54 protein-coding genes and 1 pseudogene (2 of these 55 cut by a window edge) are annotated in these 57,671 nt (G+C 61.5%); 23 read left to right on the top strand and 32 right to left on the bottom strand.

What is annotated here, in order from left to right:
- Positions 1–1,239 carry the 5' end (the start) of a heavy metal translocating P-type ATPase gene (locus tag QWI75_RS04575; RefSeq protein WP_289267511.1) on the bottom strand. The gene continues 1,431 nt to the left of window position 1, outside the view, so only the first 1,239 of its 2,670 coding nucleotides appear in the window; its start codon is at positions 1,237–1,239; its stop codon lies off the left edge, out of view.
- Positions 1,240–1,348: 109 nt separating this feature from the next.
- Complete coding sequence (locus QWI75_RS04570) at positions 1,349–2,008, bottom strand: DsbA family protein (protein WP_289267510.1); 660 nt, start codon at positions 2,006–2,008, stop codon at positions 1,349–1,351.
- An 89-nt stretch (positions 2,009–2,097) separates the two neighbouring features.
- Here QWI75_RS04570 and QWI75_RS04565 point away from each other — a divergent pair, with 89 nt between their 5' ends.
- Positions 2,098–2,634, top strand: coding sequence for a Slp family lipoprotein (locus tag QWI75_RS04565; protein WP_289267509.1), 537 nt, complete (start codon positions 2,098–2,100; stop codon positions 2,632–2,634).
- Positions 2,635–2,835: 201 nt separating this feature from the next.
- Here the strand turns inward: QWI75_RS04565 and QWI75_RS04560 are convergent, their stop codons facing one another.
- From QWI75_RS04560 to QWI75_RS04440, 25 genes are all read right to left on the bottom strand, one after another.
- Positions 2,836–3,945 (bottom strand): tetratricopeptide repeat protein, encoded by a 1,110-nt coding sequence (locus QWI75_RS04560; protein ID WP_289267508.1) that lies wholly within the window; start codon positions 3,943–3,945, stop codon positions 2,836–2,838.
- 147 nt (positions 3,946–4,092) lie between these two features.
- On the bottom strand, positions 4,093–4,575 hold the full coding sequence (locus QWI75_RS04555; protein WP_289267507.1) for a hypothetical protein: 483 nt from the start codon (positions 4,573–4,575) through the stop codon (positions 4,093–4,095).
- Between the two features lie 23 nt (positions 4,576–4,598).
- The gene (locus QWI75_RS04550) at positions 4,599–4,943 is read right to left on the bottom strand and encodes a hypothetical protein (RefSeq protein WP_289267506.1); all 345 of its coding nucleotides are present in this window, start codon (positions 4,941–4,943) and stop codon (positions 4,599–4,601) included.
- A gap of 160 nt (positions 4,944–5,103) precedes the next feature.
- Positions 5,104–7,293 (bottom strand): TonB-dependent receptor family protein, encoded by a 2,190-nt coding sequence (locus QWI75_RS04545; protein WP_289267505.1) that lies wholly within the window; start codon positions 7,291–7,293, stop codon positions 5,104–5,106.
- Between the two features lie 160 nt (positions 7,294–7,453).
- Positions 7,454–8,833, bottom strand: a complete 1,380-nt coding sequence (locus QWI75_RS04540) for an amidohydrolase family protein (RefSeq protein WP_289267504.1) — start codon at positions 8,831–8,833, stop codon at positions 7,454–7,456.
- Between the two features lie 279 nt (positions 8,834–9,112).
- Positions 9,113–9,418, bottom strand: a complete 306-nt coding sequence (locus QWI75_RS04535; RefSeq protein ID WP_289267503.1) for a cation transporter — start codon at positions 9,416–9,418, stop codon at positions 9,113–9,115.
- Entirely contained in the window at positions 9,415–9,822 is a 408-nt protein-coding gene (locus QWI75_RS04530) for a hypothetical protein (RefSeq protein ID WP_289267502.1), read from the bottom strand. Before QWI75_RS04530 ends, QWI75_RS04535 begins: the two co-directional genes overlap by 4 nt.
- A 276-nt stretch (positions 9,823–10,098) precedes the next feature.
- On the bottom strand, positions 10,099–10,650 hold the full coding sequence (locus QWI75_RS04525) for a cytochrome P460 family protein (protein ID WP_289267501.1): 552 nt from the start codon (positions 10,648–10,650) through the stop codon (positions 10,099–10,101).
- Positions 10,651–10,709: 59 nt separating this feature from the next.
- Entirely contained in the window at positions 10,710–11,015 is a 306-nt protein-coding gene (locus QWI75_RS04520; protein ID WP_289267500.1) for a hypothetical protein, read from the bottom strand.
- A gap of 127 nt (positions 11,016–11,142) precedes the next feature.
- Complete coding sequence (locus QWI75_RS04515; protein WP_289267499.1) at positions 11,143–11,715, bottom strand: cytochrome P460 family protein; 573 nt, start codon at positions 11,713–11,715, stop codon at positions 11,143–11,145.
- 252 nt (positions 11,716–11,967) lie between these two features.
- Positions 11,968–12,276: a hypothetical protein gene (locus tag QWI75_RS04510; RefSeq protein WP_289267498.1), complete on the bottom strand. Its 309-nt coding sequence runs from the start codon at positions 12,274–12,276 to the stop codon at positions 11,968–11,970.
- 173 nt (positions 12,277–12,449) lie between these two features.
- Positions 12,450–12,683 (bottom strand): helix-turn-helix domain-containing protein, encoded by a 234-nt coding sequence (locus QWI75_RS04505; protein ID WP_289267497.1) that lies wholly within the window; start codon positions 12,681–12,683, stop codon positions 12,450–12,452.
- Positions 12,684–12,723: 40 nt separating this feature from the next.
- Positions 12,724–15,027, bottom strand: coding sequence for a TonB-dependent receptor family protein (locus QWI75_RS04500; RefSeq protein WP_289267496.1), 2,304 nt, complete (start codon positions 15,025–15,027; stop codon positions 12,724–12,726).
- A gap of 141 nt (positions 15,028–15,168) precedes the next feature.
- Positions 15,169–15,513, bottom strand: coding sequence for a hypothetical protein (locus tag QWI75_RS04495; protein WP_289267495.1), 345 nt, complete (start codon positions 15,511–15,513; stop codon positions 15,169–15,171).
- Positions 15,510–16,085 carry a TlpA family protein disulfide reductase gene (locus QWI75_RS04490; protein WP_289267494.1) on the bottom strand — a complete coding sequence of 192 codons (576 nt, stop codon included), beginning with the start codon at positions 16,083–16,085 and terminating at the stop codon, positions 15,510–15,512. Before QWI75_RS04490 ends, QWI75_RS04495 begins: the two co-directional genes overlap by 4 nt.
- A 19-nt stretch (positions 16,086–16,104) precedes the next feature.
- Positions 16,105–17,379, bottom strand: coding sequence for an energy transducer TonB (locus QWI75_RS04485; RefSeq protein WP_289267493.1), 1,275 nt, complete (start codon positions 17,377–17,379; stop codon positions 16,105–16,107).
- A 17-nt stretch (positions 17,380–17,396) separates the two neighbouring features.
- The gene (locus QWI75_RS04480; RefSeq protein WP_289267492.1) at positions 17,397–18,671 is read right to left on the bottom strand and encodes a sialidase family protein; all 1,275 of its coding nucleotides are present in this window, start codon (positions 18,669–18,671) and stop codon (positions 17,397–17,399) included.
- Between the two features lie 122 nt (positions 18,672–18,793).
- The gene (locus tag QWI75_RS04475) at positions 18,794–19,138 is read right to left on the bottom strand and encodes a hypothetical protein (protein ID WP_289267491.1); all 345 of its coding nucleotides are present in this window, start codon (positions 19,136–19,138) and stop codon (positions 18,794–18,796) included.
- 436 nt (positions 19,139–19,574) lie between these two features.
- On the bottom strand, positions 19,575–20,600 hold the full coding sequence (locus QWI75_RS04470; protein ID WP_289267490.1) for a transporter family protein: 1,026 nt from the start codon (positions 20,598–20,600) through the stop codon (positions 19,575–19,577).
- A 222-nt stretch (positions 20,601–20,822) separates the two neighbouring features.
- Positions 20,823–22,445, bottom strand: a complete 1,623-nt coding sequence (locus QWI75_RS04465; protein ID WP_289267489.1) for a YncE family protein — start codon at positions 22,443–22,445, stop codon at positions 20,823–20,825.
- Positions 22,446–22,491: 46 nt separating this feature from the next.
- A complete protein-coding gene (locus QWI75_RS04460; protein WP_289267488.1) occupies positions 22,492–22,848 on the bottom strand; it encodes a hypothetical protein in 357 nt (118 codons plus the stop codon).
- A 16-nt stretch (positions 22,849–22,864) separates the two neighbouring features.
- On the bottom strand, positions 22,865–23,929 hold the full coding sequence (locus QWI75_RS04455; protein WP_289267487.1) for a transporter: 1,065 nt from the start codon (positions 23,927–23,929) through the stop codon (positions 22,865–22,867).
- Between the two features lie 151 nt (positions 23,930–24,080).
- On the bottom strand, positions 24,081–24,401 hold the full coding sequence (locus QWI75_RS04450) for a hypothetical protein (protein ID WP_289267486.1): 321 nt from the start codon (positions 24,399–24,401) through the stop codon (positions 24,081–24,083).
- A 2-nt stretch (positions 24,402–24,403) separates the two neighbouring features.
- Positions 24,404–24,967, bottom strand: coding sequence for a redoxin domain-containing protein (locus QWI75_RS04445; protein ID WP_289267485.1), 564 nt, complete (start codon positions 24,965–24,967; stop codon positions 24,404–24,406).
- Between the two features lie 125 nt (positions 24,968–25,092).
- A complete protein-coding gene (locus QWI75_RS04440) occupies positions 25,093–25,440 on the bottom strand; it encodes a hypothetical protein (protein WP_289267484.1) in 348 nt (115 codons plus the stop codon).
- A 167-nt stretch (positions 25,441–25,607) separates the two neighbouring features.
- On the opposite strand from QWI75_RS04440, the gene secA reads away from it, so the two are divergent.
- Complete coding sequence (secA, locus tag QWI75_RS04435) at positions 25,608–28,310, top strand: preprotein translocase subunit SecA (protein WP_289267483.1); 2,703 nt, start codon at positions 25,608–25,610, stop codon at positions 28,308–28,310.
- A 373-nt stretch (positions 28,311–28,683) separates the two neighbouring features.
- On the opposite strand, the gene QWI75_RS04430 is transcribed toward secA, so the two are convergent.
- Both QWI75_RS04430 and QWI75_RS04425 read right to left on the bottom strand, forming a co-directional pair.
- On the bottom strand, positions 28,684–28,959 hold the full coding sequence (locus QWI75_RS04430) for a hypothetical protein (RefSeq protein ID WP_289267482.1): 276 nt from the start codon (positions 28,957–28,959) through the stop codon (positions 28,684–28,686).
- 161 nt (positions 28,960–29,120) lie between these two features.
- Entirely contained in the window at positions 29,121–29,537 is a 417-nt protein-coding gene (locus tag QWI75_RS04425) for a hypothetical protein (RefSeq protein ID WP_289267481.1), read from the bottom strand.
- Positions 29,538–29,568: 31 nt separating this feature from the next.
- Here QWI75_RS04425 and QWI75_RS04420 point away from each other — a divergent pair, with 31 nt between their 5' ends.
- The gene (locus tag QWI75_RS04420) at positions 29,569–30,669 is read left to right on the top strand and encodes an IS5 family transposase (RefSeq protein ID WP_289267480.1); all 1,101 of its coding nucleotides are present in this window, start codon (positions 29,569–29,571) and stop codon (positions 30,667–30,669) included.
- Between the two features lie 300 nt (positions 30,670–30,969).
- A complete protein-coding gene (locus QWI75_RS04415; RefSeq protein ID WP_370693547.1) occupies positions 30,970–32,022 on the top strand; it encodes an IS630 family transposase in 1,053 nt (350 codons plus the stop codon).
- A gap of 21 nt (positions 32,023–32,043) precedes the next feature.
- On the opposite strand, the gene QWI75_RS04410 is transcribed toward QWI75_RS04415, so the two are convergent.
- Positions 32,044–32,679, bottom strand: coding sequence for a glycosyltransferase family 39 protein (locus QWI75_RS04410; RefSeq protein ID WP_289267479.1), 636 nt, complete (start codon positions 32,677–32,679; stop codon positions 32,044–32,046).
- A gap of 969 nt (positions 32,680–33,648) precedes the next feature.
- Here QWI75_RS04410 and QWI75_RS04405 point away from each other — a divergent pair.
- Complete coding sequence (locus QWI75_RS04405) at positions 33,649–34,740, top strand: glycosyltransferase (protein ID WP_289267478.1); 1,092 nt, start codon at positions 33,649–33,651, stop codon at positions 34,738–34,740.
- A gap of 45 nt (positions 34,741–34,785) precedes the next feature.
- On the opposite strand, the gene QWI75_RS04400 is transcribed toward QWI75_RS04405, so the two are convergent.
- A complete protein-coding gene (locus QWI75_RS04400; RefSeq protein ID WP_289267477.1) occupies positions 34,786–36,588 on the bottom strand; it encodes a glycosyltransferase family 39 protein in 1,803 nt (600 codons plus the stop codon).
- A 558-nt stretch (positions 36,589–37,146) separates the two neighbouring features.
- Here QWI75_RS04400 and QWI75_RS04395 point away from each other — a divergent pair.
- The 16 genes and pseudogenes from QWI75_RS04395 (at position 37,147) to QWI75_RS04325 (ending at position 55,142) form a co-directional block, all read left to right on the top strand.
- On the top strand, positions 37,147–38,322 hold the full coding sequence (locus QWI75_RS04395) for a class I SAM-dependent methyltransferase (RefSeq protein ID WP_289267476.1): 1,176 nt from the start codon (positions 37,147–37,149) through the stop codon (positions 38,320–38,322).
- Between the two features lie 6 nt (positions 38,323–38,328).
- The gene (locus tag QWI75_RS04390; RefSeq protein WP_289267475.1) at positions 38,329–38,700 is read left to right on the top strand and encodes an NADH-quinone oxidoreductase subunit A; all 372 of its coding nucleotides are present in this window, start codon (positions 38,329–38,331) and stop codon (positions 38,698–38,700) included.
- 107 nt (positions 38,701–38,807) lie between these two features.
- Complete coding sequence (locus QWI75_RS04385; RefSeq protein WP_289267474.1) at positions 38,808–39,287, top strand: NADH-quinone oxidoreductase subunit B; 480 nt, start codon at positions 38,808–38,810, stop codon at positions 39,285–39,287.
- 88 nt (positions 39,288–39,375) lie between these two features.
- Positions 39,376–39,822 (top strand): annotated as a pseudogene (locus QWI75_RS22660) (NADH-quinone oxidoreductase subunit C); the annotation flags it as partial.
- A gap of 150 nt (positions 39,823–39,972) precedes the next feature.
- Complete coding sequence (gene nuoD, locus QWI75_RS04380; protein ID WP_370693615.1) at positions 39,973–41,127, top strand: NADH dehydrogenase (quinone) subunit D; 1,155 nt, start codon at positions 39,973–39,975, stop codon at positions 41,125–41,127.
- Positions 41,128–41,233: 106 nt separating this feature from the next.
- The gene (gene nuoE, locus QWI75_RS04375) at positions 41,234–41,770 is read left to right on the top strand and encodes an NADH-quinone oxidoreductase subunit NuoE (protein ID WP_289267473.1); all 537 of its coding nucleotides are present in this window, start codon (positions 41,234–41,236) and stop codon (positions 41,768–41,770) included.
- 69 nt (positions 41,771–41,839) lie between these two features.
- Entirely contained in the window at positions 41,840–43,150 is a 1,311-nt protein-coding gene (nuoF, locus tag QWI75_RS04370) for an NADH-quinone oxidoreductase subunit NuoF (protein WP_289267472.1), read from the top strand.
- Between the two features lie 104 nt (positions 43,151–43,254).
- Positions 43,255–45,921, top strand: coding sequence for an NADH-quinone oxidoreductase subunit NuoG (nuoG, locus tag QWI75_RS04365; protein ID WP_289267471.1), 2,667 nt, complete (start codon positions 43,255–43,257; stop codon positions 45,919–45,921).
- 4 nt (positions 45,922–45,925) lie between these two features.
- Positions 45,926–46,993 carry an NADH-quinone oxidoreductase subunit NuoH gene (nuoH, locus tag QWI75_RS04360; protein WP_289267470.1) on the top strand — a complete coding sequence of 356 codons (1,068 nt, stop codon included), beginning with the start codon at positions 45,926–45,928 and terminating at the stop codon, positions 46,991–46,993.
- 8 nt (positions 46,994–47,001) lie between these two features.
- Positions 47,002–47,577: an NADH-quinone oxidoreductase subunit NuoI gene (gene nuoI / locus QWI75_RS04355; protein WP_289267469.1), complete on the top strand. Its 576-nt coding sequence runs from the start codon at positions 47,002–47,004 to the stop codon at positions 47,575–47,577.
- 157 nt (positions 47,578–47,734) lie between these two features.
- Positions 47,735–48,271 carry an NADH-quinone oxidoreductase subunit J family protein gene (locus QWI75_RS04350; RefSeq protein WP_289267468.1) on the top strand — a complete coding sequence of 179 codons (537 nt, stop codon included), beginning with the start codon at positions 47,735–47,737 and terminating at the stop codon, positions 48,269–48,271.
- Complete coding sequence (gene nuoK, locus QWI75_RS04345; protein WP_289267467.1) at positions 48,268–48,570, top strand: NADH-quinone oxidoreductase subunit NuoK; 303 nt, start codon at positions 48,268–48,270, stop codon at positions 48,568–48,570. The genes QWI75_RS04350 and nuoK overlap by 4 nt, the downstream gene beginning before the upstream one ends.
- 4 nt (positions 48,571–48,574) lie before the next feature.
- Positions 48,575–50,473, top strand: a complete 1,899-nt coding sequence (nuoL, locus tag QWI75_RS04340; protein WP_289267466.1) for an NADH-quinone oxidoreductase subunit L — start codon at positions 48,575–48,577, stop codon at positions 50,471–50,473.
- Positions 50,474–50,501: 28 nt separating this feature from the next.
- Positions 50,502–52,085, top strand: a complete 1,584-nt coding sequence (locus QWI75_RS04335; protein WP_289267465.1) for an NADH-quinone oxidoreductase subunit M — start codon at positions 50,502–50,504, stop codon at positions 52,083–52,085.
- Complete coding sequence (locus QWI75_RS04330) at positions 52,082–53,557, top strand: NADH-quinone oxidoreductase subunit N (protein WP_289267464.1); 1,476 nt, start codon at positions 52,082–52,084, stop codon at positions 53,555–53,557. The genes QWI75_RS04335 and QWI75_RS04330 overlap by 4 nt, the downstream gene beginning before the upstream one ends.
- Positions 53,558–53,696: 139 nt before the next feature.
- On the top strand, positions 53,697–55,142 hold the full coding sequence (locus tag QWI75_RS04325; RefSeq protein ID WP_289267463.1) for a hypothetical protein: 1,446 nt from the start codon (positions 53,697–53,699) through the stop codon (positions 55,140–55,142).
- A gap of 160 nt (positions 55,143–55,302) precedes the next feature.
- Here QWI75_RS04325 and QWI75_RS04320 read toward each other — a convergent pair whose 3' ends face one another.
- Positions 55,303–56,505: a site-2 protease family protein gene (locus QWI75_RS04320; protein WP_289267462.1), complete on the bottom strand. Its 1,203-nt coding sequence runs from the start codon at positions 56,503–56,505 to the stop codon at positions 55,303–55,305.
- A gap of 149 nt (positions 56,506–56,654) precedes the next feature.
- On the opposite strand from QWI75_RS04320, the gene QWI75_RS04315 reads away from it, so the two are divergent.
- Together QWI75_RS04315 and QWI75_RS04310 are read left to right on the top strand one after the other, a co-directional pair.
- A complete protein-coding gene (locus QWI75_RS04315) occupies positions 56,655–57,380 on the top strand; it encodes a polysaccharide deacetylase family protein (RefSeq protein WP_289267461.1) in 726 nt (241 codons plus the stop codon).
- Positions 57,359–57,671: the 5' portion of a GNAT family N-acetyltransferase gene (locus tag QWI75_RS04310; RefSeq protein ID WP_289267460.1), read on the top strand. 182 nt of this gene lie beyond the right edge of the window; the window shows 313 of its 495 coding nt (coding positions 1–313); the start codon lies at positions 57,359–57,361; its stop codon lies beyond the right edge, outside the window. The genes QWI75_RS04315 and QWI75_RS04310 overlap by 22 nt, the downstream gene beginning before the upstream one ends.

The following is a 57,671-nucleotide window of genomic DNA, read 5'->3' as shown; positions in this document are numbered from 1 at the left end:
GATGACAACGCCGTCCACGGGAACGTGCTCGCCGGGCCTCACACGCAGCCGGTCGCCCGGATGGACCAGGTCCAGCGAGACGTCCTCTTCCTCCTGCCCGCTGCCGCGGAGACGGTGGGCGATGGAGGGAGCCAGTTGCAACAGCGAACGGATGGCGCTGCTGGTTTGACTGCGGGCGCGCAGTTCGAGGACCTGTCCCAGGAGGACCAGGACGGTGATCACGGCCGCCGCCTCAAAATAGACCGCGACCGCGCCATCGGCATGCTTGAACGAGGCCGGCAACCAGTCGGGGACCAGCGTCGCGACGACGCTATAGAAGTAGGCCGCGCCCGTCCCCATCGCGATCAGGGTGAACATGTTGAAATGGCGCGACGTGAGCGAATGCCAGCCCCGTTCGAAAAACGGCCAGCCTCCCCACAGGACCACCGGCGTGGCGAGGATGAACTCCAGCCAGTTGAGCTGCGTCCGGGAGGCGATCCGCTGCAAGGGTTGCCCGGGAATCATGTCCGACATCGCCGTGACCAACACGATGCAGGCCAACGGGAGGCAGAGCCAGAATCGCCGGCTCATCAGCCTCAGCTCGGGATTGTCCTCTTGCTGTGTGGTGACCGTCCTGGCCTCCAGCGCCATCCCGCAGATCGGGCAGGAGCCCGGCTCTGCCTGCCGCACCTCCGGATGCATCGGGCAGACGTACTCCGTGCCGGTCAACGGCTGCACGGTCGCCGGTTCGAGCGCCATCCCGCACTTCGGGCAGGGGGCCGGCGTTTTGGACTCGACCTCCGGACACATCGGACAGACATAGCGTGACGCGGTTCCCGTCGCCGGAGCGGCGGGCTTGGCCCGCTCCGGGTGGAGGTAACGGTCGGGATCGGCCTGAAACCGGTCGCGGCAGCCGGTGCAGCAAAAATAATACGTCGTCCCTTCGTGCAGGAAAGTGGCGGCCGCCGAGGCCTGCACGACCGTCATCCCGCAGACCGGGTCCTTCGCCGTGGGACCGGTCGGAGAAGAAGGGGATTCGACCATGACAAGCCCCTTCTTGGAGGGGCGCGGCATCATCAGGGGCGCCGGTGCAGTCGAGGAGGACCCGGCGGAGGAAGCGTTGGCGTAGCGAGCGGGATCCGCCTGAAAGGTGTGCAGGCAGTGCTGGCTGCAAAAATAGTAGGTCGTGCCCTCGTGGACCTGTTGGCCGGCCGCCCTGGCCGGATCAACCGTCATGCCGCAGATGGGATCGCGCGCCATAGTCCTCGTGCAGCGTGAAAAGTGATCAGGAAGCGGCAGCGTGCCGCGGCCTCCTCGCTCCTTACTCCTTGCTACTTACTCCTCACTCCTTACTCCTCACTCTTTCTTCTCACTTCTTCTTCGCATCCTGGTCGAGAATGCTCTGAATGACGAGCTTCACGTTCTCAGGATTGATGTCGGTGACTTTGATGTTCCCGTCAAGCAACAACGTGGGCGTCTGCTGCAAATTGATGCGCTCGCCCCACCGCTTTCCCTCTTCGAGCGCCTTGATGGGTTTGCCGCTCTCCAAGCCCTGCTCGAAGGCCACGGGGTCCAGCCCGACTTCCTTGATCAGCACGGCGCGGAGCGACTTATCCAGGAACTTGACCTTGTCGGTGTGGATGGTTCGGAAGAGGACTTTCTTCATTTCCTCGCCCTTCCCCATCGTCTTGGCCTGCTCATACATCTCGAACGGGGTCGGCAACATCTGCCGGAAGACGGGGAATCCCACCATCGTCGCTTCCAACTTATCGCCGAACTCCTTTTTCAGGACCGGCAGCCCGGCCTCCTCAAAGTGATGGCAATGGGGACAGTAGAAATCGGCGAACTCGACCAGCTTCACCTTGCCCTTCACGTGCGTGGAGGGCTCATTGAGCAGCTCGTACTTGCCTTTCAACTCCGCCTTGTCGGCCTTCTCCAGCGCGGCGACTGCCGGTCCGGCGGAAACGGACCACAGACCGGCCAGCCATGCCAGCGCGACTACCTTCCAGATCTGTCCACCACGATTCACAGGGCTCTCCTTTCTTTTCCGGATCTTCTCCGGACACGTGCTTCATTATAGTCGATGAACCGGGGCCATGCCCTTGCTATAATCCCAGCATGACTCGCTGGCTGCTGATCGCCGCCCTGCCTGCGTGGCTCGTCGCCGCTGGCTGTACGAAATCTCCTTCGAGTTTGGAGATCACGCAGACGGAGCAGATCGACCGGAGCGTCGCCTTTCCCCAGCTCATCGAGGCGCCCGAAAATTATCGCGGGCGGGTCGTCATGTTCGGCGGGGAAGTGCTTGCCGCCAAGCGTCTCAAGACAGGAACCAGGGTCGAGGTCTTGCAGCTTCCCCTGGAAGACAATCAGGAACCTGCGACGGATCGCATGGCGACACAAGGCCGGTTCTTCGCGATGGAAACGAAGCCGATGGACCCGGCGGCGCTGCCGCCCGGCGCGCGCGTGACCGTCGTCGGGGAAGTCACTGGCAGCGCCACGCTCCCGCTCGACGAGATCGACTATGTCTATCCCATCCTCACCATCAAACAGCTCCACGTCTGGAGCCCGCCTACTGAAACCCGGTACCTCTACCGGCCGGTCTACCCTGGCTATTACTATTTTTGGGGACCCTATGGTCGCTATCCCTGGTGGTAGCAGGCGCTAGCCCGCATTATTCATGAACGCTTCTGCTGCAATCGCGGATTCGCCGCTGCGACAGAGCCTGACGGCGGGCGTGCTCGCCGCTCAGTCCCTCGACGTACTGTTTCAAGTACGCCTTGGTTCTTCGCGGCTGTGCTTGCCCGTCTCGCCTGGCGACTGCGCGATTTCGCCACGAATCGTCATGAATAATGCGGGCTAGTGCCCGAGGATGCGCTCCACCCGATCATCCCGTCCCCCCAATTCGCGATATTTTCGATATTGCGCGAGGGCCCTGACCATGTCCTTGCGGTGCAGTTCCAAAAACACGCCGAAGTTGTAGTGGGCCTCGGCCAGGTCGGGGTTGAAGCTCACCGCCGCCTCATATTCCCGCTCCGCTTCGTCGAGACGGTTGAGACTCGTGTAGGCCAAGCCGAGATTCATATGGGCGTCGGCATGTTCCGGCTTCAGCCTGATGATGTCGGACAGTTCCTTGGCCGCCTCCGCCGTCTGTCCCTGGCTCCGCAGGATGAAGGCTAGGTTGTATCTCGCGTCGATGAATCCCGGCTTGGCTTGAATGGCCTGCCGATAGGCGTAGGCCGCCTCCACCAGATCGTTGTTCCTTTCGGCGAGGCGGCCTTTGAGGTACCACCCATCGGCATGCTTCGGGCGGGCTCTCAACAGCCGGTCCAGGTACAGCTTGGCGCCGGCCGCGTCGCCGGCGGCATCCGCAAGGCCGGCCAGCCGATAGAGGGCTTCCGGGTGGTCTCGATCAACGGCGAGGAGGGCCCGATAGGTCTTGACCGCCTGCTCGACCGCGGGCCGGCGCTCGTAGAGCCGGCCGAGTTCCAAATAGGCCTGCTCATGTTTGGGCGCCAACTCAATGACCCGGATCAACCCCTGCTCGGCCTCGCGCGTCTGGCCGTCCTGCAAAGCCAAGATGGCCAACTCATATTGCGCCTCGACATGTTTGGGGGAAGCCACCAGCGCCCGGCGGAACGCATCCGCCGCCTCCTGCCGCTGCCGCTTTCCCGTGAGCAGCGCGAGCCCCAGTTGGTAATGGGCCTCCGCAAATCGAGGGTCCGCCTCCGTCGCCCTGGTGAAGGCCTCGATCGCGCCATCGATCTGACGTTCTTTTACGAGTTGCAGCCCATGGTCATAGGCTCGCCTCGCGCTTTCGGACGGAGCGGCCTCAGCGACCAACGGAAGCACGACGACAAGCGCCTGCACCCACCCGATGGTTAAAAGTCTACTGGCTTTATCGGCCCACCGAGCCGGAACTTTCCTGCCCCCGGCCCGCAGGCACACTGGCGGCCACCGAAGTTTCACGAGCCTCCCCCCCATATTCGTGTGACTATAATGGCGGGGTACCGCGAAATCAATGCAGAGGCGGATCGAGAGAAGACAAAACGACAAGCCCTGTGACCTGATTGTCAGGTCACAGGGCTTCTCTCGCACGGAACCGAATCCAGCCCTTTACTTCATCACCATCAATTGTCCTCCCAACACGCTCTTATCAGTGAGCGAATGGTATCGCAGCACACTACCAGCCGTGACATAGGTCAGGTCGCTGGTCGGGATGCCGATGTACTTCGTCTCGCCCGGCTTGAGCGTCAATTTGACGTTCAAGGTCGTGGGGGCCGAAATGTTTTCCTCGGCGGACAATCCGAATGTCTGCTCCGCCTTCGTGGCATTGGTCACTTTCAGCAGCACCGGCGTCCCGGCGCGTCCGACCATATTGAGCACGGCTACGGGCGGATACCAGACGCTCTTGCCCCCCACGCCTTCCAGCGCCTGAAGCTCCAGATCGACCGGCAGCTCCTTGAAGGATTGGCCCACGACGGACCCGCTTTCCAGATCGCCGATCTCCACGCCGCCGGATTGCAATGCGAACACGGCCGGGCTCCCCGCGAACACTTCCACTATGACCATGATTACGACCATCAAAGGCCGATACATACCGACTACCTCCTTGTAAAAGGTTAAAGTGATGAAGCCGGATGATTGCCCGAAGCCACACAGGGCGGAAGGTCCGTCCCTTCCAGGATCTGTCCACCTATAATGAGGTCCCCGGCGACGAGAAACAGAACCTTGAGCCGCTTATGATGGTCCAAAAACTTTCCCACGGCGACGGCCGTCACCTCCCGTGAGCCATTGTCGAACGCTCGATCCTCCTCAATGAGGACATCATACGAATCGAATCCTTCGAACTCTTTATTGAAGGCCTGTGCGCGCAGCAGCGTGCGCAAGGCCGTATCATTCCCGGCCCACGCCGGAGCGGACCCGCAGAGCACCCACATCAGCATCGCCCACCACACCGTGCGCATGAGTATCCTCCTAATCTCGCGCAGTCCTTATAGGCTCAATGCCTCCCACTGTCTACCCACACCCGCCAATCCTTGCCCATCGTTGCACCAACTCAATCTTGCCCGGTGATTGTCTTCTGTTGCGCCTGAACTCGTCGCCCTTCGTCGAGGCCTCCTGTGCCTAGAATTTGTATTCGAGCCCGGCATACCCGCTGATCCCCTGTGCCACGTTTGCATATCGGAACAACGGATCATTGACCGTAACGGCACCGGCGTAGGTTTTGTCTGTCAAGTTTCGTGCCTCGGCATAGAGGGTCAGGTGAGGCGTGATATTCCAGCCAGACTTCAAATGGAGTACGAAGTACGAGGGATTTTTCACAGTGTTCAGATAGTTCACGTAGAACCCGCTCGGGACCCACTCGAAGTTCGGCGCCACCCACCAGCCTTTCGGATGATCGTAACGGACTTCGTAGGCCAGACTGTGCTCCGGCGCCCCGGCAATGCGATTCCCACTCCTGGCGATCAGAACATTGGGTCCTCCCGTCGTCGTGGCCCCGTACACGTCGTCGGTAAATTTGAACAGAGACCAGGTATAGGCCGCCCGCATGGTGACCTGATCCGCCTCTTGCCCAGGTCCGTTCGCCCACAACCCCCTCGCCACGACGACGGCGCCGCCGGCTTCCACTCCGGTATGTCTCGTCGCGTTGGCGTTGCGGAACGTATTGTTGTTGTTGATCAGGTTCGTAATGATCTCCTTCTGCATTTCCAAATCGTAGGCCGTGATGTCCCAGAAGTACCGTCCATTGGCGGCCTTGCCGCGATGTCCGATCTCAAACTGCCAGGCCCGCTGGGCGTCAAGATTCAGGAAACCCGTATTGGGGCTGCCGTCGGGGTTATTGGCCGACGTCAACTCGACATTGAGCGGCGCCTCGTAGGCGCGGCTCGCGTTGAAATAGAGTTGCGCGTGCGACGACGTCCGGTACACGAACCCGAGCTTGGGATTGATGGCGTCAAAATGTTGAAGCGGTTGTTGCGTGTTGGTGAGGACGGACGGGATGCTGGGATCGAATGGATTGCCGGCCGGCCCGAAGTTCTGGATATTGGCCTGCCGGCCGCTGTAGTCCCACCGGCCGCCAAGGACGATGGTCAGCGCCTCGGTGGCGTCGAACTGATCCTCCGCGTACGCGCCGAAGTAGGTCGTGCGAATGTGCGCATTCTGCGTCATCGCGCCGTTGTTGCCGTTGATGTTCACGAGACGCCATTGATGTTGATCGCCGTAACGAGGCTGAACGCCTACGACGAAGACGTTCGGCCGGCCGAAGAGGTGATTCGCGTTCCGGTATCGGACCTCACCGCCGACGTTGTTATTGTCCTGCTTGATCGTCTGAAAGATCGGATGGTCGAGATACTGGTAAGAATAGTAGGGAATGATTTCCAAGAATTGATTCGCGGCGAATTCGTTCCGATAGGCCATGCCGATCCGCTGGAGATTGTAATACCGCCCCCAGTTACAGGTCTGGTTGTTCTGAACGCAGGCGAAGAAGGGCGGCGGCAGGGGTGGAGTCGTTTGTCCTCCGGCCTGCCGTCGATCGGCGAACAATTGGGCCGTGGTGAGCGCTCCGGGCAGCCGTTCGGCCACGTTCGCCTGAAGAAAATACGTGCGCATTTCCTGATGGGATCCCAACTGGAGGCCGATATTGGCGTTGACCCGCTCCCGCGATTGCTGGCTGTTGCTTTGAAACCCGTCTTGGTGGTTGGCGCTCACGCTGACGTAGTAATCCATCGTGGCGTCCATGTGGCCCACCTTGAATGGCTGCGTCACCTTGCCGCTTGAGACCTGTCCGCTCACCATGCCGAAGCTGCCGCCGATGAACCGCATCTGCAACTGGGAGGCGCTGTAGCCGGTCCGCGGCACGAAGTTGATCGCGCCACCAATCGCATTGGCCCCGTAGCGCAGGGCGTTGGCGCCCTTGTAGACCTCGATCCGTTCGTAGGCCAGCAAGTCGATCGACTCGAAATCCGAGAACCCGTCGGCGTCGCCGAAGAAGATCCCGTTGATCAGGATATTGATCCCGCGATGGTGAAAATTGTTTCGGAGTGAAGTGCCCCGGATCTGAAACTGTCCTTCGTCCGCGCCGAACCTGGACTGGAAGCGCACTCCCGGAGCAAATTGCAGCACGTCCTGCAAATTCAGCGCGCGCGACTCCGTAATCTGCTTTTCTTCGATCAGGATATTGCTGGCCGGCCTTCGCGCAAACTCCTTCTTGACGTCGTTCACGTTCTCGATCCGTTGTCCTCTCACCTCCACAGGCGCCACCTCGACCAGCGGCGCCTCCTCGCTGGCGCTCCAGACCTCAGACGGGAACGACATACAGACGCACGTCACGGCGGCAGCCAGCAACGCCCATCGGCACCCTCGACCTAATGCACCGTTCATCATCAACGCATCCTCTCATCTGACTTAAACCGGTTCGGGTGATGGAGCGCCCGAACCACAGGATCGGCCGTAGAGACGGGCACCGTTTCTCCCCTCACGGCGGTGCCGGGAGCAGCCGGCCCTGTTTGACTCGAAGGCGGATCGCCTGCACGGCCTCGAATTCGTCGAGCGGATTGCCGGCCAGGGCGAGGAAGCTGGCCTCATACCCTTCTGCGAACCGGCCGATCTTGCGCTCGGGGAAAATAGCGGCCGGCGTGGCTTCGCACCACATCTTGAGCAACGTGAGGTTATCGAAGAGGTGGAAGGTACGAAGATGAGTGACCTCGGCAAGGGAGGTGTCGGCATGGTCGCTCCCAATGGCCAATCGCACACCATGCCGACGCAGCAACGCGAGGTTCTCGCCCTGCACCTTCCGCGCGTCATGGCGAAGTGCGGGGGCATCTCCATGGCGCTCGCCGTCCCCTAAGTCGTGGTCGCCGCCAGGATGATCATCGTGCAGATGCGACGTCGCGGCCGCGGGCATGGCTTTTCCGGCGACCGTGGTAGTCACAATGATCACCTCTCGTTCCGCAGCTAACCTCGCGTCGTCCTCGGTCAGGCGGGCAAGCTCGACATCGCGCGCGTTCCGCACGAGCCAACCGGGCAGATGGGCGATTTCATCCGCCCCCGCTTGAACGGCCAGGCGGAAATCGGCCGCTGTTTCGACATGGACGGTCACTCGCTTTCCGGACGCATGCGCTTTGGCGACGACCACGGGTAGGAGCGTGGGATTCAGGCCCCTCCGGACTCCCGTCGTTGCGCCGAGCCTCTCGGTCCCGGCATCCTCCGAATGCACCAGGTAGGCTTTGATGAAATCAGGCTCGCCGTTGAGCACGATTGCCCACTTGTCCTCCACCTCCTGCCTCGTGTCCATCTCGACATAGGCCCGATTCCGGAACCATCCCCGTTCCAGCGGGCCGACGACCGGTTCATAGCGACCGGCTCGGAGGACATCCTCGTACAAGGTGCCGGGATGGCCTCCGGTTCCCGTGAGGCCCGCGTGTGCGAAGGTCACATCGATGGTGGAGGATCGATTGACCTTGCTCCTGATCTTCACGGCGAATTCCCGGACGTTGTTGGGAATCTTGACGTAATAGATGCCATCCCTCAGGTATCGAGCGACGACGGAGTCGAGGTTCCCTTCGCCTTCGACGTTGTGATTATGCGCTTCACCGAACGGAGGAACGATGAAGGCGCCAGCCAGATCGACGGTCTCAACGGCGCCCGCCGGAGGCCTCTGCGTCAATCGCCCCTCGACCGCATACCAGATCGTGCGTTGAAAGCTTGCCCCGTCAAACCACTGCCCATTAATGAAGGCGTAGGCCTGCGGCGGGGGGGCATCCGCCAACCCAGCCAGGGTCTGAGAGGGAAGGAAGTTTCGATCATCTAGGGCGGCGCAGATCAGGAAGACGACCAGAACGGAAACCTGTTTCACAGAGACTCTCCCGAGCTAAAGCGCAGTGATGACACGAAGCCGAGACATGACATCGTTGCGACGAGGCGGCGACCCAGAGTCGCGCCATGCACACGCCGCGTGGTGTGGCGGGGAGCGGCCTGTGATCCGCTCCCCAATCCGAACCTCGTGTGGAGGTAGGTCAGACCGACACACGAGCTTCGGATGCCACGTTCATTCCATCGCACACTTCAAAAGTTCGATCCGCATGTACGCCGAACGCCTCGAACGGCGCAGCCGCGGTCACGCCGACCTGCGCGATCATTTCATGATCTGCGCGGTACAATGCCACCTCTGTCCCTTGACTTGATTCACGGCGTGGACGATCTGCTCCGGTTTGGCCTTGCTCGCGTCGACGGTGACCACGGCATGCCCTTTCATACTCTTGAGATCCACCGCTTTCACCCCCACAACCTTCTTGACCGCTTCTTCGACCTCATCGAGGTAGGCATCACAGAACTCTCCTCCGAGCATCAGCATCACCTTGTTCTCCGCTCCATACACCGGCGCAAGGAACCATTCCGCACAGATCATGATCACCAGGAAACTACTCAATCGTTCTCTCATCGGATCACCTCCACGAGACGAACGGGCGCATCGGCCCGCCCGTCAGGATCGACATGGGCTGAACAGAACCACCCCAGCGACAACGCCCGCTCCACGGCGCTGGCCAGCTCCGCCTCCGTGCCGCTGCGGCTCTCGTAAGACAGGCGAAGGGTTCCATGGTCGTTCAGAAACTCGATGCGGCGCACGCTCCAGATCCCTTCCAAGGCCGCTTCCACGTCACGCCGTTGGTATTCGCAAAACCGCCCGACGATCTGCACAATAAGCTCTCCGTCAGCGGGCGACTCCACACGGTCCGGCGTCACGCCCGGAGTTGAATCCGCGGACGCCCATGTGATGGGACAAGCGGCAAGCATCATCGCCGCCAGCGCAATTCGAGCACGATCAATCAGAAATCCAGGCTTCACACCGCACCTTCACATCGCCCCAAGAAAATAGGGAGGAAAGGACGCTGGGGATCGGCGTCCCTTCCTCGCGTAAGTCCAAGCCAAGGTGGCCGTCCAAAGTCTCGGACTTACGACCCACGCACTGGTCCACAGTCTGCAGGCTGCCGCTGTTGATCCGTGAAGGGACGAATGGTGGGGGGGCAGCCTGGGAGCCGCCCCCCTGGCCGAAGCTCGTGTGGAGGTAGGACATCGAGGAACACGAGCCTCGGATCCGGCCACTCAATCGCCTTTTAGGCCTCAATGGGATGAATACGCCCGTTGCGCGCAGAATTCGTCGTAGCGATGGACAAAATCCTTCTGGGCCAACGGCGCATGACAGGCCCGGCATTTCGTAAAATCCTCGGCCAACGCCTTGCCGCCAGGCCCGTATGCCGCATAGACCCAGGCGCCGTTCTTGAGATGGTCCGGATGGCCCTGTCCCCACCCCTCGTTCTTGCCCATGACAAAAATCCTTGCCAGTTCCCCCTTCACGAGTTTGCCGTCCGACCCCTTCGCCAGAGCTCCTCCGTCAGCCTTCGCTTTGTAGAGTTCCATGACCATCATCGTACCGTTGGGAAAGGCTGAGACGGGACAGGCCCTGGCCCCAACCGGGTTGACATAGAGTTCACGCACCTGTTTGGCATCCTCACGCTGGACTTCGGTTAAGAACTTGGGCCAACTCCGGTACTCGCCCGGCAAGGCCAACTCGCCGTCCTTGGGAGCGCTGTCTGCGTGAACGATCAGGTGCCAACCTACTCCCAGCAACCCAAACCCCACACACGCCGCTGCGACCGTGATCGTGGCCTTCATCACCTGGGCCTCCCTTATCAATCGTAGGATGACAACGACTACCGTGCCTCTTGTTCGGTCTATCGAGGGGGCTTCTTCGCAGGGGTCTGTTCTGCGGCCTGCTCCGCATGCTTGATCGCTTCCTCCGCGTGCTTGATCGCTTCCTTTGCATGCGCCAGGGACTCCTTCGCATGAGGATCACCGCCGACCTTGACCGACTCCTCCAGATGCGCGATCGCTTCCTTCACATGGACGATCCCCTCCTTGGCGTGATTCACACCCTCCTGAGCGTGGGGGCCGGTCCCTCCCGCCCACACCATGGCGGCCAACAGGATTCCCACTGCAGCCGTTGCCCCGACAATCCTTCTCGTCGTCTTTCGCATCATGTCCTCCCCTGTGATTGAACCGCCCCTCCCGCCGACACAACTTGACGATTGTCTGCAGGACAGGCGATCCCTCTAACCGGTCATCCATGCCTGAAGGACCCCGGTGCACGTTCATCTTCGGGTCGGGCTAATCGGTGACCGGAGCCGCACACGCCCGGCACAACGACCATCCGGTGCCAAGGGGTCGGCCCTCCCCGTCATAGTTGGCATGAAGCCAGACCTCTGCGTCATCCGCGCCGGTTCCTGAATTCAGAACGCTGGCGCATTTCGTCATGATGAACAGAACATCACTCCTCATTCCCTGAGAGTCCGGCGCGTCACGACAACTGTCCTGACCTAACCGAAAGGTTTCGACCACAAAGGTACTGCCCGCCGGGAATGGCTGGGAGCCCGACGTGGACGCGGCCTTGGGGTTGAGATAAAACCGAACGCTCCGATGGAACCCCCCGCCCCCCAGTTTGGACGACAGCACCGGCCAGGATCGGTAGTCGGGCGGAATACGAAGTTGATTTCCCTCCAATGGTTGAGGGTTGTCGGCGGTCACCTTCAGCGCAATGGCCAGCAAGCGGATGACCGGCATCGCGAGATGCGATTGCGGCTTGACAATCCGTTCCTCTGTGGTCGTCGACGTGTGCCGATTGATCTGGTCTCCGGCAGGCCGGTGAAGAGTTGTGCTCTCTTTATTTGTGCCGATGAACATCACATCACCTCTCACATCCTTCAGGTTGATTTGTCACGGCAGAGGAGCGCCGAAGGGCCGGGGTGGGGGAGGCAGTCAACCAGCCCACCCCGGATGATGTCCGGACGGAGGTGCGGTCCGCTCGGACATGTCTCGGTTTCGCCTTCTGCGAAAATCCGGGATGTTTAGAACTGATGACACCGGTTTGGAGCGCAGGGCCGTCCTCCGGATACCGGCTTCGGCATCGTCGGACGTCCGACTCTCCACAACCTGCTAGGCGGAGAGTGGCGGAGCCCGGCTGGGACAGCCGGTTGGATCGATCGACGGAAGAGGAGAGGGAGGAGGCAGCAAAGTCAGGAGAATCAAGGGACGGAATACGGCGACCGTTTCGACATCTCCGCCTTGCTCATCCGAAGCCGCCTGGCAAGCCCAGGCACAGAGGAGCGAGTGTGGAGCATGGCTTCCGTGATGATCATGCGCGGAGGCCGGAAGCTGCCCCATCGAACAGATAGCCGCGAGCATGAGGAGGCCGGCATAGGTCGCTGCCAGAAGGCCGGCCGTCAGCGTCTGAGGTCGGAGCATGCCTGTCATCATGAACTCATCACAAGACCAATGTTGTATACGCTGTTCGCCTCAGTCGGTCTACCGACGGCTGCTCACGCCCGCTACACAATCGGCGACATATTGGTCCCAGCCGGGGCCGATCCCAATATGGAGTCCATCATCGTCTGCAAGATGCGCCCTTGCATGGCCGTTCAGGATGGCCGGACCGGACGGGGGCTCCGTCTCTCAACGGTTGCGCTCTCGTCCCACCGATCAAGCCGGTTTTGATCGATCAGTTGAACCACCGATTCTTTCAGGACTCTCAGACTGCCTTTGCCGATCTTCGTCCCCTTTAGCTTGCCTTCCTCCACCCAGCGGTAGATCGTCCAACGGCTGACACTCAGCGCCTCCGCCGCCTCGTTGACTCGCAGGAGAATCTTGCCCATACCGCACCTCCGTGAACTATGCCGTCATGCGAGACTTGCGCTAGAACACGTATCGCACCGAGAGCCCGCCGAACACATTGCGGCCCACAAACGGACCGAAGGCCGGTGCATTACCCGGATTCACGGTGGCAAACGCGTAATTCGCGTCGAAAATATTCTCGAGCCTTCCGAACACCTCGATGCCCCAGTGGCGATCCAGCATCGTCTTGTAGCCGCTCTTGAGGCTCGTGACCGTGTAACTAGGATTTTTCTGGCCGTTCAATGGAGACGATGTTTCCAGATTGGTGTCGCTCAAGAAGTAGTCCGTCTGGTATTGCCATTCCACCCCGCCGAATGCCCCCGCCAGAACCCCGGTGAGCTGTTCGTACGTGAGATCGATAATCAGCCGGTGTTCCGGCACTCCGGGCAGCCGCCGGCCGGCCAGTTGCACCCCGTTGACCACATAGTCCCGGAAGCGATAGTCGGCGTAGGTATAGGCCATCTGAACGGTGACCGGCGGAACCGGACGGTAAGCCAGGCCGATTTCAAATCCGTCATGATCGCTCTTGCCGGCGTTGCGGAAGCACGGGGCGAAAATGCTGCATGGCCCGGTGAACCCGGTGTTGAATTGCAGCAGTTCATCCGTAAAATGCTGGCGATAGAGGGCGATGTCGTAGAACAGCTTGTCGCCGACCGCCCCTTTCACGCCGACTTCGTAGTTCGAGGACTTCTGGGGCGTGATGTTGGGATTCAACCCCACGCCGGTGGCGGTGGTAGGATTCCGGAATTCGGTTCCCGTCGGGGTTTCGAACGATTGCCCGAAGCTGAAATAAAAATTGGCCCACTTCACGGGGCTGTAGCGAATGCCCGCCAGCCCCGTCGTTTGCGCGAAATTGCGCCGCCCCGACCCGTTCACTCCGCCGAGCTGAAGATGGTCCTCCACCTTGAATCGGACTTGGCTGTAGCGCACGCCGCCGATGAGTTCGACGGTGTCCGTCAACTTGAATTCGTTTTGCGCATAGACCCCGTCTTGATTGATCCGCGCCTGTGAATATTCCTGAAGCGCCCCCGGCGATCCGAGCACATTCGCATAATTCTTGTTCACCGAGTTTTGATCCTGCCAGTCGTACCCGATGATGAGGCGGTTGTCATGGTCGAAAAGCGACACCGTGTTTGCGTACTTGATGAACGCCGCATTTTCGATCCTGGTGAGGGTGATCAGGCTGCCGGGAAAACAACACAGCGGATGATACAGATCGCGCGTCGCGAAGAACCCTGTGACGCTGATCTCCTGATGCTCGGTGAATTGATTCCGATAGGTCAGGGCCGGACGGAAGCGCTCATCTTTGCGGGCCGGCTGAAAGGCGGCATAAGGGGTCGTGGCCGGGAACAACGCCGGCGGGATCGGATGCGGGGTTTGCTGCTGTTGGCGGGGGTTGGTCTCAAACTCCGATCGAAAGAGATTGCCGGGAATATCCCCGTCCATCTGCCCATAGGTGACGACCAGCGACAGATCGGAATGATCGCTGAACTTGTATTTGAACTTTCCGAGAAACCGCTGATTGCGGGTAGTTGAATGGTCCCGATAGCCGCCGGAATCCAAAAAGGAATAGTTCCCCATCCAACTGAACTTGTCGCTCGCTCCGGCCGCTTTGAGTCGATACTTGTAAAACTCATACGCCCCGAAGACGAACCGTGGCTCGACATAGGTATTCCCTTGCGAACCCTCTTCCAGCACATAGTTGATCACCCCTGCCGACGCGTTGCCGTAGAGCGTGGAACTTGGGCCCCTCAACACCTCGACCCGCGCCACGGCGTCCAGATCAATCGGTTCCAGACGGGTTTGCCCGTCCACCTCGGTCAATGGAATACCGTCGATCAGGACTCGTATGCTCCGCACTCCGAACGTCGAGCGCACGCCGCTCCCTCGAATCGAAATGCGCACATCATCGGGACCGAATCGCCGCTCCGCCTGAACGCCGGGGACGATCCGTAGGGTCTCATCGACGCCCGTCGCCGGCCTCCCCTGGAGAATCTGTTTCTGTTCCACAACCGTGACCGCGCCGGGGACCTGAGTCACGTGTTTCGGCGTTCTTGTAGCGGTGATCGTGACCGGGTCCATCCGGACGAGTTCGTCGCTCGATTCCGGGTTCCGCTCCAGTTGCCGCTCATATTCCTGCAGGGTCGGCTGTTCACTGGCCCGCTCAGCCGTCCCGGTCGAGACATCACTCGATTCCCGTTCCGTCGCATGACCGACTGCGCCTGCCGCCGGCATCATGCTCCACCCCAGCAGAACCAACAGCATCCATCCAAATCCGCTTCGTTTCCGCTCGCCATCCGCTCCAACTCCTCGTAGGTCCTTCATGGTCGAAATCGCTCCTTCGCTCCCCAATCCCGGCTCTGCCTGTCTCGAAGACCAGACGCAGGGACCGGCATCCCTTGGCTCCGTGCGCAAACGTTCATCGGCACACCGATGACCGCAGGCCTTCAGCGTTGTGACGTTGCCTTACAGGACGGGGAGCCGGGGAGGCGCACGAGTCCGGCCCATGAGGTCAGACGAGCCGGCTGGAGGAAGGAAATCCTGCACCGGGAGCCGCAACAGGGCTGTCGCCGCAATAAGCTGAACCGGCGCGGCAGGAAGACTCGCGGTGGTGGAGATGTTGCAGGCCCAGAGGCAGAGGGCGGAGTGCAGGCCGCCGGCCGGCGCCCGCCCATCATGATGGTGAGCGTGGGTATCGCCTGAATGATGAACCAGCGGACAGAACGCGGCGGCAGCCAGGAGCAGCACATAGAGCACCACGCAGAGACCGGCAAGCCGACGCCATGGCTTGGACCCCGTTCGCGCGATCATTTCTGCCCCAGCGCCTGCTGCATGAGCGCCACGGCCGCCGCGCTGTCCCACTCTCTCGGCCCGACCGCGCGAGCGAGCACCGTGCCGTCCGCCGCAATCAAAAACGTCGTCGGCAGCCCGCGCACCATGAACGCGCGTGACACGTCCTGCTGTTCGTCAAAGAGCACGGGCAACGTCACCCGAAGCTGCGCCAGAAACCGCCGAATCCCGTCCGCCTGCACATCCGTCGTCATCGTCACCACCGCAAAGACGTTCGGATCGAGCTGCTCCCGCAAGCGTCCCAGGGAAGGCATCTCGTCCTTACAAGGTCCGCACCAGGTGGCCCAGAAGTTGAGCAGGACGACTTTTCCGGCGAAATCCTTGGAGCCCATCCTGCCGCCGTCCAAGGAAGGCAGGTCAAATGATGCCGCCGAGGTCCCGGGAGGGATCCGCGCCATTCCCATGGCCGTCATCGGATCCTCCTGGTCCCCCGCATGAGCCGGCCATCCCGACATCCAGAGGATGAGGCCAGCCGCGCAGAGGCTCCGCAGCGCCCAGGCTCCGACGCTTCGTTTCAATCTGCCGCCGCGCATCACGACACTTCCGGCCACATCAATTCGACAAGCTATAGACGATCGGCAAACTCACCACCACTTGCGGCCGGCCCAGGGCATGCTGCAAATGCAATGGACAGGCTTGGCGGACCGCTTCGAGCGCGGCCTGATCCAAGGCGTCGAATCCGGAACTCGTTTGGATCCGTAGATCGGCCAAGTTCCCGTCGGCTGTGATCACCGCGCGGAGGACGACTTTCCCCTCCCAACCGTTGAGCCGGGCGACGCTCGGGTAGCGCTTCAACTCCGCGATGCGGCGATAGAGCGACTCGGCCAGCCAGCGGTAGTCCGCCTTGGCCGCCGGTTGTGGCATGGCCGATTTCGCAACCACCGGATCGGTCTCCCGCCCGACCGGTTCCCGGGAATCACCGGCAGCCGACGCGGCTGCCTCCGGTACGGAATTCGGCGGTTGAGGTTCCGGCATCGCCGGGACAGATGTCGCCGCGGGAGTCGGGGGAGCGGCCGGCGTCTGTGGCGAGACCGCCGCCGACAGTTGTGCGGATGGCGCCGGTTCCGTCGCCGGCAGGCTGGCGGTCGGACTACTGTTAGGCGCTGCAAGCGCCGGCACACTCGTCTCCGGGCGCGAGACCGCTGACTGGTCCCTGTCGACGAGGGGCGTCGTGGCCTCAACCAGCGCGGCACGCTCCACCACAGTCGGAACTGGAGCGGCTGCGGGCTCTTCAGCGTGGCGGACCGCTACAGCGCGCGCCACCTCCGCCGGAGCTGTCGAGACCACGGCAGGCCTCGTTTCGACCCGCTCGATTACCGTCGCCGACTCCACCGGGACAGGCACCGCGGCGGTCTGCACCGGATTCGCCGACATCGCAGGAGTTCGCTCCTGCATCGGTTGTCGTTCACCGGCAGGTGCGCTCTCCGTCACGGGACGGATGGCCTGCCGCATCACCTCCTGAACAGCGTCCACTTGCTGAACGACCGGCTGGACCTGGCGCTCCATCTTCTCTTGCCTCTCCTGCCGATCCTGCTCCACCCTCGTCTCAACCCTCGTATGGACCTGCCTGGTCACCATGGTGGGTTTGGGAGGGGCGCTCTGTTGAACCGTTGGAGACGTCGGCGAGGGTTCGGCCGGCTGCGCAAGCGGTGGCGCGGAGTCGGACCTGTTGACGGCTTCGACCAGCGAAACCTCCCACTGAAAGGGAGCAGGGTCGGTCGGAGGTGTGACTTCCGCAACCAGGAGCAGGGCGACGCCGACGGCGCACAGGTGGAGCAGTGCGGACACCACCCATCCCGATATCCGGCATCGCGCGTCATACGTCATGAGAAATCCCGTTCGAGTCACGGCTTTCCGGTGATTCTCTCCAGATCAAGTTGCCCCTGTTGCACTAGGAGCCGGTTCATCGGGAACGTATGTTCTATCCAACTGAGCGCGACGCGACCGCTCCGATCAATGGCCACCGTCGGGTGCTCGGCCTTGGCTGCGGTACTCAGCTTTTTGAGCGGACCGAACGATCGGCCCCGATCCATGGAGATGCGCATGACGGTTTCCTTACGCACCCCAGTCAGTTCCTCCCACACGGCGACAACCGCCCCGTCGGGATGCACCGCCATCCGCAACTGATCGGGCACGGACGTCCTGGAGAGATGCAGGGAGACGGGATCCGTAAACGTGTTCCCTTGATCGTCGGACGTGGCCACCAACAGACGCGGCTGTTCGTCCGTCTCCTCCGTGTACCATCCCACATACATCCGGCCGAACCGATCGAACGCCACCGACGGCCCCCGGTGCGGACAGGCCGTGAAGACCCAGTTGTCCTTCCGGACAAGCCGCGGCCGATCAAAGGAACGGCCACGGTCGGCGGACTTGGCGACGACGATATCGCGCACGTTCCCGTCGAATACTTTCCGCCACGCGACCCAGAGCTGGCCGTCGGGAGCCACGGCCAGCATGGGACGGCAGCAGGGACAGGCCATGCCGTCGATCTGGAAATTGCGCTCAATCGAGCCACCCTGATCCGTGGATCGGGCAAAGAGGATTCCCGCTCCACTCCGCTCCTTGTTGCGCCCATCCAGCCAGGCCAGATAGACATCTCCCTCGGGAACGGCTGTCACATCTTCGAACGTGTGGGAGATCGGCAGCCCGTCATCATTGACCTGGACCGGGGAGTCGAAGGTGCGGCCGCTGTCCGTCGATCGGACAACCCGCAGGTCGGAGGCGAACATTGCTCCCGGCGTCCGGTTGGCCGACGACCAGGTTACGTACAGGCCGCCGGCTCCGACCGCGACCCCGGGGGACTGATGCACGGTGCTGGGCCCCTCCCCTTTCCTGTTGACCTGGGCAACGGCGGAAATGGCCGATCCCTCGACCTGCGCCAACTTGACACTCGCTCCTCCCTGCTGCTTTTCAAACCACGCCAGGTAGAGGAGGCCTCTCTGGTCGAATTGAAGAGCCGGTGGCGAAAGCTGGCCGGGGGTCTCGATGACGCTCAGCGGCCTCTCGAGCAGGGACAGACCCGCAGCCTCGGATAACTCCGCCACATCGGCCGCCGGCAACAAGCCGACGGTCCCCCTCAGCGACAGGAGAACACAAGCGGCAACCACGATGGATCGCATAGGGATTCCCCTTCTCAAAGGATGACACCTGTCCACGCCACCCGCTCGGATGGGGCAGAGCATCCTCACTATTTGTGATGTCTACGCGAGACACCTGGACATCGGATCTTGACAACCGCAAGCTAGACGGAATGACGAGACGGAGGGGAGCGGGAAGAGCCCTCGATAGCGAACAGTGAGGGAGCCGCGCGCTCCGGCAAGCACAACGCGCGCTCGGGAGCGAGTGAGACGCCAGGGAGGCCGAGGGCCACCCCCTCGGCCTCCTGCCCTGCGGCGCAGAGCCACGAACAGATCAGAGTGCCATGCGTGGCCACGCCATGGTGAAGATGATGCAGTGCGTGAGGAACGGTCGCCGGGTAGACGAGCGCCAGCAGCAGCACCAGACAACCTGCCAGCGTCGAGGCAATCAACAGGCGCCATCCATCGCTGATTGTCGCCACAAGGCGAGGCAAGAGAGGCTTCATCACGGTAGGGAATCGTAGTGAGAAGACGTCCTCACGTCTACCGATGCGTGCTCACGTCTGCTCACGCATGCTACAGATCGCGGGAGACCGTGGAACGGGATACGTGCTCTCATTGGCGCGGCATTCGTCGGCTTGTCGTAGCGGTGAACGCGTAATTGCAACAGAACCGCTCATGAATCATGGTTAGACATAATGATGTGACCCGCCCAATCCGCAAGACGTGGGCTATTATGCGTCAGCCCGCATTATTCATGATGGTTCGTCGCGTTGCACCCGTTGCATCGGGAAGAGCAACGGGTACCCCCAAGCACAGCCGGGAAGGACCAAGGCGTACTTGAAACAGTACGTCGAGGTACTGAACGGCGAGCACGCCCGCCGTCAGGCTCTGTCGCAGCGGCGAATCCGCGATTGCAGCAGAAGCGTTCATGAATAATGCGGGTTAGGAGCTGGAGAAGGAAAAGTAGCGCGTGATGCCGAAGGTATAGCTGGTGCCTTGAGCCAGATTGTTGTTCGCGTCACGCACCACCGGGACCTGGGCAAAGAAATAGGCTTGCCAACTCTCGCCGAGATTAAAGAGCACCCCCGGCGACACCCCGAACCAGGACGAGCCGGTATTGGGCACCGCCCGGTCCATGATCGGCTCCGTTCCAAGGCTGGCGCTCATCGTGTCATGGACCATATAGCGATAATTCACCTGTCCGGTAAGCACGAGCCAGGGAAACGTCACCAGGTTGAGACCCGCGTTCACGATAAACTCATCTCCAAACTGGTAGCCGTCGTTGTTCTTGAACGTGTGCCGGTAACTCGCGAAGGTGAATTGATTCAACCGGTGCGGAATCAGCTCATAGGTCTGATACAGGGACGGAATGAGACCGACGTTTCCGCGCCCCAGTTGCCCGGATGGCTCGAGCTTTTGCCCCAAGTTGTCGCGCGTGTCCGTGCCGCCCGTGGGAAGCTCCACGCCCAATCCGACGATCAGCATGCTTCGCAGGGTCGGCAACACATTGTACTTGGTGGTCACCCGGAGATCGCCGATGCCCTGCCCGACCCACTGATGCAATTCGGCGTCTCCTCCGCCATGACGATGGAAGTGCTCGTGGTGTCGGTTCAGCCAGGGCAATGTGACTTGCACGCCGAGTCTGTCCGTGATGCCGTAGTTCACATCGAGCGTGTAGCTGTTGGTGATCGTACCCAGCTCGCGATGGTGATTGGGAATGATTCGGCGGTTCTCTTGATCCGCTTCCGCGATAATGCCGTTCGACCCTGATGGCAGGGTCATGGGAGTGTAGCTATAAATAAAGTTCGCCGTGAGCAACCCATGCTGGGGAACCTGTTGTTGCGATCCGATCGTGACAAAGCAACTGACGGCCCCGCACGAGGCTTCCGCCTGACCGATTGGAACGAGACCGGAGCCGATCACACACCCCAGCCAAACCCAGATCATCCGAGACAATCGATCACGCATGGTCCCTCCAGAATATTTCCTGCGCTTCCCCAATCGGGGTTCCAATACCACAACCACAGCGCTCATCCCACAGCCAGCCGATGCAACCTGACCCTGTAACAGAGGGTCCTCATCTACTTCAACAGTCATCTGACCGGACACCTCGCGCCGGATAGAGGGCACCCGCCTCCGCAGGTGCTCTCTATCCTCACCCCTCCATACTGCGCAAAACCAGATAGCCGCCTACTCAGGCATCCCGTGGTCGTCGAGCCGCTCCGGAAGACCGGCCTCGCCTCCGGAGGGCCTGACCGCCTCTGCGGTGGCGACGTTCCCGCTGCTCACGGCCCCGTTCACATAGGCCATTACCGCTCCCGGATTCAGGCCCACGGAAATCGACGCCCCCGCCGCGTTCGTCGAGGCATTGATGATCGTGACCGACCCGGGCGTCCCAACGGTCCCGTTGGACACCACCACATCGGAGGCGGCGCCCGCCCCCTTCACCACGACATCGAAGCTATGGCCCGTGGCGGCGGGCAAGGTCACTTCCGCCAAGGGGCTGATCGCGGCGGGGAATCCGGACGGGTCGAACACGAACAGCCGGTCTTTCTTCTGAGCCGCCGCCTGGGCGCCGTTCCCCGTCGCCGTGTTGGCGGCGACCATGTAGAGGCGCTTCCCATCCGGCGCAAACTTGAAGGTGGAGGGGACCACATCGGTCAGAGCGGCCACCGGTATGATCGTGAGTGGACTGCCCGCCGTCACATCGACCACCGCCAACCGTCCGATAATATGGGCCGAGTCGGTGGCGAGGTCGGTCCCGCGCAGCAAGAGAAACCGCCCGTCAGGCGTGATGCCGAAGGCCGTATAGGGGGTTCCGGCCAGATCGAGCGTCCGGGTCATCGCATAGGACACCGGGTCAATCTCGACGATGGTCTTGTAGCCTTCCTGAATGCTGTAGACCTTGCCCGCGGCCTGCGACCAGCGGATGCCGTGCGGGTTGGACTTGTTAGGCGTGTTCAGGACGTTCGACTGGTTGGCGTTCACGTCGCAGGCGGGCTGGGGCGGAGTCTGGGCGGCTTCTCCGGCATCCGTGCAGAGATCGATGCGATGAATGAGCGTCCGGAACTGTGCCGACGCCGGCTCGTTGTCGATCACGGCGATTTCGCCGGCCGTCGTGCTGGAAATGAACACCCGCTTCGGAATGCCGGGGGTCGTCGCGGTCGGTTGTGAAAAGGCGGCCACCTTGTGGCCAGCCCCAAGCAAGCAGATCGTCTTCTCAACGTGAGGCGGATTCCCGCCCGGCCCCAGATGCGAGTTGTGCAGAATCGTGACCGACCCGCCTCCTGAGGTAGCGCAATTGATGTTATCCACCCCGGTCGTCGCATTGCCGTCGTTCATCGACCAGATCACTTCCTTGTCGGTCGTGTCCGCATAGATGTGCACGGGCCGTTCGCCGGTCGGGAGATTCGCCTCGTGAATCGGGACAGCCCCGCTCAGCGGATCGATGGTGGCGACCTTGTTGCCGACTCCCAGGTTGACGAAAATCCATTCCTCCTTGGACGTGATCATGTCGCCCAGGGCGTTATTCTCAAAATTCGACGCGGGCATGGTGGTAATGACCGGATTGTTCGCGCCGTTGAGCGCGATCACTGACATGGTTTTGTCATCCCGGTTGTTCACGAACGCGAGCGGCGTGGTGAGCCCGGCGCTGCCGCTGGATGTCGCGGTCGAGGCCGGGTCGTCGCTGCCGCCGCAGCCCGTCATCGCGGCCAATCCGGCGGTCAATCCGACGAACAAGGCCATCGATGCCAGACGGCGGCCATGATGAAGGTCCTGTGACTTGACTGAATCTGATGCGCGGTTCCTCATGGATGTATCCTCCAAACTGAACGGTCAGAACGATGGTGGTAATTGATCAGGCTGACAAAGTGGCGCATAGGACCGCCGTTGGAGGGCCGCGGTTCTCAAACGCGTCGAGGAAGGATGCGCGCATGTCGCTCGCTGTTCTGTCGGCGGAAAATCCGGCTTGGGCCTGGGCCACAGGCCATTCGGGCAACCTGACGCTCAAATCCTGGCCATAGGCCGCACAGAGCCAGGTACAGAGCCCGCCCCCGTGCATCGCGGCCTTCTCTACCCCATGCGTGCAGAGACCGGCTTGGAGCGAGAAACCCAGGCCGAACCATGCGAGAAGAAAGAGAATGAGGATGGGGACAAAGACGGACCGGGAGACTCGCTTCGCGGGACTCCGGCTTTTCCAAATCGACTGCAGCATCAGGCCCCTCGGAGCGTCAAAACGGCGTCGGCACGTTGAAGGTCTTGGTGATTCCACCGACAAAACTCAGTTGCTGTTCCAGATTGCCGTTGAAATCGCGAGCCACGGGAATCTGCGCGATGAAGTAGGCCGAGGCATAACCCCAGAGATTCAGGAGAATGCCGGGCGAATAGGCCAGATAGGTCGAGCCGGTCGTCGGGACCTTTCGATCGATGATATTCCCATCCAGCAGAATCGTCCGGCTGAGCACCGGATCGAAGGCATAGAGCGCGGCTTCCATGCTGTCCTGCTGCACCCAGCGATAATTGACCTGTTGGGTCAGGACCAACCAGGGCGTCGATTCAAAGGGGACGATGTTGAATCCCAGGCTCAGGTTGAGCTCGTCTCCGAATTGATACCCGTCGGGGTTTCTGTAGGTATGGCGATAGTTGGCCAATGCAAACTGATTCAGGCGATGGGGGATGATCTCGTAGCTCTGATAGAGACTCGGCACAACCCCCACGTTCCCTCGTCCGATCTGCAAGGTCGATTCCGCAAGCTGCCCCGTGCTTCCGGTCTGACGATAGTCTCCGGTCGGGATATCGACGCCCAGCCCGAACACGACCATGCTGCGCAAGGTCGGCAGGACGTTGTACTTCATCGTGACGCGGATATCGCCGATGCCGCGGTCCGCGTAAGGAGCGGAGGTGCCGAGGCCGAGTTGCGCATCGGCATGGACGAACTTGTAGGGGATCGTGACCTGCAATCCCAATCGATCCGTTAGACCGTAGTTCATGTCCAGCGTATAGGTCCGAACAAGCGTCCGGATCTGGTTGACGTTCAGGTTGGCCAGGATCAACTGCTTGTTGCCTTGGTTCGCAAAGGGGATGCTGCCTCCCTCGCCGGGCGGCGCTTCGGAGGGCGTGTAGTTGAAGATGCCGTTGACCGTGAGCAAGCCCTTTTGCGGGACCTGTTGCTGCGAGCCGATTACCACAAAACAGCTCACGGCGCCGCAGGAGGCCTGGACGAGAGGGGCCGGTCCCATGGCAAGGGTCACGCCGGCCAGCAGCACTCTCAGATGTGTTCCGGTGCACCGCTTCATGAACGTATCCTTTCCTCGGCAGGCGCTCCTTCCTTTCCTCGATCAGAGGCGCCGAAAAAGATTGGTGTGCGTCAGCCGCCGCACGAGGGCCTCACACCCAAAAGATGGGCGCGGAGGACCAGCGCGGAACAGAGATGTCCAAGAGATTGACTTATACGTTCAGGAAGCGGGGAGGGCCGCGGGAGAGAAACGACTGGAAGGTCGGAAGCGGCGGAAGAACCGCCACCGTCTGTTCGGCGGAGCCGACCGGGACCGAAAGGGCGGGATCGAACGTGACCGCGACCTCGGCCGTCTGGCCGGCGGCGCAGAGCCAGGAACAGAGCCCGGAGGCGTGCGTCGTCGCATGGTGGTGCGCATGGTGCTCGGCGTGATGCAGCTCGTGCGGCACCGTGGCCGGATAGACGGCTCCGCTCAGAACCAACCAGCCGAGCGCCAGACAGACGGCGACCGTTTTCGTCACGGAGGCGGGCATGATTAGTTCGCGTCGGCGGAGGAGGCCTGGAGGTTCCCTCGGCTCTGAATCCGGTCGAACACGTCCTGAATCTTTTGCTCGGTCAGCAGGCTGCCCTTCACATATTCTTGGACCGATCCGTTGCCGTCGATGAAGACGCTCACCGGCAGCCCGAACACGCCGTACAGATTGGCAACCTGGTTCTTGCTGTCAAGGAGGACGGGGAACGTGTGGCCATAGTCTTTGATGTGTTGCCGGACGCGGGCTTCATCCTCCAGCTCGTTCACGGCCAGCACCACCAACCCCTTGTCTTTCAAGCTGTCATAGGCATTCTGCATGGCGGGCATTTCCGTCGTGCAGGGCTTGCACCAGGTCGCCCAAAAATTCAGCAACACGACCTTGCCGCGGAACTCGGCGAGACTCCTGGGTTTGCCGTCCAAGTCGAGAAGATTGAAGTCGGTCGCAGGCATCCCCACGGCCGGGACGCGGGACCCCATGCTCCAGGCCCCTTCTCCTGAACCAAGTACCAGCAGACCCAGCATGCAAAGGATGGCCGGGGTCATCAGCCTGAATGCCGTCGTCTTCATAAAGAACCTGTTCCGTTTCTTGTCGCGTTCCCTCGCAGGAGGTCGCGACCTGAAGGAGTACCATAAGCGGACGGCCCGGCCGCCACTGGGCGGACTGCGCCGTCCGGAATGAACGTGTGTGAAGCTCAGACGGTGGGTGGGGCGCGGGACGAAACGGAAAGCAGGTCAGGATGGTCCGGATTCACGCTGACGAGCGACTCCAGACGATCAACCGGGTCATATCGGTGCGCGATCGGAGCGGCAGCACCTTCCACTCCCTGTCCGGCTGCACAGAGCCAGGAGCAGAGCGCCGTCCCGTGCGTGCCCGCGTGGTGCTGGGCATGGTGCATCAGATGGGGAACAGTCGCCGGATAAAGGAGCGCAGCCAGCCCTACCAGCGCCACGACGAGACCGAGCGCGGTCGCGCGGCGAGCCAGGCCGCGCGACCGGGCGGCGGCCACTATGAAGGATCGTGACAGGAGGTACGTAAACATGCGCCCTGATGCTAAGAATTCCGATGGTCCCCTGTCAAGATGGCGAACCGTTTGGCTTTCTTGGTAGGATTCACCGTTTCGTTTGCTGTATACTCCGACAAATTGTTGATTGGGACCCTCCCGGAAACAGGCCAAACCAAGATTCCTGACACGATTCTAGGCCCGACATGTTGACGCGCATCCTCAACCTCATCTTCGGAAGCAAGAATGATCGCGAGATCAAGGCCTTGCGTCCGGTGGTCGAGCAGATCAATTCGCTGGAGCCGAGCCTGACGCCCCTCTCCGACCACGCCCTGACGGACAAGACTCAGGAATTCCGGAAGCGCCTGGAGAAGGGCGAGCCACTCGACGATCTGCTCCCGGAGGCCTTCGCGGTCTGCCGGGAGGCTTCACGGCGCAAGCTGAACATGCGCCACTTCGACGTGCAGCTCCTGGGCGGCATGATCCTGCATAGGGGCCGCATCGCCGAGATGAAGACCGGCGAAGGCAAGACCCTGGTCGCCACGCTCCCGCTCTATCTCAATGCCCTGACCGGCCATGGGGCCCACCTGGTGACCGTCAACGACTACCTGGCCAAGCGCGACGCGCAATGGATGGGCGCCCTCTATCATTTCCTTGGCCTATCGGTCGGCGTGATCCAGCACGACGCCTCGTTTCTCTACGACCCGACTTACGACGCGGCCGACAAGCGCCTGCAATACCTGCGTCCCTGCACCCGTTCGGAGGCCTATCGCGCGGACATCACCTATGGCACCAACAATGAATTCGGCTTCGACTATTTGCGCGACAACCTGATCGTGAACGACATCCGCCAGTGCGTGCAGCGCGAGCTGAACTTCGCGATCGTCGATGAAGTGGACAGCATCCTGATCGACGAGGCCAGGACCCCGTTGATCATTTCCGGCCCCACCGAGGATTCGACGGACCTGTACTATCGGATCAACGCGATCATTCCGCAGCTCAAGCCGGAACAGGATTACACGATCGAAGAGAAAACCAAGACGGCCTCGCTGACCGAGGAGGGGAACGCGCGGGTCGAGAAACTGCTCGGGGTCGAAAACCTGTACGACCTCTCGAATATGACCCTGGTCCACCACGTGATCAAGGCTCTGCAGGCCCATTCGCTGTACAAGCGCGACGTGGATTATGTCGTGAAGGACGGCGAGGTGATCATCGTCGATGAGTTTACCGGCCGGCTCATGCCAGGCCGCCGGTGGAGCGACGGCCTGCACCAGGCGGTGGAGGCCAAGGAAGGGGTGAAGATCGCGAACGAGAACCAGACCCTGGCCTCGGTGACCTTCCAGAACTACTTCCGCATGTACAAGAAACTCGCCGGCATGACCGGCACGGCCGACACCGAGGCCTCGGAGTTCGCCAAGATCTACAACCTCGACGTCAACGTGATCCCGACCAACCGGCCGAACATCCGGAAAGACTATGCCGACGTGGTCTATCGAACCGAGCGCGAGAAATTCAACGCGATCGTCGAGGAGATCAAGGACTGCCACCAGCATGGGCAGCCGGTGCTGGTCGGGACGATCTCGATCGAGAAGTCCGAGCGTCTCTCCGGCATGCTCAGCCGGCAGGGGGTGAAGCACCACGTTCTGAACGCGAAATACCATGAAAAAGAAGCGGAAATCATCGCGCAGGCCGGGCGGAAATCAGCCGTGACGATCGCCACCAACATGGCGGGGCGCGGCACGGACATCCTCTTGGGCGGCAATCCGGATTTTCTCTTCAAACGCCTTCTGTATCAGGAAGAAGGCATTCCCGAGGAACGGCGGCTGGCGGTCTTCGAGGAGATCAAGGCCGACTGCGAAAAGAACAAGCAGGAAGTCGTGGCGGCGGGCGGCTTGCATATCCTGGGCACGGAGCGGCATGAGAGCCGGCGCATCGACAACCAGCTCCGGGGACGGGCCGGCCGGCAGGGAGACCCCGGGTCCTCGCGCTTCTACCTCTCGCTGGAAGACGACTTGATGCGGATCTTCGCCTCGGAGCGCGTGTCCAACCTCATGCTCAAGCTCGGCATGGAGGAAGGCGTCCCGATCGAGCACGGCATGGTGACCCGGGCGATCGAAAACGCGCAGAAGAAGGTGGAGGCGCACAACTTCGAAATCCGGAAGCAGCTCCTCGAATACGACGACGTCATGAACAAGCAGCGGGAAGTCGTCTACCAGCACCGCCGGGCCATCCTCACCGGCGAGAATCTGACGGACGAGATCATGGGCATGATGGACAGCGTCGTGACCTCCTTCGTCCAAGCCTGTTGCCCCGAGGAGCAATATCAGGAAGAGTGGGACTATGCGGCCCTGGCCGAATCGATGCACGGCCAGTTCGGCGTGGATCTGGCCCATGGCCACCCCGGCGGCATCGAGGGCTTGAAGGATCTCGGCCGCGATGCGTTGGTCGAGGAACTCCAGCAGGCCGTCCGGCAGGCCTACCGGCGCAAGGAGGAGGAAATCGGCCCGGACATCATGCGCCAGTTGGAGAAGATCGTCCTGCTCCAGGTCATCGATCACCACTGGAAGGACCACCTCCTCGGCATGGACCAATTGCGCGACGGCATCGGGCTGCGCGGCTACGGCCAGAAGGACCCGCTCATCGAATACAAGCGCGAAGGCTTCGATATGTTCTCGGGCATGATGGAGCGCATCAAATCGGACACGCTCGAACGGCTGTTCAAGATCCAAGCGGTCAGGCAGGAAGCGGCTCCTTCGCCTCCCCCTCAGATGCCGCCTCGCCTCTCCCTCAACCGCGGCGAAGAGCCGGCTGCCTCCAAAACCGTCAAACATCAGTACGACAAGGTCGGCCGCAATGATCCCTGCCCCTGCGGAAGCGGGAAGAAATTCAAGAAGTGCCACGGGGCGTAGGAAGCCCGGCCCGTTAGTCCCTGCCTGCTTCGACGTTTCGCCTCGACCGTCCTGATCCTCACACTGCTCGGCGGCGAAACTCGTTCCGTCCGTCACTACGCCAAACAGAATCTCAAACAGTCGCCGCCGCTCGCCAGAGGCGAGACGGAGTTGTTCGGAAAGGCCGGTGGCCGAGCCTCAACGAGTTCCGCAGTCAAGACTAACGAGCCTGGCGATGGAATTGGGTGACTCTGCGGAGTGAAAGCCCACCCTAGCCTTAGCGCATCGAGAGAAACGAGAAGAAGAGGAATGACATCGACGGCCGCAGTCAGAGTCATCGCCCGACCAGGTCGACAAACAGTGATGTCAGAAAAGTGCGGGTGGTTCACAAACGTCAGTTTGTCGACAAACCGCCAACCTGCAAGGTGACCTCCGTATTGTACAACCATCCGAGCAGGCGGCCATTCGGATTGAAAATCCGGAATTGGCCCAGGTGCATCTTCTGCAACCGGTATTTGAGGCTGCACAGGAGCACCCCGAGTCCGTACACCCAGCTCGACCAGAGGTCGATCGAAGAGGCCTCCGGAGAGTATTTGGTCAACTGCACCAGCATCTCGTTGTCGAAAATGAACCCATCGGCGTTCTCGTTGAGCGGGAGGGATTCCAGCACCTGCCGGGAGAACGCCCAATAGCCGGTGTGGAATTCGGACAGTTTACTGCCCAGCTAGAGATTCTGAATCGCGGTCGGGACCCGGGTTGAACACGTACTTGTACACCGGCATGCCGCCCTTCAACGCGTCCCCGCCCAGTATGCGCGAGCCGAGTGCCACGTCATACACGCCCGAAGCAATCATGTCGGCCATGGCGCGCGCGAGTCGAAGCGAGCGCGAGACTGAGCGCGCAGGACAGAAACACGAGATGGCCAACGTAGCGTTCTTGCGGAAGGAGGATCAGGTCGAGACTATCCAGGAGCAGTTGCGCCTCCTTCTTCATCCCATGGCGAAGCCGAGCAAGGATGTCCCCCCACGAATGAGTAGCGAGATAGGACCGCATGGTTGGGAACCGGTCTTCATCCCAGACCTTTTCAGGGAATTTGGTGGCCCACCCTGTTCCGACCTGATAGAAACCTTCGAGGTTATCGAGCCAGGGAACCCTGGAGTTGGCCCCTTCGTAGAAGGGCTGGTTGTACACGACTAGCAGGATGTTGAAAAACTCTCTTGACTTTCGTCGTATAGGTATTATCACCATGCAGCCGTTCACACGACCAGGAGGGAGAACGATGCGCGGTGAGGTGGATCCCCAGCAGGCCCTATTCAGCTATGTGTCCCCAGAAGCCCGCGTGCCAGCCACCCATCCGTTGCGAGCGATCAAGGCCAAAGCCGACGACGTCTTGGCAACCCTGGAGCGGACCTTTGACGAGATGTATAGCTCGACCGGGCGGCCATCGATTCCGCCGGAACGGTTGCTGAAGAGCGAGTTGTTGCTCGCGCTGTTCTCCATCCGCGGGCACCGGCTCTTCTGCGAGGAGCTCAACTACAACATGCTGTACCGCTGGTTTCTGGATATGAGTCTCGATGACCCGGGGTTCGATCACAGCACGTTCAGCCAGAACAGTGAGCGACTGCTCCGGCACGAGGTGGCCCAGCGGTTCTTTGATGCGGTGGTCACCACCGCACGCCGCGAGGGGCTGCTCTCGGATGAGCATTTCACGGTGGATGGCACGCTGATTGAGGCCTGGGCCTCGCTCAAGAGCGTGAACCCCAAAGCGGCCCCCGCCGCGACGCTGCCCCCAGACGATCCGGGCAATCCCACGGTAGACTTCCATGGGGAACGGCGCACGAATGCGACGCATCAGAGTACGACCGACCCGGAAGCCCGCCTGGCGCGCAAGGGCCAAGGCAAGGAAGCCAAGCTCTGTTTCTCCGGCCATGTCTTGATGGAGAATCGGCACGGCCTGTGCGTGGAGGTGCAGATCGCGCCGGCCACGGGGACGGTCGAACGGGAGATGGCGCTGGCCATGCTGCGCCGCCAAGCCCGCCGGGGGCTTCGCCCCCGCACGCGTGGGGCGGACAAGGGCTATCATTGCACGGACTTCGTGCGCCAGTTGCGCCGGCGCCACATTCGTCCGCATCTGGCGCAGGTGGCGGGACGGCGCACGCCGGGCCTTGATGGCCGGACCACCCGCACGGTGGGCTACGGGCTGAGCCAACGGATCCGCAAGCGCGTGGAAGAAATCTTCGGCTGGTGCAAAACGATCGGTGGCTTGCGCAAAACCCGCTTTCGGGGCCTCGCCTGGACGCAGCATGCGGCCTATCTCGTCGGCGCCGCGTACAACCTGCTCCGCATGAGCAAGTGGCGGAGGCCGGCGCCAGCCACGTGATCCCTCCAAGGGGGAACGGTCATGGTCAGTAGCCACCAACAGACCAAGAAACGACGGCCAGGCCTCCTTCAGACGGTCAACAACCACGGTCAGTGGAACAAGTAAGGGGAACATTGGGTCGTCCCTGGTCGTTTTTCAACACCCTGCTAGATTTCGCACGATCAGCGGTGAAGCGATCAACGCAAAGAACACAAAAAAGAGCCAAAACCACCGCCTGGATAACGATCGGAAGCCTGCACCTAGTGTAGTGCGTCATAAATAACTTGACAATGGGCCACAACGAGAGGCAGCTTATGCATCGTGAACCTTGCTCCCCCCATTGTCTTGTCCCCGCAAGAGCGCTCGACGTTGACCGCATGGGCTCACGCGAGAAGCCTGCCCCTGCGTGTGGTGCAACGCGCCCGGATCGTCACCATGGCGGCTGACGGCATGCTGAGTCAGGACATTGCGCGGCAGTTGGGTATCTCGCGGCCGACCGTGCAGCTATGGCGCGAGCGGTTTCTGGCCCTGCGGGTCGCGGGACTCGCGCAAGATGCCCCACGCCCTGGCCGCATCCCATGCATTCCGGCAAAGACGGTCCGCGCCATTGTTGAGGCGACCCTGCACACGAAGCCGCCTGTTGCGACTCATTGGAGTACTCGGACCATGGCAGACGCACACGGGGTCAGCGAAGCCACGGTGCGCCGCATCTGGAAGCAGCATGGCCTCAAGCCCCATCTTGTTCGGACGTTCAAGGTCAGTCGCGACAAACAGTTCATCGAGAAGCTCTACGACATGGTCGGACTCTATCTCAATCCCCCGGATAGGTCCTTGGTGCTCTCCGTCGACGAGAAAAGCCAGGTTCAGGCTCTCGATCGCACGCAACCGGGCCTGCCTCTGAAGAGAGGCCGCTGCGGCACGATGACGCATGACTACAAACGCCATGGCACCACCACTTTGTTCGCGGCGCTGAGCATGCTCGATGGGACCGTCATCGGCGATTGCATGCCGCGGCATCGGCACCAGGAGTTCATCCGATTCCTCAAGAAGATCGACGCTGAGACGTTGCCCCATCTCGACCTGCACCTGATCGTGGACAACTACGGGACCCATAAGCACCCACGTGTCAAGTCCTGGCTCCGGCGGCATCCACGCTTCCATCTCCACTTCATTCCGACATCGAGTTCTTGGCTGAACATGGTGGAGCGGTGGTTCCGCGAGTTGACGGACAAGCGCATTCGCCGTGGCAGTTTCCGCAACGTGCGCGACCTCATCGCTGCGATCCAGGAGTACATCAACAATCACAACCAAAATCCTCGCGTGTTCACCTGGACGGCGTCCGCGGAGAGCATTGTGGCCAAGGTCGCCAAATAATGTAAAGAAGCGTTGGACGCACTACACTAGGATGGCCGTCACGGTAAAGACGGGCAGCAAGAGGAATCCTGTTCCCTTTGTCAGATAAGCGAAGCCCGCCGCCGCCCCCGCCCATGGCCAGTGGCGCTCTTTTTCCACTCCGGTGATCATCCAGTACACGCTGAGCAGTACAAAGAGGGTGAGGAGAGACTCGCACATGACATGCGAGACCGTTCTCAAGAAGGTCACGTTGAACGCCAAGAGCAGCGTGGCCAGATACGCGACCAGATTCCCGTAAAGGTTTCGGGCGATCAGGAAGCACGTTGCGACAACAGCCACCCCCACGATCAGCGAGAGCATTTTCCCGGCAGCGAAGAGCTCATGCGGCTCCACACCGAAGCTCGCCAGCAACAACGGATAGAGTGGGTGTTGAAGGACGGCCTTGTGCTCGCCCTTGATAAACAAGGTCCAGAAGTTGGCCAAGCCCCCGTGATCCTGGAGGAAGGTCGCTACCTTTAAATAGGAAATGGTGTCTTCATAGGCCGGATCGGACGCTTCGTCGATTTTGTCCAAGCCGAGGAGGAACAACGCGAGACAGGCAAGAGTCAGGAAGATCAGCGTGTAGAGGCGGGCTGTGGTGCTGGAAATCGCATCGGGAGCTTTTCCGGGCCTTCCCATGTGGAGGTCCAATTCCATGACCGGCTTCTATTACAATTCCCCCGACTGGACTTGCGACATAGCCCCTTCGCGCGCTGCGGCAAACTTTCCCCTCAGTGACCTAGCCGCGCTCCGGACACCATCGCACTCATCGGCAACGCGCCTACTTGGTAGATTAATGCCACGCCACAAGACGGAGGCCGCGACGAGCGATCAAACCTGCCACTCAGGCTCGTCGGCCCATGGTACGGCCTCAATGAAAATCCGCATCGGCACTAGGTTATCTACGGTCGTCGCTAAGGTAAAGAGCCAACCGACTCACTGCACGTTGTGCGGCTTGACCTTGCGGAGCAGCCCCCACAGTCTTCACCTAGCCGGAGATCTCTTCCGCTCGCTTCCGCACTTGTTGACTGAGGGCGTAGCCCGGGTGTAGCGTGGTGGGCCGTGTCGACAAGCCGCTAGGCCACAGCACGGGTCAATAGCCGCCCGCTATTCTGACTGAAGTGCTGTGCTCGACGCCCGGCTCATCCGAGCTCCCGGAAACAAGGAAACAATAAGCCGGTGTCCAGCCACTCATAACAGACGCCGGCTCCATACCGACTACAGGGCGATCCGCACCTTCCTGTTCAACCCCCGCTCGACAGGATTGAGGGACAGCCCACGGCGCCGTATGTATGAATGAAGATCGGGATCGGCACGCGCAGCACCTGATCAGTTGTCGCTTTGATGCGCCGCAACGGATGTCCATCCGTCACGGAGGACTCGAGCGCCGTAAACCTGTGAGACCTTCGTCGTTCAGGCCGGATCAGGACAAGCTCTCGAAGGGACTCACATACCTCATCCGCTCGAAAGCGGTTCCAATACCTCGATCTGGCGACGCGAGGCAGATCAAGATCAGAAATGGCTGATGCGGACACTGCTTCAAATCGTGGGGAGGGTCTGATGACCGTCCTGGCTTGAAGAATTGAGTCAATAGCGAGGAGCTTGTCGTTGATACGTTTATCCATCGTGGTGCCGACTTTTAACGAATCGCAGAACGTGTCGGAGTTGCTAGGGCGTCTCGAAGCCGCCCTCGGTGCTGCCGAATGGGAAGTGATTTTCGTAGATGACGATTCACCCGACGGAACGGCGTCGAAGGTCCGTGCCATCGCGCGGGAGGATTATCGGGTCCGTTGCCTGCAGCGCATTGGACGGAGAGGACTGGCGTCGGCGTGCATCGAGGGAATGATGGCCGCTTCGGGGCCCATCATCGCCATCATGGACGCCGACCTGCAGCATGATGAAACAGTGCTGCCAAAGATGCTTGCTGAGATTGAACACGGCGGAGCGGATATGGTGATCGGCACCCGTTACGCTGCCGGAGGCAGCACCGGCGAGTGGACACAGTTTCGTAAGATCATGAGTCGACTGGCCACGGTTGCAAGCCAGGGGATATTGAGTCAATCTGTTTCCGATCCCATGAGCGGCTTCTTCATGATGCAACGCAGGGTCTTAGAAAAGACCGTGTACGGTCTTTCGGGCCTAGGGTTCAAGATCTTACTCGACATTCTGGCGACCGCCAAGGACGAATCCTTGCGCATCACTGAAGTGCCTTACCACTTCCGCGACCGCTTCGCTGGGGAAAGCAAGCTCGAGGAATTGGTCGTCTGGGAGTATGGCATGCTCCTGGCCGATAAGATCATCGGTCGTTTTGTTCCGGTGCGGTTTTTGACTTTTTCAATTGTCGGCGGTCTGGGCGCATTCATCCATATGACCGTATTGACATTGATGCTTAAAGGGGCGGGCTTAGGGTTCGCCTTCGCCCAGGCTGTTGCTACTGGAACTGCGATGATATTCAACTTTACGCTCAATAATGTGTTGACCTACCGTGACAAACAACTGAAAGGATGGGCGTGGCTCAAGGGTCTATTGAGCTTCATGCTAGCCTGTAGCGTAGGCGCCGTAGCAAATGTGGGCATTGCCACCTACTTGTTTGAGAACCACAGCGGGTGGATGGTTGCAGCATTGGCGGGTGTGTTGGTCGGCGCGGTTTGGAACTATGCTGTCACCCAGCTCTATACCTGGGGTAAGGCCAGGTACTAGCGAAAGAGGCTGGACACCACCATGTCTTCGCTCGCTCTACAATCCTTACTCAACCAGAAAAATAAGAAACGACGAGGGATGCTGCGAATGCCGGTAGACCTGTGTCCAACCCGCGATCGCTTTGTCGGACAACAACCCTTGCGACTCACTCCAACTGAAATAGGGCCTCAGAATCGCGATTTTTGTCACGTCCTCACGATGGATCAGGATATATCGCCTGTGACGCACATGCTTGTCCTTGAGGAGGCGGTTCAATTCAACGATGCCGTCTTGCTGGACCGCACGGCTATCTGCAAACCAGAAAGCCCATTTTCCGTGAAATTTCGCCAGCCAGAGGTATTGCCAATACGGCGTCAGGTGGCTGGTCATGATCAGATCGTCGTTGGTCATGTTCTCTACGAGCCACTGGTGTAGCTCGGCATGATCCTCTGGTATCGGCGGGAGCTTCCCGGGAAAATGTGTATCTTGCGTGGCAAGAGCGTATCCCGTCACCGAGAGCAGCAAGACAATCAGAGAAGGGGGCGCCAATGCTTGCAGGGACATGCGTAAGGAGCGAGCCGCGAGCCCTTGGTCCACTAGCATGAGAACCTTGACGATCCCCACCGCCGCATACAGGCAGACCAAGGGAACAAGGGGGGCAATAAACCTGACTGCTCCGTCTTCCTTCGGAACCACTTGATAATACCATGAGAAAGGCACGAAGAATGCCGCCACGGTCGTGACGATGCAGATCATCTGCGCCCGAGTCGGGGCCAGTGCGAGACCGAGCATAAAGAACAGAAACACGAGATCGCCATGATAGCGCTCTTGTGGAAGGAGGATCAGGTCGAGACTGTCCAGGAGCAATTGCGTCTCCTGCTTGACCCCATGGCGAAGTCGAGCAAGGATGTCCCCCCACGAATGGGTAGCGAGATAGGACCGCATGGTTGGGAACCGGTCTTCATCCCAGACCTTTTCAGGGAATTTGATGGCCCACCCTGTCCCGACCTGATAGAAACCTTCGAGGTTATCGAGCCAGGGAACCCTGGAGTTAGCTCCTTCGTAGAAGGGCTGGTTGTACACGACTAGATTTCGCACGATCAGCGGTGAAGCGATCAACGCAAAGAACACAAAAAAGAGCCAAAACCACCGCCTGGATAACGATCGGAAGCCTGCACCTAGGATGGCCGTCACGGTAAAGACGGGCAGCAAGAGGAATCCTGTTCCCTTTGTCAGATAAGCGAAGCCCGCCGCCGCCCCCGCCCATGGCCAGTGGCGCTCTTTTTCCACTCCGGTGATCATCCAGTACACGCTGAGCAGTACAAAGAGGGTGAGGAGAGACTCGCACATGACATGCGAGACCGTTCTCAAGAAGGTCACGTTGAACGCCAAGAGCAGCGTGGCCAGATACGCGACCAGATTCCCGTAAAGGTTTCGGGCGATCAGGAAGCACGTTGCGACAACAGCCACCCCCACGATCAGCGAGAGCATTTTCCCGGCAGCGAAGAGCTCATGCGGCTCCACACCGAAGCTCGCCAGCAACAACGGATAGAGTGGGTGTTGAAGGACGGCCTTGTGCTCGCCCTTGATAAACAAGGTCCAGAAGTTGGCCAAGCCCCCGTGATCCTGGAGGAAGGTCGCTACCTTTAAATAGGAAATGGTGTCTTCATAGGCCGGATCGGACGCTTCGTCGATTTTGTCCAAGCCGAGGAGGAACAACACGAGACAGGTCAGAAACAAGATAACGGGTGGATAGAACCAAGAGGTTCGGTTGGAAACCCGTCCTCTCGGCTCGTCGAAATTCCAGGGGGGAAGGCGCAACTCAATGATCCGGTTGGTGCTGAAAATGACGGGCCGGAACTGGACCAAACTCCTGATTTATGACGTCTGCAGAGGTTCTTTCATTTAGTGCGGTATGTCAAGCCGAAAGTGGTTGGTGCAGCCCACCTTAGCAGGCTGCGGACGAACTCCTCTGTTTCCCTGCTCCCTGGATTGGATAGGTAAAACTTTTTAGCACCACTCCAAGGAAGGTTCAGGATACCCAGCAAGCCGGGCTCCTCAGTTACCGCCCTCCCGAAGCGCGTGTGCCCGTGACGCATCCGCTGCGACCGATCCGCTAGTCCGCGGACCTGACCCTGACCGCCTTGTCCACTCAGTTGACGAACCTGTTTGCCCGGACCGGTCGGCCCTCGATTGCCGCGGAGAAGCTCCTGCGTGCTTGGCGGGTAGCGCCATGGTGACGCCGGCAACGGAGCGCCCAGGTCGACATATCCCTCCCTTCCGATTGACTTTCCGCGCGCCGAACCGCTACCCTAGCCCCTCTTTTTCCCCGGACGACAGTCTCGGTGTGCTTGGTGTCCCTTGAAGCTGGCATTGGCTGATACCGACTCGGCAAATCGCGGACTTGTAAGCCAAGGTGTCCCCGGTTTGGTCCGGCTGCTCCGCGAGGAGATCGCGCGGGCCGGCCCGATCACCTTCGCTCGATTCATGGACTTGGCGCTCTATCATCCGGAGCACGGCTATTACACCCGTTTATCCTCCGACCTGCAGCATGAACGCATCGGATGGAACGGCGATTACTACACCAGCTCGGACGTGCATGGGGCCCTGGGATGGGCGATCGCCAGACAACTCGTTGAAATGAATGAGATCCTGGGACGTCATTCACCGTTCACCGTCGTCGAGATGGGAGCTGGCAAGGGCCTCTTGGCCAGGGACATCTTGACCTGTTTGGCTGAGCGGAATCGCGATCTTTTTGCCCGAGTGAGTTACGTGCTGGTGGACCGGAGCCCGGCGCACCGGCGCATCCAGCAACAGACCCTGGCCGAGTGGATTGATATGCCGGGTAAGGTGGTCTGGGCGGAGGATTTGGCCTCTTTGGGCAGGGAGAGCGTGACCGGGCTGCTGCTGTCCAACGAACTGGTGGACGCTTTTCCGGTGCACCGGGTCCGGATGAACCGGGGCCGGTTGGAAGAACTCTATGTAGGCCTTTCCCAAGACCGCTTGCGAGAGACGCCGGGACCTCTGTCCACTCCGGCCCTGGCCGATTATTTCTCCCGCCTGGGCGTCACCCTTGAAGAAGGCGCCTGCGCCGAGGTCAACCTCGCCGCCATGGACTGGATGCGCGAGGTCGCCCGCACCCTTGCCCGGGGCTACGTCATCACGATCGACTACGGCCATGCCGCCCATGACCTCTATGGTCCTGAACGACGGCACGGCACATTGCTCGGCTACTACCGGCACATGATCGCCGAAAATCCGTTGGTCCGGGTCGGAGAGCAGGACTTGACCAGCCATGTCGATTTCACGACGCTCGCTCAGGCGGGAGCGGATGCCGGGTTGGGCCTGGCCGGATTCACCAACCAGATGAGCTTCCTGATCAGCCTGGGAGTGGAATCATTCCTCGAATCGCTGGAGCCCGGCTCACCCGAATTTCAGGCGGTTGTCCAATTGTTGCGGCCGGAAGGTATGGGCCGCACCTTCAAGATTCTGATCCAGCAGAAGGGCCTGCCGGTGGACAGAGCGCGCAAGCTGGAGGGGTTGACGCATCAACCCTTCTTCGGGTCGATCCTGCGACAGAACTGCGAATCGGAGGGACATTAACGCGCGATGGCCACCGAGGCGCCGCCCCTGAACTATGTTCCGATCCTGCTGTTCATCGGCATCGCGCTGGCCTTCGGCCTGGTGTCGCTGCTGGTCGGCAAGATCGTCCGCCCGCATCGGCCCTACAGGGCCAAACTCGTTCCCTATGAAAGCGGCAGCCCGCTGTTTCAGGATGCGCGGGTGCAGTTCCCGATACGGTATTACATCATCGCGATGCTGTTCGTGGTGTTCGACATCGAAGTCGTGTTCCTGTTTCCCTGGGCCGTGGTCTTCCAGAAGATCGGGCTGGTCGGCCTGCTCGAGATGATGCTGTTCATCGCCATCCTTGTCGTAGGCTTTTGGTATGCCTGGAAGAAGGGCGCCTTGGAATGGGATTAGCGCGCAACGAAGGCTCTCCGACTCGCTCACCGAGGATGGTATCGTAAAGACTGGATTTCATCTATGGCATTTCCGATAACTCAGCACTCAGCACTGGAGCGACTGACGTGAGCGTCTTAGAGCGGCAGTTCGAGCCGAACATCATTACCACGAACCTGGACGCGCTGATCGGCTGGGCCCGGAAGTCCGCGCTCTGGCCCATGACGTTCGGCCTGGCCTGTTGCGCGATTGAAATGATCGCCTCCGTCTCCTCCCGGTACGACATCGACCGGTTCGGGGCCGGGGTCTTCCGCGCCTCTCCGCGCCAGTCCGACCTGATGATCGTCGCGGGCACGGTGACCCGCAAGATGGCGCCGGTCATCCGCCGGATCTATGACCAGATGGCCGAACCCCGCTACGTGATCTCGATGGGGTCCTGCGCCACCTCGGGGAACCATTACAACAGTTATAGCGTCGTGCAGGGCGTCGATCAGATCGTGCCGGTCGACGTCTACGTGCCGGGCTGCCCGCCGAGGCCCGAAGCGCTCATCGACGGCCTGTTGAAGTTGCAGGAGAAGATTCAGCGGGAGAAGGTGTTCGTGAAATAATGTGAAACGTGAATCGTGAAACGTGAATCGCTAAGAAACAGCCCTCGGTTGGAAGCTCCGATTAACGATTAACGAACAACGAGTGACGATGCATCCGGTGCTCGAACGATTGAAGACCCAATTCCCCGACGCAGTGCTCGCGGTGCAGGAGGATGAGACGCGCGGCGACTTGTCAGCGCAGGTGCGCGCCGACCGGATCGTGGATATCGGCCGCTTTCTTCATGACGATCCCGCCCTCGCGTTCGACCATATCACGGATATTTGCTCCGCGGATTATCCGGACGCCCCCGAGCGGTTCGAGGTGATTTACCATTTTCTTTCCCTGCCGCACCGGCACCGTATCCGGGTCAAGGCCCGCGTGACGGAAGACAGCCCGGCCCTCCCCTCGGTGACGGGCATCTGGCGCGGAGCCGAGTTCATGGAACGGGAAGTCTACGACCTCATGGGCATCGTCTTCGAACAGCATCCGGACCTCCGCCGCATCCTGATGCCGGAGGATTACGACGAGGGCTACCCGCTTCGCAAGGACTTCCCGACCGAAGGACGGGGGTGGCGCGGGTCGTTCCCCTTCATTCCCCGCCTGGACGAGCCGCCTGCCGAGCTGGCCGAAGAAATCCCGGCCGAGGAGAAACAGGCCTTTCTTGCAAACGCAGAAGCGCCGGCATCCTCGCGCCGGACGGAAGAGCTGCTGTTGAACATGGGTCCTCAACACCCCAGCACCCACGGGGTCTTGCGGGTGGTGCTCGAACTCGACGGCGAACGCATCGTCAAAGCGACGCCGGACCTGGGCTACCTGCACCGCGGGGTCGAGAAGCTGGCCGAAGGCCTCCATTATATGCAGGTGATTCCCCACACCGACCGGTTGGATTATGTCTGTTCGATGACCAACAACTATGCCTATGTGCGGGCGGTGGAAAAGCTCGTCGGGATCACCGTCCCGGAACGGGCCGAGTACATCCGCACGATCGTGGCCGAGATGCAGCGGATCATCGGCCATCTGTTCTGGCTCGGCACCCAGGCGCTGGACATCGGGGCGATGACGGTCTTTTTCTGGACCTTCCGGGAGCGCGAGGTGCTGCTCGACATGTTCGAGAAGCTCTGCGGAGCGCGCCTCACGCTGAACTATTACCGGATCGGCGGCGTGGACGCCGATTTCACGCCGGACCTGGTCGCGCGCCTGAAGGCCTTTCTCGACACGTTTCCCGACCATATTCGCGAATACGACAGCCTGATCATGAACAACCGGATCTGGCTCGGCCGCACGAAGGGGGTGGCCGTGATCTCGGCCGAAGACGCGATCAGCTTCGGCCTGACCGGACCGACCTTGCGGGGCTCGGGCGTGGATTACGACGTCCGTAAGTACGAACCCTACGGCGCCTACGACAAGGTCGATTGGGAGGTGCCGGTCGGCAAGAACGGCGACACCTACGACCGCTATTGGATCCGGATGGAGGAGATGCGCCAGAGTTGCCGGATCATCCGCCAATGTCTGGACCAGATGCCTCAAGGACCGATCATGGCCGACAGCCCGACCGTGATCCCGCCGCCCAAGGAAAAGGTCATGCGGGACATGGAAAGCCTGATCCACCATTTCATTATCTTTACCCAGGGGTTCAAGCCGCCGAAGGGCGAGACCTACTGCGCCACCGAAGCGCCCAAGGGAGAATTGGGATTTTTTCTCATCAGCGACGGGAGCCCGCGCCCCTACCGGATGAAGATCCGCGCGCCGTCGTTCATCCACATGGGAGCCTTCGACCACATGGCCCGTGGCTATCTGATCTCGGACATCATCACGATCTTCGGGACGTACGATATCGTCATGGGGGAATGTGATAGGTGAGGCCGTTAACCGTGATTCGTGAAGCGTTAACCGCAAGCGGCTAAGGAGACCCTTTTCTTGTTTAACGGTTAACGTCTAACGATTAACGAGATCGCAAGACAGCCGCATGTTGTTAGAAAAATACAGGGACGAGATAGCCGAGATCCTGGGCCGTTATTCGGAGCGGCGCTCGGCGCTGATTCCGTTGCTGTACCTGGCGCAACGGGAAGAAGGCTATGTCAGCGAGCAGGCCATGACCGAAATCGCCGGACTGCTGCGCCTGACCCCGCCCCAGGTGTATGAGGTGGTCACCTTCTATACGATGTTGAACCTGAAACCGGTCGGCAAGTTTCACATTCAGGTGTGCAAGTCCCTGATGTGCGCCCTCGTGGGCTCGGGCACGGTCCTGAGTTGGCTCAAGGCGAAACTCGAGATCGGCCCGGGCGAGACGACGCCGGACAAGCTGTTCACCGTCAGCGCCGTTGAATGTCTGGCTGCCTGCGGCACCGGTCCCATGATGCAGATCAACGACGATTACTACGAGCGTCTCACCGAGCAGAAGGTCGATCAGATCCTGGCCGACCTGAAACGGACCGGGACGTCTTCATTAAAAAGCGGGCCGTTCATGTGGCCGGAACCGGAGAGCGTGAACCGTTCAACGTGAACCGTTCAACGCCGCGTTCGTGGACGTTTAACGAATAACGATTAACGGTTCACAACATTTACGATGCGGATGCACGAGCCCATCTTACTCAAGAACATGCTGCAGCCGGGCTATACCGGCTCGCTGGCGGACTATGAGCGGACCGGCGGGTATCAAGCCCTGCGCAAGGTCCTGGGCAAGGTCGCGCCGGCCGAGGTCACGGCGATGGTGACGAAGTCCGGCCTGCGGGGACGGGGCGGCGCCGGCTTTCCCACCGGCATCAAGTGGGGCTTTCTGCCCAAGGATTATCAAGGACCCCGCTACCTCTGCTGCAACGCCGACGAAAGCGAGCCCGGGACCTTCAAGGACCGGCAGTTGATGGAGCGCGATCCCCATCAGGTCCTGGAAGGGATCGCCATCGCCAGTTACGCGATCGGATCGGAAACGTCCTACATCTATATCCGCGGAGAATTTGCACTGGGCGCCGCGATCCTGGAACGGGCGATCCGGGAAGCCAGAACAGCGGGGTACCTGGGCAAGAACATCTGGGGGACGGGGATCACCGTCGAGATCTACGTGCACCGCGGCGCCGGCGCCTATATCTGCGGGGAGGAGACGGCCCTGCTCGAATCGCTGGAGGGCAAGCGCGGCTTGCCCCGCGTCAAGCCTCCCTTTCCGGCCACGCACGGCCTCTATGGCAGGCCGACCGTGGTCAACAACGTGGAGACGCTGGCCAACCTCCCGCATATCATCAATCGCGGACCCGAATGGTTCGCCGCGATCGGCTCCCCGCCCAAGAGCACCGGCACCAGGGTGTTCTGCGTGAGCGGCCACGTCCAGCGTCCCGGCAACTATGAAGTGCCGATGGGCATCACGTTTCGCGAGCTGATCTACGGTCAGGCCGGCGGCATGCGGTCGGACAAGCCGCTCAAGGCCTTCATTCCCGGCGGGGCCTCGGCGCCTTTCCTGACTCCCGATCACCTCGACGTAAAGATGGATTTCGAATCGGTCGCTCAGGCCGGGTCGATGCTGGGGTCTGGCGGCGTGACGGTCATGGAAGAAGGCACGAGCATGGTCTGGGCGGCCCTCCGGTTGATGGAGTTTTTCTATCACGAGTCCTGCGGCAAGTGTACGCCCTGCCGGGAGGGCAGCTCCTGGCTTACCCAGACCCTGCGTCGTATCCTGGACAAGCGGGGGCGCATGGAGGACCTTGAAACCCTGGCGGATCTGTGCAAGAACATCGCGGGACGGACCGTGTGTGCGTTCGGCGATGCGGAGGTGGCACCCATCCTGAGCACGCTCCAGTACTGGCGGCACGAGTACGAGGACCTGATCCGGGAGACGAAGTCGCTGGGACTGCCCGGCGTCTCCGAACTCGTCATGCCGGCAGCGAGACACTGAGAAGGCCGTCAATGGTCATTCGTCACTCGGAGCAGGGTCCGAGCATGCGATCCGGAGATCACCTCACGAATGACGATTGACGGTTGAACGGAATACGAATCAGCATGATGAATTCCACCGCTGAAATGGTGCATCTGACGATCGACGGCATGCCCGTCACCGTGCCGAAAGGCACCTTGGTGATCGAAGCCGCGCGCCGCGTCGGGGTGATGATTCCGCATTTCTGTTACCACCCCAAACTCAAGCCGGACGCCAATTGCCGGATGTGCCTGGTCGAGATCGAGAAGATGCCGAAACTTCAGACCTCGTGCAGCACGCCGGTGGCCGAGGGCATGGCCGTCCGGACCGCCACGACCGTGGTCAACAACGCGCATAAGTCCGTGTTGGAGTTCATCCTGGCGAACCACCCGCTCGACTGTCCCGTCTGCGACCAGGGCGGCCGGTGCGACCTCCAGGACTTTTCGCACGAATACACGCCCACGACCAGCCGATTCATCGAGGTCAAGCGCATCTTCCAGAAGGAGTACTTCAGCCCGCTCATCGAAACGCAGATGAACCGCTGCGTCCAGTGCCTCCGGTGCGTCCGATATTGCGACGAGGTCATGGACGTGAAGGCGCTGGCTCCCAGCGGGCGCGGGACGATGACGGAGATCAAGCACTTCACCTCGCACCAGCTCGATTGCGAGTTCTGCGGCGGCTGCGTGCAGATCTGCCCGGTGGGCGCCATCACGAGCCGGCTCTCCATGTACGAGTACCGTCCCTGGATGGTGAAACGGGCCGATACCGTCTGCACCTACTGCGGAGACGGCTGCCAGATCACGATCCAAACCAAGAACAACGAGCTGATCGAAGTGAACTCCGCCTACGGCGCCGGCCGCAACAACGGCGACCTCTGCGCGCGCGGCTTCTTCGGCTACCATGTCACGACCCATCCGGACCGGCTCACCGTGCCGTTGATCAGGCAGGAGGGCCGGTTGGTCCCGACCACGTGGGAAGAGGCGCTGGGTTATGTCGCCGAGACCTCGGTCATGCTCAAGCTGTCACAGGGGTCGGACGCCTTCGCGGGCCTGATCGGCACGCGCTGCACCAACGAAGACCTGTACCTCTTCCAGAAATTCATGCGCCTGGCGATCGGCACGAACAAGCTCGACAGCAGCGTGCGCTACGGCTACATCAACACCATCCGCGCGCTCCGGCTGGGGCTCGGCGTCACCCGGTGGACGGTCGCGATGGAAGACGTCGTCGCGGCCGACCTGTTGCTGTTGGTCGGCACGAACATCACGGAGACCAATCCGGTCACGGGGCTGCGCGTGAAGGAAGCGGTCAAGAAACGCCGTGCCACATTGCTGACCGTCGAGACCGCCCAACCGGCCGTCGAGAAAACCAGCAACATCACCAACCTGGCGCACCATCACGTCACCGCGCGTCCGGATCAGTTCCAGGCCGTGCTCGTGGGATTGGTCAAGGCCGTCATTGAACAGGGGATGGCGGACCCGGATCTTGCCCAGAAGGCTCCCGACTATGTGCGCTGGCTCACCGAGATGACTGCGGCCCTGTCCTGGTCCGTGATCGAGAGAGCCTCCGGCGCCCGAGCGCAGGCGATGCAAGACATGGCGGCGGCGCTCGCCAAGGGCAAGAGGACCGTCATCCTCGTCGGGCAGGCCCTGCTGCGCTCTCCGTCCGGCTATGCCGCCTCGATCACCCTGCTGGACCTGCTGATGCTGCTCGGCCGTCATGACCAACCGGGGTGCGGGCTCGCGCCGCTCGCGGAAGAGAACAACGAACAGGGCGCGATCGATGTCGGCGCCGTCGCCGGCTACCTGCCCGGCGGCCTCCCCGTTCAGGATCGCGCGGCGCGTGAGTTGCTCACCAAACATTGGACGGAAGATCTCCCGCAAGGCCAGCCGCCGACGATGATGGAGTTGCTGGATCAGGCCCGCCAGGGAACGGTGAAGGCCATGTTCATCGTGGGAGAGAATCCCGTGGGCACGCTTCCCCCGAGCGCCAAGGCCCGCGAGGCCTTGGAACGACTCGAGCTGCTGGTCTGCCAGGAACTGTTTCTCACCGAGACGGCCAAGCTGGCCCATGTGATCCTTCCCGCCTGTTCCTATGCCGAGAAAGACGGTTCGTTCACCAACACGGAAGGCTACGTTCAGAAGGTCCGCCGGGCCATCGATCCCATCGGCGACAGCCGGCCCGACTGGGAAATCCTGTCCGGCCTCGCGACGCTGATGGGCTATCCGCTCGAATATGCCGACGCGCAGGAGATCGCGAAGGAGCTTCGCAGCGTGGTCCCCGGGTACGGCCCGCTGGGCCCGACCCCGATCCCGCCCAAGCCGGTTCCGGCCGCCGTGGATCGATACCAGCGGGAGGGCTATCGTGTCGAGGCGCCGAGCCGTTACGGGCTCGCCGACCGACCGGCAGAGACCGGAACGAGCCTGCGCTTGTTGCTGGGACAAAGTCTGTTTCACTCGGGGAAGCTTTCGACCCGCGCCAAGGGCCTGCTGCAGATTCAATCGGCCGGCGCCCTCTCGCTTAATCCGGCCGATGCGGCCGGCCGATCTCTTGCCGAAGGGGATCGGGTGCTTGTGCGGAACGAGCGGGGCGAGGCGCGGACCACCGTGCATCTGTCGGAACGCATCCCACAGGGCATCGCCTGGTTCCCGGATCATTTCGCTCAAGAGATGACCGGGCTGTTGGACTGTACGCTCGATCCCGTCACAAAGGTGCCGTCGTTTCATTGCGCGACCGTGGAGGTCGTAAAGGAGTAGCGTCGTGACCGAACTTGGTGTGAAAGTCGCGTTTGCCCTCGGGCAAATCGCGGTCGTGCTGGCGGTCGTCTTGTTGACCGTGATGTTCCTGACCCTGGCGGAGCGGAAGGTGCTCGGCTGGATGCAGGACCGCATGGGTCCCATGGAAGTCGGGCCCTACGGGGTCCTGCAGCCGATCGCCGACGGCATCAAGCTCTTCTTCAAGGAAGACATCGTGCCGGCCGGGGCCAACAAGCTGATGTTCAGCATGGCGCCGATCCTCGCCTTAGTGCCCGCGCTGATCGGATTCGCGGTGATTCCGTTCGGGCCCTCCCAGACGGTGGAGCTGTTCGGCTACCAGTTCAAGCCCTTCGTCATCAGCGACATCAACATCGGCATCCTCTACATCCTGGCCTTCGCCTCGATCGGCGCCTACGGCATCATCCTGGGCGGCTGGGCCTCCAACAGCAAATATTCGCTGTTGGGAGGCTTGCGGTCCGCGGCCCAGATCATCAGCTACGAGCTGAACGTCGGATTGGCGATCGTCGGCGTGGTGCTGCTGGCCGGCTCGCTCAGCCTGGTCAAGATCACGGAGGCTCAGAGCGGCTGGTTCTGGAACTGGTTCGTGCTGGCGGCGCCCTTTCCGCAGATCTTCGCCTTTGTCGTCTACGTGATCTCCTCGGTGGCGGAGACCAACCGCGTCCCCTTCGACCTGCCCGAGGCCGAGAGCGAATTGGTCGCCGGCTTTTTCACGGAATACAGCGGGATGCGGTTCGCGTTCTACTTTCTCGCCGAGTATGCCAACATGATCCTGGTGTCCTGCATCGCGGCGATTCTGTTTCTGGGCGGCTGGAACGCCCCCTATCCCGGCACGATCCTCCCGGCCAACATCGGCTGGATCGAAAACATCGCCTGGTTCACGGTCAAGGTCTACTTCTTTCTGTTCCTGTTTTTCTGGCTCCGCGCGACGCTGCCGAGGTTGCGGTATGACCAGCTCATGCGGTTCGGCTGGAAGGTCATGCTGCCGATCGCGCTGGGCAATATCGTGGTGACCTCGCTGGCCGCCTATTTCTTTCCGGGCGCCAATCCGTAAGGAACTCCATGCCGCCGACCCTGTCCACAGCGCCGTCTCCGCTCGACCGGCTGAAGAGCTGGGTCAAGACCATCACCTTCTACGAGCTGCTGGTCGGCATGAAGGCGACGATGACGCACCTGCTGCGGTATCGTCCGATCACGCTCCAGTATCCGCATGAAAAACGGACCTTGCCGGACAGCTATCGGGGCATGTTGGCGTTGCTGCGGTATGACGACGGCACGGAGAAGTGCGTGGGCTGCGACCTCTGCGAGGCCGCCTGCCCGTCGCGGGTGATCCGAGTCGTCAGCGCGGAGGTGCCGGGGGAGCCGACCAAACGGTACTCGAAAGAATATTACATGGACATGACGCGCTGCCTCTTTTGCGGCCTCTGCGTGGACGCCTGCCCGGTGGATGCGCTGGGCATGACCCGCGAGTTCGAATGGGCCGTCTACGACAAGCGCGATCTGCAGTTGAACAAGCAACAACTGCTCGCGATCGGCGACCGGTCGTTCCCGGTCCGCGAGAAACGGCTGGAGCTGCAACACCGGAACGTGGCGTTCTTCAACGTCGCGTTCAAGGATCTTCCACAGAAGCCGAGTTGACCCGTCCGCGCCTCCTCGCCTTGCGCCCCAGACAGCCGGCGACAGAGGGCAGACCGGAGAGCATCGAGCAGGACGTTCCCCGGTCGCCGGGGCCGTCCTGTGTGAACCGGGTCGGAGGCGCCAGAGGTGGCGTGACCTTGGGAAGGACCGTGCCGAGATGAGCCAGTTCGTGTTCTTTTATCTCGCCGGCGTCATCGTCGCGACGTCCGTGCTGGTGGTGCTGCTGAAGAACCCTGTCTACAGCGCGCTGTCGATGCTGATCCTGTTCTTCCACGTCGCCGGCCTCTATGTCACGCTCCACGCCGAGTTCCTGGCGGCCGTGCAGGTGATCGTCTATGCGGGGGCCATTCTGGTCCTGTACCTCTTCGTCGTCATGCTGTTGAACGTGAAACGCGAGGAGCGGTACCACTCGCAGGGGCCGCTGGCCGCGTTTCTGGGCCTGATGCTGGCCACCGAAGCGTTGCTGATCATCGCCGCCCCGCGCTTTGCCGGCGTCGATGCCTCCGCGCTGACATCCGAAGCGGAGGGCAATACCGAGGCGGTGGGAGAGCTGCTGTTTTCGCAGTACCTCTATCCGTTCGAGATCGCCTCGTTGCTGCTGCTGGTCGCCATGGTCGGCGCGATCATTCTGGCGAAACGGGACCTGATCGTCGCCCCGCCCGGCCGCTCCGAGCAAGAGTCGTTGCCGGGATGATCCCCCTCTCCTACTATGTCGCGCTGAGCGCGATCGTGTTCGTGACCGGGCTGGTCGGCGTCCTGATCCGCCGCAACATCATCATCATCCTGCTCTCGATCGAGCTGATGCTGAACGCCACGAACATCAACTTCGTGGCCTTTTCCCATTACCTCCACAATATGGCCGGGCAGGTGTTTGTGTTCTTCGCGCTGACCGTCGCGGCCGCGGAGGTGGCGGTGGGGCTCGCCATCATCATCGCGCTCTACCGCGCGAAATCCACGATCAACGTGGACGAATTCAACCTCTTGAAAGGCTGACCTCGTGTATCTGGTCCTCATCCCGCTGCTGCCGTTCCTGGCCTTCCTCGTGGTCGGGATCTTCGGCCATTGGCTCAAGGACCGGGCCCACCTGGTCGCGGTGCCGGCGGTGCTGACCTCCTGCCTGCTCTCGTTTCTGGTCTTCGGCGAGGTGGCGGGAGGCCGGAACATCGAGATCCCGCTCTACAACTGGATGACCTCCGGCAGCCTCACCGTGGAACTGGGCCTGTACTTCGACCGGCTGACGGTCGCCATGCTCCTGCTGGTCACGATCGTCAGCTCGCTCGTGCACATCTATACGATCGGCTACATGAAGGGCGAGAAGGGCTATGCGCGGTTCTTCGCCTACATCGCGCTGTTCACGTTCTCGATGCTGATGCTCGTCCTCTCCAATAATTTCCTGCAACTGTTCATCTTCTGGGAAGCGGTCGGCCTCTGCTCCTACCTGCTCATCGGCCATTGGTACGAGCGGCCCACCGCCTGCTCGGCGGCCACAAAGGCCTTCATCGTCAACCGGGTCGGCGACTTCGGGTTTATCCTCGGCGTGCTCCTCGTGTGGTACACGTTCGGAACGATGGCCTATCAGCCGGTCCTGATGGAGGCCGGGGGCAAGGCTTCCGAGCTGATCAACCTGCTCGGGCCGTTCGGCGGCACCTGGGAGATCTCGGTGATGACCCTGATCTGCCTGCTCCTGTTTGTCGGCGCGGTCGGCAAGTCCGCGCAGGTGCCGCTGCACGTCTGGCTGCCCGACGCCATGGAAGGGCCGACGCCGATCTCCGCCCTGATTCATGCCGCCACGATGGTGACGGCCGGCGTATTCATGGTGGCCAGGCTGGCTCCTTTGTATGTCTTGTCGCCCGCCGCGATGACGGTGGTCGCAGTCGTGGGGGCCGCCACGATGGTGATGGGCGCCACGATCGCCCTGACCCAGACCGACATCAAACGGGTCGTGGCCTATTCGACCATGAGCCAACTGGGCTACATGGTCATGGCCTGCGGGCTCGGCGCCTTCGGCGCGGGCATCTATCACCTGCTGACGCACGGCGCGTTCAAGGCGCTGCTGTTCCTCGGCTGCGGGTCCGTGATCATCGCGCTGCACCATGAACAGGACATGCGCCGCATGGGCGGCCTGCGCGACAAGCTGCCGGTCACCTATTGGACTTTTGTGATCGGCTCGCTGGCGCTTGCCGGCTTTCCCCTGACGGCGGGATTTTTCAGCAAGGATGAGCTGCTGGTCGGGGCCTGGGCTTCGGGACCGCTCGGGCAATTCTTGACCGTCCTCGGCCTACTGACCGCGATGATGACGGCCTTCTATAGTTTCCGCCTGGTCTTCGTGACGTTCTGGGGATCGAGCCGCGTGGATCCGCACCACGCAGGACACGTCCATGAGCCGGACAGCACGATGACGATTCCGCTGGTGGTCCTGGCGTTTCTCAGCATCGCCGCCGGCTACCTCGGCATTTCCGAGTTTCTCGCGCCGGTCTTTCCCGAGACAGCGGCAGCAGCCGTCCATCATGGTCCCGCCGCGACCGGCATCATGGCGGTTGCCACCCTGCTCGGGCTGATCGGGATCGCCGCGGCCTACTATCTTTATGTCCGGTCACCGGCCTTGCCGGATCGCCTGGCTCAGCAATGGCGCACCCTCTACCGCCTGTCGTTGAACAAATGGTTCGTGGATGAAGCCTACGATCGGACCGTAGTCGCGCCGACCTTCGAGACAGCCGACTCGCTTTGGCGCCGGATCGATGTGGCGGTGATCGACGGAGCCGTCAACGGCGTCGCCCGCACGATCGGAGCGGCCAGCGCCGTCCTGCGATTGATCCAAAGCGGGCAGGCGCAGCATTACGCGCTGGGCATGACCCTGGGCACGGCGATCATCGCCGCCCTGTATCTGCTGTGGTGAAGCACAGCGCAACGAGGTTCAAGGACGCATGACAAGTATCCCCTGGCTGACTCTCTTGATCTTCTTCCCCGTCGCGGGGGCGCTTGCGCTTGCCTTCGCGCGGGAACAGTCGCTGAGACAGACGGCGCTCGCCGTGACGATCCTGGAATTTCTGTTCTCGCTCCCCGTCTGGTTCGGCTTCGATCCCGCGGCGACCGGCATGCAGTTGGTCGAGGAGGCCGTCTGGATTCCATCACCGCCGATCGTCTACCGGCTCGGCATCGACGGCATCAGTCTCCCGCTAGTCCTGATGACCACGTTTCTGATGCCCTTCTGCGTGCTGATTTCCTGGCAGGCGATCCAGACGCGGGTGAAGAGCTTCATGATCACGCTGCTCCTGATGGAAGCGGCCACGGTCGGCGTGTTCCTCGCGCTGGATTTCGTGCTGTTCTACGTGTTTTGGGAGGCGATGCTCATTCCCATGTACCTCCTGATCGGAGTTTGGGGAGGGCCGAACCGCCTCTACGCGGCCATCAAGTTCTTCCTCTACACGCTGGCCGGCAGCTTTCTGCTCCTGATCGCGATTCTGGTGCTGTATTTTCAGGGGGGTCACACCTTCGATATCCTCGCGCTGACGCGCCTGCACCTGAACCCGAACTTGCAGACCTGGCTGTTTCTCGCCTTCTTCGCCGCCTTCGCGGTGAAGGTGCCGATGTTCCCCTTCCACACCTGGTTGCCCGACGCGCACGTGGAGGCGCCGACGGCCGGGAGCGTCATCCTGGCGAGCATCCTGCTCAAGATGGGGACCTACGGTTTCCTGCGGTTCAGCCTCCCGATGCTGCCGGACGCCAGCGAGCGGTTCGCGCCGGCCATGATCCTGCTGTCGGTGATCGCGATTATCTATGGCGCCTACATGGCCCTGGCCCAGGCCGACCTGAAGAAACTGATCGCCTATTCGAGCGTGAGTCACATGGGCTTCGTCACGTTGGGCATCTTCACCTTTACGCAGCAAGGAATCGAAGGGGCCGTCATGCAGATGGTGAACCACGGCATCACCACCGGCGGACTCTTTCTCTGCGTCGGCGCCATCTATGAACGGACACACAGCCGGATGATCGTCGACAACACCGGTCTGGCCGGACCGATGCCCCGCTACGCCACGTTTCTGGTGATCTTCGCCCTGTCCTCGCTCGGGCTGCCCGGCACCAACAGTTTCGTGGGCGAGTTCTTGGTGCTGGCCGGGACGTTCCTGATCAGCAAGATCATCACGGCGATCGCCGCGCTCGGGGTGATCCTCGCCGCCGCCTATCTCCTCTGGATGGTACAGCGGGTGGTGTTCGGCACGCCTCCGGGAAGCGGCCACCTGTCGGACCTGGGCCTGCGCGAGATGGCGACCTTCGTCCCGTTGATCGTGCTCGTGTTTTGGCTCGGCTTCTTTCCGAACGTCCTCTTGAGCCCCATGCACAGCTCCGTGACCCACCTCCTGGAATTCGGCGGCGACACTTCGGGGGACAGCGATGCGCCGCCGGCCCACGCGGACCGGCCTGGGCGCGCCCCGGAGCGTACTCCGGACAGCGCCGAGCGTAAGAAATCCGCTCAGCTCGCTTTGCCGGCCTTGGAGGAGCCCCGATGATGCCCTCGGTCGCGGATCTGCTCGGCGTGCTCCCGGAATTGATTGTCGTGGCGGCGGCCTGCCTGGTCCTCGTGCTGGACCCGATCACCGCGCCTTCGCGCAAGGACACGCTGGCTTGGCTGAGCCTGGCGGCCCTGGCCGTCTGCTGCGGCATCACGGCGGCCCACTTGGAGGGACGCACGCTGCTGTTCAGCAACCTCGTCATCATCGACGCTTACGGAGGCTTCTGGAAGCTGTTGCTCTATGTGGTGACGGGCCTCACCATCCTGCTCTCCCTTGCCTATATGAAGGAAGAGCGTCTTGTCCTGGGCGAATACCACGGGTTTCTCCTCCTTTCGTTGTTGGGCATGATGGTCATGGTCTCGGCCAACGACCTCCTGACCATTTACCTGGGCACGGAGCTGATGTCCCTCTCGCTGTACATCCTGGCCGGAACCAAGCGATACGAAGCCCGCTCGCTCGAAGCCAGCGCGAAGTACTTCGTCCTGGGCGCCTTCTCATCCGGCATTCTCCTCTATGGCATCTCGCTGCTCTTCGGCGTGACCGGGAGCACTAAGTTGGATGCGATCGCCTCTGGCATCGCCCAAACCGGGCTCGACAACCCCATGTTGCTGTTCGCCATGGTGTTGCTCGTCGTCGGATTCGGCTTCAAGCTTGCCGTCGTGCCGTTCCACATGTGGACGCCCGACGTCTATGAAGGTTCGCCGACGAGCGTCACCGCCTTTATGGCGGTGGCTTCGAAGGCGGCCAGTTTCGCGGCCTTCCTGCGCGTGTTCCTGGAAGGTCTGCCCGGCCTCAAGGGAGACTGGTCGGGCCTCCTGATCGCAGTCTGCCTTGCCACGCTGCTGATCGGCAACCTGGTTGCGATCGTGCAGACCAATATGAAGCGCATGCTGGCCTATTCCAGCATCGCCCATGCGGGCTATGCCTTGATCGGCGTGGTGGCGGCCGGCTCCAGCCGGTCATCCGAGGCCGCGCAGGGCCTCTCCAGCGTGATGTTCTATCTGGCGGTCTATTCCTTCATGACGCTCGGCGCGTTTGCGATGGTCGCGCTGCTCCGCCGGAACGGGCTTGAAAGCGAGGAGATCGAATCCTTTACCGGATTGGCCAAGCGCCAACCGCTGGCGGCGCTGCTCATGCTGGTGTTCATGATCTCCCTGGCGGGCATTCCGCCCACCGCCGGGTTCATCGGCAAGTTCTATCTCTTTATGGCGGCGGTCCACAGCGGCCTGACCTGGCTCGCGGTCGCCGCGGTGATCTTTGCCGCGATCTCGGCCTATTACTACCTCCGGGTCGTGATGGTGATGTACATGCGCGAACCGGACCCGCAGACCGCCGCGGTGTCGATGGTGACGCCTTCCCCGGCGCTCACGATCGTCCTGGTCAGCGCGATCGTCGGAGTCATTCTGTTCGGCCTGTTCCCCGGTCCCTTGATCTCGCTCACCACATCTTCTTTGCTTCCTCTTCCTTAATATCCTCATCCTCAGAGCGTCTTTCCCCTGTGGCGAATCGGCGCGCGGGTTTTGGCGTTTTTCTAGGCGGTCCTTTGATCCCGCGATACAATGGCTCCGCCTTTCCCGACTACCTCGTGACCGGAACCGCTGACGCGACATGGAACGAGAAACGATCGCCATGGCCGGAGCCCTCGCGGGGTTCATCGCGGCGGTCCTGACCATCATCGAGCGCTTGATCGGCTGGACCGAGCGGGCCGCCGCAGCCAAGGCCAGGGCGCTCGAACAGGCCGGTGAGGACACTCCCCTCCGGTCCTCCGCCAAATCCGAGGAAGACGAACCGTCCGACCGCTTCTGGACGATCCAGTGGCCTGCCTGGTTGGGGCCGGCTCCCGCCTATCTCGTGCCGTCCGAATTGGCGTTGATCTTCGGCGCCGGCATCCTCTTGAACTATGTGGGGTTGCTGCTCAGCCTGCGGCTGGAGAGCATCCTGTTCTTCGACATGGTGGGCACGGCGTTCGCGGCCATCCTGCTCGGCCCCTGGTGGGGCGCCGGGGTGGCGCTGCTCACCAATTCACTGGTCAACTGGCTGCTCTATCCGCAGGATGATCCCGATCTCCTGATCTTTCCCTGGTCGCTGGTCAATATGACCGGCGCCCTGGTGTGGGGATCCTTGGCCCGCACCGATCAGTTCCGGACCTACCTGAGGACCGGCCATGCGTCGGTCCTGTCCCATCTGCAATTCCTGTTGACCTTCGGCCTGCTGGGGGCCTGCGTGATGAGCGTCCCCGGTACGGTCGTGCAGTCGGTGGTCGATCAGACTTCCGGGATCGCGCTCAACGCCATGTTGCTCAGCACGCTCCAGGAAGGCGTGGCCCTCTGGAGGGACGCCCTCTCGTACCAATTCGATTCACTGGTGGGAAGCACGGCGGTCCAGCGCTGGGGGGACGGGCTGTTGAGCTGGCTCCAAACCTGCCTGCTCTATATCCCGGACAAGGTGGTCAGCGCCGCCGTGGCCTTGATTCTGGTCAAGCGAGGCTTTCCGATGTTCGAACAGGAACTCGCGCTGGGCCGAGACGAAGAGGGACCGCCGAAGGACAACCGGGTGGCGCCGCTGGTGTTGGCGCTCTTCTATGCTCCGTCCTTCGCCATTTTAGTCTCGTCCGAAACGTACCTGGGACACGACTATTGGCCCCTCTGGTCGGCTCCTTGGGTGGTCATCCTCGCCGGGTACTTCCACGCGCGCGCCCGCGGCCCAGCCGAAGAGCAGGTCCGGGCGGCGCGGGCCGCCCGCGCCGGCCGGTATCGCGCCGAGCTGTCGCCGATCCATGAACAGCCGACCTTTCATTTCTGCCAGCGCCTCCTGTTCGGCCTCTTGATCGCCAGCGCGATCTTCGTCCTGTTCATGCCGCTGATCCTGGCGGATTATTCCACGGTGGCATTCAACTTTTTTTGCGTCATCTACGGCGCGATCCTCTGCCTCACGCTCATCCGCGTGAGCATCGCACAGAACCTCGCGCTGCTCTATGGGGCCAAGGCGGACAGCCGGGACGATTCGGCGGGAATTGCGGCCAGACGGGGGAAGCGGCGGGCCAGCGCCGCATAGCAACGGACGACCATCGTGATTCGTCAATCGTCGATCGGGAAGGTGCTCAAGGCCTGGTACGGCATTCCCTCTTCCCGGACGACTGACGGATGACGCTTGACGCATGACGACAGTTTGGGACGCGGCGATCACCAGGCTGGCAGCCTTCCTGAACATCCCGCTAGGCGGCTTGCGGGGGATCAACCGTGGATGAAGACCGGCCCTGCGTGCGCAGATTCAGATAACGCCACACGGCCGAGCGGGTGAGCACGCCGACGATCCGTCCATCCTGCCTGACGATCAGCCGATCAAGACTTGCCATTCCCATCTGTTCCAGCGCGTGAAGGGCGCTGGCGCCGGCCGCAATCTCCATTTCCGCGCTCCAGGGCCGCATCACATTCCGGACCTCCCGCCAGGGCCAGAGGGTTTGAGGAAGGCGCTGCAGGTCCTGCACGGTCACCATGCCGACCAACCGATCCTGCTCCATCACCGGGAATCCTGAAAACCCGTGCGGCAGGAAATAGCCCTTCACGGCCGATTCAATGGTGAGGGCTGCGGGCACCGAAATCACCGATGGCGTCACCAACTCGGACACCGTGACGCGCGCCAGAGTTTCGCGGAAGACGGCCTGCTGGCGCGTGCCCTTGGCGGTCGCAAACAGGAACAGGCCGATCATCGCCACCCACATGCCGGTGGTGATCAGCGAGGCTTCCAACAGGTGCAGGCCCGCGCCGAGCATGAGCGACCCGCCCAGGCAGCTCAGCAGCACCCCGAAGGCAAGGCCCGCAACAGCGGACCGCCTGGTCGCGGCGTAAAAATCCTTGGACCAGGCCCAGAGTCCCGCGCGCAGGGCTCGTCCCCCGTCCAGCGGGAACCCGGGGATGAGGTTGAACAGGCCGATCTGGAGGTTCACGGTACCGAGGAGCCAGCCGAGCACCGTGAGGCCGTGCAGGTCCGGACGGAGCCCGGCCAGATCGTTCACGATGCCGAATCCGAGACAGGCCGCGCCCAAGCCGAAACTGACGATCGGCCCGGCGATGGCGATGAGGAACTCCGCCTTCGGAGTCGGCGGTTCCTTCTTCATGTGCGCGACGCCGCCGAACACAAAGAGCGTGATCTGGCCGATCGGCACATGATAGCGCAACGCCACCCAACAATGCCCCAACTCATGCAGCAGCACCGACAGGAACAACAGCAGAGCCGCCATGCCTCCCATGGCCCAATAGCGAGGGCCTGATTGGCCGGGAAGCGCCGCCGGCAGGTAGGCCGTCGCCAAGGTCCAAGTGACGAACGCAAACACCAACAACCAGGAGACGTGGATGACGATCGGAATCCCGAAGATCCGGCCGATCTGCCACCCCTGTCCGCTGGTAAACTGAAACATGCGTCCTGTTCTCCTGAAACCGATTCGACGGATGCGACCTTTTCAATCAACCTAGCAGGCGCCGAAAGGACCAGTCAACCGATTCAATGGCTCCTTGCGACTTGCGCCGACAGATGCCGTGGATCGTGGCTTCAGGTATACTCCCGCTGATGCAATCCGCCAACTGGTATCGTATCGGCCTTGTTATCCTGCTGATCCTCACAGGCGTGTCAGCGTCGGCGCACCCGATCCATGCGGGCCAATCAGACGTCATCACCTCCGGGCCTCCTTCCTGCCGGAGCATTGCGCTGACGTTCGACCTCTGCCCGGTGCGCGCCAAGCCCGGTTTTGACGCAGCCCTGATCGATTACCTCAAGGCCCGGGAGATTCCGGCGACCTTCTTCGTGTCCGGCCGTTGGGCCGAGCAACACCAGGAGGACGTACGCGCGCTTCAGGCCGTGCCGTTTTTCGAGATCGGCACCCACGGCGAGGACCATGCCCATCTCCCGTTATTGGATGAACCGGGGCAACAAGCGGAAATCTCCCGCGCCGTGTCGTTGATGCGCTCCCGTTATCACCTCTCCGCCGGCCTGTTCCGCCCTCCCTACGGAGAGTATGACGACGTCACAGTGCGGGTTGTGAAATCGCTGGGACTTCAGTTCATCCTGTGGAACCTCGTCTCCGGCGATCCTGATCCCACGCTCCCGGCCGATGCCATCCTCGACCGGGTGGCGCGGCGGCTCCGCCCAGGCAGCATCGTCGTGTTCCATGCCAACGGCAAGGGCAAACACACCCGCGAAGTGATCCAAGCCTTGGACGAGACGGTCCTGCCCCGCGCGCAACTGCGCGCCGTGACCGTCACGGAGCTGCTGACATGCCGGAAGCCGACCCCATAGATCGATCCCGCGTCAGGCCGTTCGCCGAGCAGGACCGGCAGGCTGTGCTCGACATTCTCCTGACCTCCGATCCCTGGAAACGGCTGGGCTACGAAGCGGAGGACTGGGACACTTATTTCTCCGTCCTCTCCCAAGGCCGCGAGGGCTACGTGCTGGAGATCGACGGGAGGGTGGCGGGCTTTGCCGTGCTGCGGCCCCGCTTTCTATTCGGCGACTATCTCGAACTGTTCGCCGTCGCAGGCTGGGCGCGGGGGCGTCAGCTCGGCGGCCAGCTCCTTACCCACCTTGAGT

Origin of the sequence: Nitrospira tepida, assembly GCF_947241125.1 — a bacterium.
Taxonomy (GTDB): Bacteria; Nitrospirota; Nitrospiria; order Nitrospirales; family Nitrospiraceae; genus Nitrospira_G; species Nitrospira_G tepida.
The sequence above is the reverse complement of the archived record's forward strand: the minus strand, read 5'-3'. Positions and strand labels throughout refer to the sequence as shown.

Bases quoted from the DNA above. Each gene is read 5' to 3' on its own strand.
- QWI75_RS04455 (WP_289267487.1), bottom strand. From the start codon at position 23,929: ATGAAGCGGTGCACCGGAACACATCTGAGAGTGCTGCTGGCCGGCGTG.
- QWI75_RS04525 (WP_289267501.1), bottom strand. From the start codon at position 10,650: ATGAAGGCCACGATCACGGTCGCAGCGGCGTGTGTGGGGTTTGGGTTG.
- QWI75_RS04535 (WP_289267503.1), bottom strand. From the start codon at position 9,418: ATGAGAGAACGATTGAGTAGTTTCCTGGTGATCATGATCTGTGCGGAA.
- QWI75_RS04555 (WP_289267507.1), bottom strand. From the start codon at position 4,575: ATGTATCGGCCTTTGATGGTCGTAATCATGGTCATAGTGGAAGTGTTC.
- QWI75_RS04490 (WP_289267494.1), bottom strand. From the start codon at position 16,085: ATGCGCGGCGGCAGATTGAAACGAAGCGTCGGAGCCTGGGCGCTGCGG.
- QWI75_RS04335 (WP_289267465.1), top strand. From the start codon at position 50,502: ATGACAAGTATCCCCTGGCTGACTCTCTTGATCTTCTTCCCCGTCGCG.
- QWI75_RS04550 (WP_289267506.1), bottom strand. From the start codon at position 4,943: ATGCGCACGGTGTGGTGGGCGATGCTGATGTGGGTGCTCTGCGGGTCC.
- QWI75_RS04320 (WP_289267462.1), bottom strand. From the start codon at position 56,505: ATGTTTCAGTTTACCAGCGGACAGGGGTGGCAGATCGGCCGGATCTTC.
- nuoE (WP_289267473.1), top strand. From the start codon at position 41,234: ATGTTGTTAGAAAAATACAGGGACGAGATAGCCGAGATCCTGGGCCGT.
- QWI75_RS04565 (WP_289267509.1), top strand. From the start codon at position 2,098: ATGACTCGCTGGCTGCTGATCGCCGCCCTGCCTGCGTGGCTCGTCGCC.
- QWI75_RS04470 (WP_289267490.1), bottom strand. From the start codon at position 20,600: ATGCGTGATCGATTGTCTCGGATGATCTGGGTTTGGCTGGGGTGTGTG.
- QWI75_RS04445 (WP_289267485.1), bottom strand. From the start codon at position 24,967: ATGAAGACGACGGCATTCAGGCTGATGACCCCGGCCATCCTTTGCATG.
- QWI75_RS04505 (WP_289267497.1), bottom strand. From the start codon at position 12,683: ATGGGCAAGATTCTCCTGCGAGTCAACGAGGCGGCGGAGGCGCTGAGT.
- secA (WP_289267483.1), top strand. From the start codon at position 25,608: ATGTTGACGCGCATCCTCAACCTCATCTTCGGAAGCAAGAATGATCGC.
- nuoG (WP_289267471.1), top strand. From the start codon at position 43,255: ATGATGAATTCCACCGCTGAAATGGTGCATCTGACGATCGACGGCATG.
- QWI75_RS04465 (WP_289267489.1), bottom strand. From the start codon at position 22,445: ATGAGGAACCGCGCATCAGATTCAGTCAAGTCACAGGACCTTCATCAT.
- QWI75_RS04390 (WP_289267475.1), top strand. From the start codon at position 38,329: ATGGCCACCGAGGCGCCGCCCCTGAACTATGTTCCGATCCTGCTGTTC.
- QWI75_RS04485 (WP_289267493.1), bottom strand. From the start codon at position 17,379: ATGACGTATGACGCGCGATGCCGGATATCGGGATGGGTGGTGTCCGCA.
- QWI75_RS04515 (WP_289267499.1), bottom strand. From the start codon at position 11,715: ATGTTCATCGGCACAAATAAAGAGAGCACAACTCTTCACCGGCCTGCC.
- QWI75_RS04315 (WP_289267461.1), top strand. From the start codon at position 56,655: ATGCAATCCGCCAACTGGTATCGTATCGGCCTTGTTATCCTGCTGATC.
- QWI75_RS04520 (WP_289267500.1), bottom strand. From the start codon at position 11,015: ATGATGCGAAAGACGACGAGAAGGATTGTCGGGGCAACGGCTGCAGTG.
- QWI75_RS04330 (WP_289267464.1), top strand. From the start codon at position 52,082: ATGATGCCCTCGGTCGCGGATCTGCTCGGCGTGCTCCCGGAATTGATT.
- QWI75_RS04350 (WP_289267468.1), top strand. From the start codon at position 47,735: ATGAGCCAGTTCGTGTTCTTTTATCTCGCCGGCGTCATCGTCGCGACG.
- nuoI (WP_289267469.1), top strand. From the start codon at position 47,002: ATGCCGCCGACCCTGTCCACAGCGCCGTCTCCGCTCGACCGGCTGAAG.
- QWI75_RS04480 (WP_289267492.1), bottom strand. From the start codon at position 18,671: ATGCGATCCATCGTGGTTGCCGCTTGTGTTCTCCTGTCGCTGAGGGGG.
- QWI75_RS04440 (WP_289267484.1), bottom strand. From the start codon at position 25,440: ATGTTTACGTACCTCCTGTCACGATCCTTCATAGTGGCCGCCGCCCGG.
- QWI75_RS04500 (WP_289267496.1), bottom strand. From the start codon at position 15,027: ATGAAGGACCTACGAGGAGTTGGAGCGGATGGCGAGCGGAAACGAAGC.
- QWI75_RS04450 (WP_289267486.1), bottom strand. From the start codon at position 24,401: ATGCCCGCCTCCGTGACGAAAACGGTCGCCGTCTGTCTGGCGCTCGGC.
- QWI75_RS04425 (WP_289267481.1), bottom strand. From the start codon at position 29,537: ATGGTGATAATACCTATACGACGAAAGTCAAGAGAGTTTTTCAACATC.
- QWI75_RS04325 (WP_289267463.1), top strand. From the start codon at position 53,697: ATGGAACGAGAAACGATCGCCATGGCCGGAGCCCTCGCGGGGTTCATC.
- QWI75_RS04460 (WP_289267488.1), bottom strand. From the start codon at position 22,848: ATGCTGCAGTCGATTTGGAAAAGCCGGAGTCCCGCGAAGCGAGTCTCC.
- QWI75_RS04410 (WP_289267479.1), bottom strand. From the start codon at position 32,679: ATGGGAAGGCCCGGAAAAGCTCCCGATGCGATTTCCAGCACCACAGCC.
- QWI75_RS04420 (WP_289267480.1), top strand. From the start codon at position 29,569: ATGCGCGGTGAGGTGGATCCCCAGCAGGCCCTATTCAGCTATGTGTCC.
- nuoK (WP_289267467.1), top strand. From the start codon at position 48,268: ATGATCCCCCTCTCCTACTATGTCGCGCTGAGCGCGATCGTGTTCGTG.
- QWI75_RS04510 (WP_289267498.1), bottom strand. From the start codon at position 12,276: ATGCTCCGACCTCAGACGCTGACGGCCGGCCTTCTGGCAGCGACCTAT.
- QWI75_RS04545 (WP_289267505.1), bottom strand. From the start codon at position 7,293: ATGTCGTTCCCGTCTGAGGTCTGGAGCGCCAGCGAGGAGGCGCCGCTG.
- nuoF (WP_289267472.1), top strand. From the start codon at position 41,840: ATGCACGAGCCCATCTTACTCAAGAACATGCTGCAGCCGGGCTATACC.
- QWI75_RS04495 (WP_289267495.1), bottom strand. From the start codon at position 15,513: ATGATCGCGCGAACGGGGTCCAAGCCATGGCGTCGGCTTGCCGGTCTC.